Annotated in this window: 54 protein-coding genes (2 of these 54 cut by a window edge); 31 read left to right on the forward strand and 23 right to left on the reverse strand. The window is 72.1% G+C overall.

The window, feature by feature from the left end:
• Positions 1-320, reverse strand: the 5' portion of a protein-coding gene (locus ACH4TL_RS30740; protein WP_398323108.1) for an anthrone oxygenase family protein. 127 nt of this gene lie to the left of the window's left edge; 320 of the gene's 447 nt are visible here — the first part of the coding sequence; its start codon is at positions 318-320; the stop codon falls past the left edge of the window.
• 90 nt (positions 321-410) lie between these two features.
• Between ACH4TL_RS30740 and ACH4TL_RS30745 the strand changes: the two genes are divergently transcribed.
• Complete coding sequence (locus ACH4TL_RS30745) at positions 411-989, forward strand: TetR/AcrR family transcriptional regulator (RefSeq protein ID WP_398323110.1); 579 nt, start codon at positions 411-413, stop codon at positions 987-989.
• A 139-nt stretch (positions 990-1128) separates the two neighbouring features.
• Here the strand turns inward: ACH4TL_RS30745 and ACH4TL_RS30750 are convergent, their stop codons facing one another.
• From ACH4TL_RS30750 to ACH4TL_RS30760, 3 genes are all read right to left on the reverse strand, one after another.
• Positions 1129-1524 carry a VOC family protein gene (locus ACH4TL_RS30750; protein ID WP_398323112.1) on the reverse strand — a complete coding sequence of 132 codons (396 nt, stop codon included), beginning with the start codon at positions 1522-1524 and terminating at the stop codon, positions 1129-1131.
• Positions 1525-1556: 32 nt separating this feature from the next.
• Positions 1557-1670 carry a helix-turn-helix transcriptional regulator gene (locus ACH4TL_RS30755; RefSeq protein WP_398323367.1) on the reverse strand — a complete coding sequence of 38 codons (114 nt, stop codon included), beginning with the start codon at positions 1668-1670 and terminating at the stop codon, positions 1557-1559.
• Between the two features lie 156 nt (positions 1671-1826).
• Positions 1827-2726 (reverse strand): LysR substrate-binding domain-containing protein, encoded by a 900-nt coding sequence (locus ACH4TL_RS30760; protein ID WP_398323114.1) that lies wholly within the window; start codon positions 2724-2726, stop codon positions 1827-1829.
• Positions 2727-2856: 130 nt separating this feature from the next.
• On the opposite strand from ACH4TL_RS30760, the gene ACH4TL_RS30765 reads away from it, so the two are divergent.
• The 7 genes from ACH4TL_RS30765 (at position 2857) to ACH4TL_RS30795 (ending at position 10374) form a co-directional block, all read left to right on the forward strand.
• Positions 2857-3822 (forward strand): hydroxyacid dehydrogenase, encoded by a 966-nt coding sequence (locus ACH4TL_RS30765; protein WP_398425380.1) that lies wholly within the window; start codon positions 2857-2859, stop codon positions 3820-3822.
• A 20-nt stretch (positions 3823-3842) separates the two neighbouring features.
• Entirely contained in the window at positions 3843-4973 is a 1131-nt protein-coding gene (locus tag ACH4TL_RS30770) for a mandelate racemase/muconate lactonizing enzyme family protein (protein ID WP_398323118.1), read from the forward strand.
• Between the two features lie 28 nt (positions 4974-5001).
• The gene (locus ACH4TL_RS30775; protein WP_398323121.1) at positions 5002-6354 is read left to right on the forward strand and encodes an ABC transporter substrate-binding protein; all 1353 of its coding nucleotides are present in this window, start codon (positions 5002-5004) and stop codon (positions 6352-6354) included.
• Between the two features lie 53 nt (positions 6355-6407).
• On the forward strand, positions 6408-7346 hold the full coding sequence (locus ACH4TL_RS30780) for a carbohydrate ABC transporter permease (protein ID WP_398323123.1): 939 nt from the start codon (positions 6408-6410) through the stop codon (positions 7344-7346).
• Complete coding sequence (locus ACH4TL_RS30785) at positions 7336-8181, forward strand: carbohydrate ABC transporter permease (protein ID WP_398323125.1); 846 nt, start codon at positions 7336-7338, stop codon at positions 8179-8181. Before ACH4TL_RS30780 ends, ACH4TL_RS30785 begins: the two co-directional genes overlap by 11 nt.
• Before the next feature lie 4 nt (positions 8182-8185).
• Positions 8186-8950 (forward strand): sugar phosphate isomerase/epimerase family protein, encoded by a 765-nt coding sequence (locus ACH4TL_RS30790; RefSeq protein WP_398323128.1) that lies wholly within the window; start codon positions 8186-8188, stop codon positions 8948-8950.
• A 113-nt stretch (positions 8951-9063) separates the two neighbouring features.
• Positions 9064-10374 carry a cytochrome P450 gene (locus ACH4TL_RS30795; protein ID WP_398323130.1) on the forward strand — a complete coding sequence of 437 codons (1311 nt, stop codon included), beginning with the start codon at positions 9064-9066 and terminating at the stop codon, positions 10372-10374.
• Here ACH4TL_RS30795 and ACH4TL_RS30800 read toward each other — a convergent pair.
• The gene (locus tag ACH4TL_RS30800) at positions 10371-10832 is read right to left on the reverse strand and encodes a pyridoxamine 5'-phosphate oxidase family protein (protein ID WP_398323132.1); all 462 of its coding nucleotides are present in this window, start codon (positions 10830-10832) and stop codon (positions 10371-10373) included. The two genes, ACH4TL_RS30795 and ACH4TL_RS30800, sit on opposite strands and share 4 nt — an antisense overlap.
• Positions 10833-10974: 142 nt before the next feature.
• Between ACH4TL_RS30800 and ACH4TL_RS30805 the strand changes: the two genes are divergently transcribed.
• A complete protein-coding gene (locus ACH4TL_RS30805; protein WP_398323134.1) occupies positions 10975-11811 on the forward strand; it encodes an EamA family transporter in 837 nt (278 codons plus the stop codon).
• Between the two features lie 37 nt (positions 11812-11848).
• Here the strand turns inward: ACH4TL_RS30805 and ACH4TL_RS30810 are convergent, their stop codons facing one another.
• Positions 11849-12667 carry an NAD-dependent epimerase/dehydratase family protein gene (locus ACH4TL_RS30810; RefSeq protein ID WP_398323136.1) on the reverse strand — a complete coding sequence of 273 codons (819 nt, stop codon included), beginning with the start codon at positions 12665-12667 and terminating at the stop codon, positions 11849-11851.
• Positions 12668-12874: 207 nt separating this feature from the next.
• Between ACH4TL_RS30810 and ACH4TL_RS30815 the strand changes: the two genes are divergently transcribed.
• The 4 genes from ACH4TL_RS30815 to ACH4TL_RS30830 all read left to right on the forward strand — a co-directional run bounded on the left by ACH4TL_RS30815 (position 12875) and on the right by ACH4TL_RS30830 (position 18219).
• Entirely contained in the window at positions 12875-13852 is a 978-nt protein-coding gene (locus tag ACH4TL_RS30815; protein WP_398323138.1) for a 5-dehydro-4-deoxyglucarate dehydratase, read from the forward strand.
• Positions 13849-15015 carry a hypothetical protein gene (locus tag ACH4TL_RS30820; protein WP_398323140.1) on the forward strand — a complete coding sequence of 389 codons (1167 nt, stop codon included), beginning with the start codon at positions 13849-13851 and terminating at the stop codon, positions 15013-15015. Before ACH4TL_RS30815 ends, ACH4TL_RS30820 begins: the two co-directional genes overlap by 4 nt.
• Before the next feature lie 409 nt (positions 15016-15424).
• The gene (locus tag ACH4TL_RS30825) at positions 15425-16624 is read left to right on the forward strand and encodes an AAA family ATPase (protein WP_398323369.1); all 1200 of its coding nucleotides are present in this window, start codon (positions 15425-15427) and stop codon (positions 16622-16624) included.
• Entirely contained in the window at positions 16621-18219 is a 1599-nt protein-coding gene (locus tag ACH4TL_RS30830) for a VWA domain-containing protein (RefSeq protein WP_398323142.1), read from the forward strand. The genes ACH4TL_RS30825 and ACH4TL_RS30830 overlap by 4 nt, the downstream gene beginning before the upstream one ends.
• 196 nt (positions 18220-18415) lie before the next feature.
• Here ACH4TL_RS30830 and ACH4TL_RS30835 read toward each other — a convergent pair whose 3' ends face one another.
• Together ACH4TL_RS30835 and ACH4TL_RS30840 are read right to left on the reverse strand one after the other, a co-directional pair.
• The gene (locus ACH4TL_RS30835) at positions 18416-19318 is read right to left on the reverse strand and encodes a serine hydrolase (RefSeq protein ID WP_398323144.1); all 903 of its coding nucleotides are present in this window, start codon (positions 19316-19318) and stop codon (positions 18416-18418) included.
• Positions 19315-20214, reverse strand: coding sequence for a LysR family transcriptional regulator (locus ACH4TL_RS30840; RefSeq protein WP_398323146.1), 900 nt, complete (start codon positions 20212-20214; stop codon positions 19315-19317). Before ACH4TL_RS30840 ends, ACH4TL_RS30835 begins: the two co-directional genes overlap by 4 nt.
• A gap of 126 nt (positions 20215-20340) precedes the next feature.
• On the opposite strand from ACH4TL_RS30840, the gene bla reads away from it, so the two are divergent.
• Positions 20341-21270, forward strand: coding sequence for a class A beta-lactamase (bla, locus tag ACH4TL_RS30845; protein WP_398323148.1), 930 nt, complete (start codon positions 20341-20343; stop codon positions 21268-21270).
• Between the two features lie 9 nt (positions 21271-21279).
• Here bla and ACH4TL_RS30850 read toward each other — a convergent pair whose 3' ends face one another.
• Complete coding sequence (locus ACH4TL_RS30850) at positions 21280-21801, reverse strand: kinase (RefSeq protein WP_398323151.1); 522 nt, start codon at positions 21799-21801, stop codon at positions 21280-21282.
• A gap of 135 nt (positions 21802-21936) precedes the next feature.
• Between ACH4TL_RS30850 and ACH4TL_RS30855 the strand changes: the two genes are divergently transcribed.
• From ACH4TL_RS30855 to ACH4TL_RS30910, 12 genes are all read left to right on the forward strand, one after another.
• Entirely contained in the window at positions 21937-22581 is a 645-nt protein-coding gene (locus tag ACH4TL_RS30855) for a GntR family transcriptional regulator (RefSeq protein ID WP_398323153.1), read from the forward strand.
• An 11-nt stretch (positions 22582-22592) separates the two neighbouring features.
• On the forward strand, positions 22593-23495 hold the full coding sequence (locus ACH4TL_RS30860; RefSeq protein ID WP_398323155.1) for a dihydrodipicolinate synthase family protein: 903 nt from the start codon (positions 22593-22595) through the stop codon (positions 23493-23495).
• Positions 23492-25279 carry an L-arabinonate dehydratase gene (araD, locus tag ACH4TL_RS30865; protein ID WP_398323157.1) on the forward strand — a complete coding sequence of 596 codons (1788 nt, stop codon included), beginning with the start codon at positions 23492-23494 and terminating at the stop codon, positions 25277-25279. The genes ACH4TL_RS30860 and araD overlap by 4 nt, the downstream gene beginning before the upstream one ends.
• A 103-nt stretch (positions 25280-25382) precedes the next feature.
• A complete protein-coding gene (locus ACH4TL_RS30870; RefSeq protein WP_398323159.1) occupies positions 25383-26321 on the forward strand; it encodes a carbohydrate ABC transporter permease in 939 nt (312 codons plus the stop codon).
• A complete protein-coding gene (locus ACH4TL_RS30875; protein WP_398323162.1) occupies positions 26318-27226 on the forward strand; it encodes a carbohydrate ABC transporter permease in 909 nt (302 codons plus the stop codon). Before ACH4TL_RS30870 ends, ACH4TL_RS30875 begins: the two co-directional genes overlap by 4 nt.
• Before the next feature lie 37 nt (positions 27227-27263).
• Entirely contained in the window at positions 27264-28466 is a 1203-nt protein-coding gene (locus ACH4TL_RS30880; protein WP_398323164.1) for a Gfo/Idh/MocA family protein, read from the forward strand.
• Positions 28467-28474: 8 nt separating this feature from the next.
• The gene (locus ACH4TL_RS30885; protein WP_398323166.1) at positions 28475-29263 is read left to right on the forward strand and encodes a DUF6807 family protein; all 789 of its coding nucleotides are present in this window, start codon (positions 28475-28477) and stop codon (positions 29261-29263) included.
• Positions 29260-30801, forward strand: a complete 1542-nt coding sequence (locus tag ACH4TL_RS30890; protein WP_398323168.1) for a glycoside hydrolase 43 family protein — start codon at positions 29260-29262, stop codon at positions 30799-30801. Before ACH4TL_RS30885 ends, ACH4TL_RS30890 begins: the two co-directional genes overlap by 4 nt.
• Before the next feature lie 465 nt (positions 30802-31266).
• The gene (locus ACH4TL_RS30895; protein WP_398323170.1) at positions 31267-32601 is read left to right on the forward strand and encodes an ABC transporter substrate-binding protein; all 1335 of its coding nucleotides are present in this window, start codon (positions 31267-31269) and stop codon (positions 32599-32601) included.
• A 91-nt stretch (positions 32602-32692) separates the two neighbouring features.
• The gene (locus tag ACH4TL_RS30900; protein WP_398323172.1) at positions 32693-33508 is read left to right on the forward strand and encodes a rhamnogalacturonan acetylesterase; all 816 of its coding nucleotides are present in this window, start codon (positions 32693-32695) and stop codon (positions 33506-33508) included.
• Between the two features lie 53 nt (positions 33509-33561).
• The gene (locus tag ACH4TL_RS30905) at positions 33562-34854 is read left to right on the forward strand and encodes a polysaccharide lyase family 1 protein (protein WP_398323174.1); all 1293 of its coding nucleotides are present in this window, start codon (positions 33562-33564) and stop codon (positions 34852-34854) included.
• Positions 34855-35147: 293 nt separating this feature from the next.
• The gene (locus ACH4TL_RS30910) at positions 35148-36368 is read left to right on the forward strand and encodes a right-handed parallel beta-helix repeat-containing protein (RefSeq protein WP_398323177.1); all 1221 of its coding nucleotides are present in this window, start codon (positions 35148-35150) and stop codon (positions 36366-36368) included.
• Positions 36369-36403: 35 nt separating this feature from the next.
• Here ACH4TL_RS30910 and ACH4TL_RS30915 read toward each other — a convergent pair whose 3' ends face one another.
• Together ACH4TL_RS30915 and ACH4TL_RS30920 are read right to left on the reverse strand one after the other, a co-directional pair.
• Entirely contained in the window at positions 36404-37384 is a 981-nt protein-coding gene (locus ACH4TL_RS30915) for an aldo/keto reductase (protein ID WP_398323179.1), read from the reverse strand.
• Between the two features lie 104 nt (positions 37385-37488).
• Complete coding sequence (locus ACH4TL_RS30920) at positions 37489-38259, reverse strand: IclR family transcriptional regulator (protein WP_398323181.1); 771 nt, start codon at positions 38257-38259, stop codon at positions 37489-37491.
• An 86-nt stretch (positions 38260-38345) separates the two neighbouring features.
• On the opposite strand from ACH4TL_RS30920, the gene ACH4TL_RS30925 reads away from it, so the two are divergent.
• From ACH4TL_RS30925 to ACH4TL_RS30935, 3 genes are all read left to right on the forward strand, one after another.
• Positions 38346-39926 (forward strand): aldehyde dehydrogenase (NADP(+)), encoded by a 1581-nt coding sequence (locus ACH4TL_RS30925; RefSeq protein WP_398323371.1) that lies wholly within the window; start codon positions 38346-38348, stop codon positions 39924-39926.
• Positions 39927-40042: 116 nt separating this feature from the next.
• Entirely contained in the window at positions 40043-40696 is a 654-nt protein-coding gene (locus tag ACH4TL_RS30930) for a DsbA family oxidoreductase (RefSeq protein WP_398323183.1), read from the forward strand.
• A 70-nt stretch (positions 40697-40766) separates the two neighbouring features.
• Positions 40767-41810 carry an aminotransferase class V-fold PLP-dependent enzyme gene (locus ACH4TL_RS30935; protein WP_398323185.1) on the forward strand — a complete coding sequence of 348 codons (1044 nt, stop codon included), beginning with the start codon at positions 40767-40769 and terminating at the stop codon, positions 41808-41810.
• 78 nt (positions 41811-41888) lie between these two features.
• On the opposite strand, the gene thpD is transcribed toward ACH4TL_RS30935, so the two are convergent.
• The 6 genes from thpD to ACH4TL_RS30965 all read right to left on the reverse strand — a co-directional run bounded on the left by thpD (position 41889) and on the right by ACH4TL_RS30965 (position 46978).
• Positions 41889-42776, reverse strand: coding sequence for an ectoine hydroxylase (gene thpD / locus ACH4TL_RS30940; protein WP_398323187.1), 888 nt, complete (start codon positions 42774-42776; stop codon positions 41889-41891).
• Between the two features lie 4 nt (positions 42777-42780).
• Positions 42781-43185: an ectoine synthase gene (locus ACH4TL_RS30945; protein ID WP_398323189.1), complete on the reverse strand. Its 405-nt coding sequence runs from the start codon at positions 43183-43185 to the stop codon at positions 42781-42783.
• A gap of 41 nt (positions 43186-43226) precedes the next feature.
• A complete protein-coding gene (gene ectB / locus ACH4TL_RS30950; RefSeq protein ID WP_398323192.1) occupies positions 43227-44489 on the reverse strand; it encodes a diaminobutyrate--2-oxoglutarate transaminase in 1263 nt (420 codons plus the stop codon).
• 134 nt (positions 44490-44623) lie between these two features.
• Positions 44624-45172 (reverse strand): diaminobutyrate acetyltransferase, encoded by a 549-nt coding sequence (ectA, locus tag ACH4TL_RS30955; protein WP_398323194.1) that lies wholly within the window; start codon positions 45170-45172, stop codon positions 44624-44626.
• Positions 45173-45539: 367 nt separating this feature from the next.
• Positions 45540-46325 (reverse strand): hypothetical protein, encoded by a 786-nt coding sequence (locus tag ACH4TL_RS30960; RefSeq protein ID WP_398323196.1) that lies wholly within the window; start codon positions 46323-46325, stop codon positions 45540-45542.
• Entirely contained in the window at positions 46325-46978 is a 654-nt protein-coding gene (locus ACH4TL_RS30965; protein ID WP_398323198.1) for a SigE family RNA polymerase sigma factor, read from the reverse strand. The genes ACH4TL_RS30960 and ACH4TL_RS30965 overlap by 1 nt, the downstream gene beginning before the upstream one ends.
• Before the next feature lie 145 nt (positions 46979-47123).
• Between ACH4TL_RS30965 and ACH4TL_RS30970 the strand changes: the two genes are divergently transcribed.
• Positions 47124-48239 carry an amidohydrolase family protein gene (locus ACH4TL_RS30970; RefSeq protein WP_398323201.1) on the forward strand — a complete coding sequence of 372 codons (1116 nt, stop codon included), beginning with the start codon at positions 47124-47126 and terminating at the stop codon, positions 48237-48239.
• Between the two features lie 216 nt (positions 48240-48455).
• Positions 48456-49352, forward strand: coding sequence for an SCO1860 family LAETG-anchored protein (locus tag ACH4TL_RS30975; protein WP_398323203.1), 897 nt, complete (start codon positions 48456-48458; stop codon positions 49350-49352).
• Between the two features lie 118 nt (positions 49353-49470).
• Here the strand turns inward: ACH4TL_RS30975 and cobC are convergent, their stop codons facing one another.
• The 6 genes from cobC to ACH4TL_RS31005 form a co-directional block, all read right to left on the reverse strand.
• The gene (gene cobC / locus ACH4TL_RS30980; RefSeq protein ID WP_398323205.1) at positions 49471-50559 is read right to left on the reverse strand and encodes an Rv2231c family pyridoxal phosphate-dependent protein CobC; all 1089 of its coding nucleotides are present in this window, start codon (positions 50557-50559) and stop codon (positions 49471-49473) included.
• On the reverse strand, positions 50549-51388 hold the full coding sequence (locus ACH4TL_RS30985) for a sirohydrochlorin chelatase (RefSeq protein WP_398323207.1): 840 nt from the start codon (positions 51386-51388) through the stop codon (positions 50549-50551). The genes cobC and ACH4TL_RS30985 overlap by 11 nt, the downstream gene beginning before the upstream one ends.
• Positions 51389-51452: 64 nt before the next feature.
• The gene (locus ACH4TL_RS30990) at positions 51453-51962 is read right to left on the reverse strand and encodes a cobalamin biosynthesis protein (RefSeq protein WP_398425383.1); all 510 of its coding nucleotides are present in this window, start codon (positions 51960-51962) and stop codon (positions 51453-51455) included.
• Entirely contained in the window at positions 51959-53392 is a 1434-nt protein-coding gene (locus tag ACH4TL_RS30995) for a cobyrinate a,c-diamide synthase (protein ID WP_398323211.1), read from the reverse strand. Before ACH4TL_RS30995 ends, ACH4TL_RS30990 begins: the two co-directional genes overlap by 4 nt.
• Positions 53386-53982, reverse strand: coding sequence for a cob(I)yrinic acid a,c-diamide adenosyltransferase (cobO, locus tag ACH4TL_RS31000; RefSeq protein ID WP_398323213.1), 597 nt, complete (start codon positions 53980-53982; stop codon positions 53386-53388). The genes ACH4TL_RS30995 and cobO overlap by 7 nt, the downstream gene beginning before the upstream one ends.
• Positions 53982-55539, reverse strand: partial view of a putative cobaltochelatase gene (locus ACH4TL_RS31005; RefSeq protein WP_398323215.1) — the 3' portion only. The gene runs 623 nt beyond the window's last position; 1558 of the gene's 2181 nt are visible here — the last part of the coding sequence; its start codon lies beyond the right edge, outside the window — the gene reads right to left on this strand; its stop codon occupies positions 53982-53984. The genes cobO and ACH4TL_RS31005 overlap by 1 nt, the downstream gene beginning before the upstream one ends.

Raw genomic sequence — 55539 nt, forward strand, 5'->3', positions numbered from 1 at the left:
TTGCTCCGGTTGTTGATCGGGACGAGCAGCAGGAGCGACATGATCACGCTGAGGAGCAGCAGCGCGCCGGCGGTGACGATGAGGCCGACGCCGTCGTGGTGCCGTCCGGTGATGGCCCAGACCGCGACGAGGACGAGCGAGCCGATGTACCAGACCGGCATCACGGCGCCGAGCATCCGGCCCCCGTGGGCGCGGCCGAGTTGGCCGCTGTCCTCGGGGAGGGCGCTGAGGATCGGGTTGATGACGAAGGCGACGGAGAACTCCACCCCCACCATCAGGCCGACGACCACGGTGGTGAAGACCTCAAGTGCGGTGAGCATGATGACCCTCCCAGGGTCTAGCGACGCTAGATGATGAGGCAACACTAGACCTACTGTCGCTCGCCTGTCTAGCGGTGATAGAATCGAATCATGTCGGTACAGGAACGCAAGGAGCGCGAACGGGCGGGCCGTGAGCGCCTCATCGTGGCGACGGCCCGCGAAATCGCCGAGCAACAGGGCTGGGACGCGGTCACCACCCGCCGCCTCGCCGAGCGCATCGAGTACAGCCAGCCCGTCCTCTACAGCCACTTCCGTGGCAAGCGCGAGATCATCGGTGCGGTCGCCCTCGAGGGCGCCACCGAGATGGCCGCGGCAGTGCGGGCCGCGGCCTCCGCCGCGGACGGGCCGCGCGCCCGGGTCACCGCCCTCGCCCGCGCGTACCTCGACTTCGCCGAGTCCAACCCGGCGGTCTACGACGCCATGTTCCTGCTCGACGGCGGCCTGGTGTTCGCGAGGGAGGACACTCCGGAGCCGTTGAAGGACGCCTTCGCCGCCCTGCTGGAGAGCCTCGGCGAGGTCGCCGGGGACGGCGTCCACCCGGGGGTGTTCACCGAGGTGTTCTGGTCGGCCCTGCACGGCCTTGCGACCCTGGCCCGGTCGGGACGACTGCCGCCGGAGTACGCCGAGCGGAGGACGGAGCTGCTGGTGGACCGGCTCGCCGTGGTCTGACGTACCGTTCCGGTGGGCACGCAGCCGGGGCCCTCGGGCCCGGCTGCGTGCCCGCGGTGTCCAGCGCGCCGTTTCAGCTGCTAGTGACCAAGACTGAGGCGAAGCGGCTTTCACCCCGGCGACATGAGGAACAACTCGTCTAGATGGGCGGCGCCAGGGTGCGCACGACATCGAACTCGTTGCCCTCGGGGTCGGCCATGACCACCCAGCTTTGGCCGGGGTGCCGGCCGACGTCCACCTTGGCGGCGCCAAGGCCGAGCAGCCTGGCCACCTCGTCGTCGGTACTGCTGTCGATCGGACTGACGTCGAGGTGGAGCCGGTTCTTCACGGTCTTGCCCTCGGGCACCCGGATGAACAGCAGGGTGGGCGGCATCTGGCGCGCCCGGACCTCCTCGACGGTCGGCTCCCATGAGCCGATCTCGACCTTGCCCTCGCTCCGGTCGATCACCTTGAAGTCCAGGACCGCGCACCAGAAGGCCGCGAGGCGCTCAGGATCGTGGCAGTCGATGGCCAACTCAGTGAACCTACTGGTCATGCCCCCCCCAGACAGTGCGAACGAGGATCAGCCTATGCCGCTGTGCCCTGGTGGTGTGCTCGGTGCCGGTATTCGCTGGGCGTCATGCCGAATTGCGCGCGGAATGCGCGGGTGAAGTCGGCAGGCCGGGGCTCCGGTCGAGGGATGGCGCACGGCGCGAGAGCAGCGCGCCAGTCGCTATGGCGACAAGCTGGGTCGCGCCCACCCGCCCCGTATCAGGTACACGCGTACTCGGGGTGGGCATGCCGCCGGGCGCATGAGGGCGACAGGGAGCAGTGAGCCAACAGTGCCGGTGGGTTCGGTCATCGTGGATCACCGACGGGCAGCCGCTCGCGGGTGAGGGCGTCGGTCAGGCGGTGCAGCGCCGGGTTCGGGTTGTCCGGGCTCCAGCAGGCGTGCAGGGTGACGGAGTGGGCGTCGGCGGCGGCGAGTTCGCGGTAGCGGACGCCGTGCACGCCCATCGTCATGATCGAACGCGGCACCAGCGCGCAGCCAAGACCCGCCCGCACCAGCGCCAGCATGGTCGGCACCTGGGAGGTCAGCTGACTGACGGCGTAGCGGTCCACGCCGACCATCGCGGCGCAGATGTCGTGCAGATAGCGCGAGCCCTCGGGGCTGTAGCCGATGTAGTTGTTGGTCACCTCCGCGAGGGCCACCGGGGTCGTGCCCCCGGCGAGCGCATGGTCGGCGGGGACCGCGAGCACCAGATCCTCGGAGTGCACCAGGACCGACGCGTACCCGTCCGGGATCGGCGGTCGTACGAGCCCCAGGTCGATCCGTAGATCGCCGAGCGCGGTGAACTGCTCCGGGCTGACCAGCTCGGACAGCTCGACCGCGACATGCGGGATGCAGCGCTTCACCAGGCCGAGGACATCCGCGAGGATCGCGTACGCCCCGATCGCGGTGAAGCCCAGACGCAGCGTCCCGGTGTGGCCCTCGGCGGCGTGCCGGGTGGCGACGGGCGCGGCGTCGAGCAGCGCCAGGACCCTCCGGCAGTGTTCGAGCAGCACCTGACCGGCGGCGGTGATGCGGGCGCCGCGGCCGGTGCGCTCGAAGAGGACGACGTCCAGGGACCGTTCCAGCGCCTGGATCTGCCGGGTCAGCGGCGGCTGGGTCATGTTGAGCCGCTGGGCGGCCCGACCGAAGTGCTGTTCCTCCGCTACGGCGACGAAGCCGCGCAGCTGTTGCAGCGAAAGGTCCATGCCGTCAAGGTATCGCGCCATGCGAAATCGGGCTTGGACGCGCATAACAGCACGTCCTACCGTCATGGGCAATCAGCGCAAGACACCGCCCAGCCGCCCAGGAGCCAGGTTGTCCACACTCGCTGTTGCCATGACCCCCGAGCGCGCCGCCGACGTCTGCGGGCCCGACGCCCGGCGCCTGATCGAGACCCGTTACGAGGCGACCTGGGCCGGGGACGGGCTCACCCCCGAGTCCGTGGCCGCGCTGGCCGCCGACTGCGACGTACTGCTGACCAGTTGGGGCACCCCGCATCTGGACGCGTCGATCTGGGCCGGCGGGCGCGGGCCCAAGGTGGTCGCGCACGCGGCCGGGTCGGTGAAGAAGCTCATCGACCGGAAGGTGCTGGACCAGGGCGTCGCGGTCTTCTCCGCCGGGGGCCGGATCGCCTGGTCGGTCGGCGAATACTGCCTGGCCGCGATGCTCACCCTGGCCCGCCGACTGCCCCGCTTCGACGCGGCCGTGCGGGGCGGCGGCTGGAAGCAGACGGGGTTCCGGGGCGGCGAACTCGCGGGCCGCCCGGTCGGCATCCTCGGCGCAAGCTCCACCGCGCGCGCCCTGATCACGCTCCTCGCGCCCTTCGGGTGTGACGTGGTGGTGTACGACCCGTATCTGAGCGAGGAGCGGGCGGCCGCGCTGGGCGTCCGTACGGCCGGGCTCGACGAGACGCTGAGCTGCCCGTTCGTCTCGCTCCATGTGCCGGATCTGCCGGAGACGCGCGGGCTGGTGAGCCGCGCGCACATCGAGCGGATGGCCGACCGCACCATCGTCGTCAACTCCTCGCGCGGCCCGACCGTCGACCAGGCCGCGCTGCTGGAACACGTCCTCGCGGGCAGGCTGCTCGCCGCGCTGGACGTCTTCGACCCCGAACCGCCCGTGCTCGACGCCGCCGCGCTGAGCTGCCCGGATCTGCTGCTGTCGCCGCATATCGCGGGGGACACGGCGGAGGGGCATCTGGCGCTCGCCGGATATGTGCTGGCCGATGTCGCCGACTGGCTCGACAAGGGCGTGCGCGGGCCCGGTTACGTGGACCCGGCCGCCTGGCCGACGGCCGCCTGAGCGGGCCGGGAGGAGTGCACATGTCGCGCATCACGGCCGTCGAGGTCTTCCCCGTGGCCGTCCCCTTCGCCCGGCGGTTCGTGCTGGGGAGCGGGGCGGTCGGTGGTCCTGACCAGGCGGGTGCGGTGATCTTCGTACGGCTCACCACTGAGGACGGCGTCGTCGGCTGGGGGGAGCAGCGGGCCCTGCCGAGCTGGAGTTATGAGACCGCCGAGACCATCGCCGTCATCATCAAGCGGCACCTGACCCCGATCCTGCTCGAACTCACCCCCTTCGACATCGAGTTGTTCCACGCCCGGGCGAACCGGCGGCTCAGCCCCGCCGTCTCCAACGGCTTTCCGTTCGCCCGCGCGGCCGTGGACATCGCCCTGCACGACGCGGCGGGCAAGCTGGCCGGACTGCCGGTCCACGCCCTGCTGGGCGGCGCGTTGCGGGATCAGATCCCGCTCTGCTCGGCCATCGGCGTGGGGGAGCCGTCCGTGGTGCGGGAGCACGCGCGCCTGTCGTCGGACTACGCCGCGTACAAGGTGAAGATCGGCGGGGACCTCGACGCCGACGCGGCGGCTGTGAGCGCCGTAGCGGAGGTCGCCGCGGGCAAGCCGCTGTGGCTCGACGCCAACCAGTCGTACCGGCCCGCCGCGCTGAAGCGGCTGCTGGACGCCGTACGCGACGTACCGGGCATCGTGTGCGTCGAGCAGCCCGTGCCCAGTACGGACACCCTCGCCCTGCACCGGCTGCGCGGCCTGATCGACCTGCCGGTCGCCATCGACGAGGGCAGCTTCACGGCGGCGGACGTGGCGCGGGCGATGCGCCTCGACGCCGCCGATCTCGTCGTGGTCAAGATCTGCAAGGCGGGCGGGATGCGCAATGCGCTGAAGAGCGCCCATGTCGCTCAGGCGGGCGGCCTGGAGGTGCTGGCCAGCGGGCTCACCGACTGCGGTATCGGCTTCGCGGCGGCCCTGCACCTGTTCAGCCAGCTGGACCTGGCCCTGCCCGCCGAGCTGAACGGGCCCGAACTGCTGTCGGATCTCTATGTCGACAAACTGGAGATCACCTCCGCCGTCGCCACCGTTCCCGATGGTCCCGGGCTCGGGGTCGAGGTGGACGAGGAGCGGATTCGTGCCGAGTCCCTGGACCTGGCCTTCGACTGACCGTCCGTGACCCAGCGAGGAGACGACGATGTCTTCCAGGTCCCCCAACTCCCGTCCCTCTTTTCCCTCCCGTCGCTCTCATCCCTCCCGTCGTTCCTTTCTCGGGCTGGCCGCCGCCGGAGGGCTCGCCGCCACCGGCGTCCTGAGCGGCTGCGCGTCCGGCCCGCCGCCGGGCACCGCCACGTGGTCCATGTGGTCCAGCAGCCCCGAGGAGCTGAAGGTCTGGAACGACTTCAGCCGCCACGTCGAGAAGACCATGCACGTCCGGTCGGTCTCCACGCTCACCCCGTCCGCCGGGTACGCGACCAAGCTGGACCTCCAACTCGTCAGCGGGACGGCCAGCCTGGTCACCGCGCTGAACGGCTGGATGATCCCCACGTACGCAGCCCGCGGCTCCCATCGGGCGCTGGACGACCTGATCGCCCGGGACCCGGACTTCGACCCGGACGATTTCTATCCCGCCAGCCGGTCGATCTCGTCCTTCGCGGGCAAGACGTACGCCATCGGCTTCGATGTGGCCCCGGCGGTGCTCTATTACAACAAGACGCTGCTGGACAAGGCCGGTATCGCGCCCCCGTCCCGCACCGAGCCGATGACGTGGGACGCCTTCCGTGAACTGGCGATCGAGCTGAGCGGGCCGAAGGGGCAGTACGGGTTCACCTGCGCGCCGCTGATCGACGACCTGATCTCGTGGATCTACAGCGCGGGCGGCAACGTCATGAACAAGCGCCAGAACGCCTCCGCGCTGGACAGCCCCGAGTCGATGGACGGCATCAACTACCTCGTCGGGCTCTTCGTCCGGGACCGCGTCACCCCGCCGATCAGCAACCTGGTCACCGAGGACGCCGTCGCCAACTTCCTCCAGGGCAACGTCGCCTTCATGCAGAACGGGCCCTGGCAGGTGCTCAACGTCCGCGACGCGAAGTTCGAATGGGACATCGTGCCCTTCCCAGCCGGACCAGCGGGCAGCACCCCGCGCGTCTCCGGCTCCAGCTTCGCCATCCCGGCCGGGGTCGAGGGCAAGGACCTGGACCTCGCGTGGCGGCTGCTCAAGACCCTGACCAGCACCGCGGCGCTGGACATCTACGCACGCGCCGGGCGCAACAACCCGGCGCGGCTCTCCGCGGGCAGCGCCTTCGAGCCACCGCCCGCCAACCTCGGCATCGTCCAGCAGATCCTTGCGGGCACGGTCGGCGGCGGGCACCCGTACGACGTCACGACCAACTGGAACCGGGTCAAGCAGCTGCTGAGCCAGGACCTGCCGCGGGCGTTCCTGGGCGAGGTCACGGTCCCGGGCGTGGTGCGCGGGCTGACGCCCCAGCTGGACGTGCTGATGCGGCAGCACGCGGACGCCGTGCGGCAGGCGACCGAGGACGCCTGAGGCTTTTTCGCTGCCCTTTCGCCGCCTTTTCGTCGCTCTCAGGGAGGACCAACATGGCCGTAGAGGTGCACACCGCCGCCCCCGGAGCGCCACCGTCCGCCGTCGTACCCCGCCGCCGGTGGCGCGGCTCGGAGACGCTGACCGCCTGGCTGTTCCTGCTGCCCAGCTTCCTCGGCTTCGCGGTCTTCACCGCCGGGCCCGTCCTCGCTGCGGCCGTGATCTCGCTGCTGGACTGGAACCTGTTCAGCCCGCCCAGCTTCGTCGGCCTGCACAACTTCGCGCGGCTCGGCCCCGATCCGACGTTCTGGTCGGCGCTCGGCAACACCGTCTACTTCACCTTCGTCACCGTGCCGCTGACCCTGCTGGTCAGCCTCGCGCTCGCGCTCCTGCTCAACCAGGGGCTGAAACGCATCGCCGTCGTCCGCTCCCTGTTGCTGCTGCCCCACGCGACCATCTCCGTCTCCGTGGCCTTCGTCTGGATCTGGCTCTACATCCCCCACGGCGGCCTGATCAACTCCGTCCTCGGCGCCTTCGGCATCGACGGGCCCGCCTGGCTCGTCTCGGACACCTGGGCGATGCCCGCCCTCATCGTGATGAGCGTCTGGAAGAGCTTCGGCTTCGGCATGGTGATCTTCCTCGCCGGGCTCCAGGCCATCCCGCAGCAGCTCTACGAGTCCGCGAAGGTCGACGGGGCCTCGGCGTGGCGCAGCTTCCGGGACGTCACGCTGCCGCTGCTCTCCCCGGCGATGTTCTTCGTCGTCGTCACGTCGGTCATCAGCTCGTTCCAGGTCTTCGACCAGGCGCTCGTCATGACCAACGGCGGGCCGGGCGTCCACACCACCACGCTCGTCATGTACATCTACCAAACGGGGTTCCTGAACTACGAGCAGGGCTATGCGGCGGCCCAGTCGATCGTGCTGTTCGCGTTCATCGCGGTGATCACCGGGACGCAGTTCCTGCTCCAGCGGAGGCTGGTCCACTATGACAACTGACGTCCCCGCCGTCGCGCGAACCGACCGCCGGAAGCTGCTGGTCTTCACCTGCTTCCTGGTCACCGCGGTCACGCTCACCCCGATCGTGATGATGGTGCTCGTCGCGTTCCAGTCCGACGCCGAGTCGATGGCCGCGCAGCCGTCGTTCTGGCCCAGCACCTGGCACTTCGACAACATCAGCCGCGCCTTCGACCTGGTCCCGCTCGGCGGCTACCTGGTCAACACCGTCATCTTCGCGGGCGGGACGACGATCCTGGAGACGGCCACCGCGGCGCTCGCCGCGTACGCCTTCGCCCGGCTCAGGTTCCCCGGCCGCGGTGTCCTGTTCGGGGTCTACCTCGCCACGTTGATGATCCCGTCGCAGGTCACGCTGATCCCGCAGTTCATCCTGGTGGCCAAGGCGCACGGCGTCGACACCTGGCCGGGCATGATCCTGCCGCACGCCTTCACCGCGCTCGGGGTCTTCCTGCTCCGGCAGTTCTTCCTCGGCATCCCCCGGGACTACGAGGACGCGGCGCGCCTGGACGGGGCGAACCGCTGGCAGGCGTTCACCCGCGTGATCATCCCGCTGGCCGTACCGGCGATCGCCACCCTGGCCGTCTTCAAGTTCATCACCCAGTGGAACAACCTGCTCTGGCCGCTGGTCATATCCAACAGTGACGCGACGAGGACGGCGTCGGTCGGCCTCCAGGTGTTCCAGTCCACCAACGGCACCCAGTGGAACCTGTTGCTGATGGCGGCCACGATCACCACCGTGCCGCTGATCGTGATCTTCTTCCTCACCCAGCGGTGGTTCGTGCGCGGCATCACCATGAGCGGACTCGGAGGCCGCTGAACCCATGACAATCCTGTGGTCCGTCTTCACCAAGCCCTGGTCCCGGCTGCCGGGAGAGGAACTGGGCCCGCTCGTCGCGGGTCTTGGCTTCTCCGGCGCGGAAGTCCCCGTCCGGGACACCGCGTACATCACCCCGGTGGACGCCGAACGGCTGCTGCCCGCCTTCGCCGAGCGGCTGCGGGCCGAGGGTGTGGAGGTCATCAGCGTCGCGGGCGACCTCGGGGAGCGGGTCTTCGCGGCGTGCGGCGCGGCGGGCGTGCCGATGATCCGCGTCATGGCCGAACTCGGCCCCGACGGTTACGCCGCCTCCGTACGCCGCGTACGGCAGCGCCTGGAAGCCGCCGCGCCGCTGGCGGAACGGTACGGCGTACGGGTCGGGGTGCAGCCGCACCACGGGCGGTTCGTCGCGTCGGCGCTGGGCGTGCTGAACCTGCTCGACGGGCTGCCGGACGAGCACTTCCAGGTGGTGTGGGACGCCGCGCACGACGCGCTGGCGGGGGACGATCCGAGGGTGACGCTGCCGCTGGTGGCGGGGCGGCTGGGGATCGTAAACCTCAAGAACGCGTTCTATGCGGGCGGGGATTGGAAGCCGTGGTTCGTACCGGCGGGGGAGGGCATGTCCGACTGGTCGGCGGTCCTGTCCCAGCTGGTGGAGCTGGGTTACGCGGGTCCCGTATGCCTGTCAGGACAGTACTCGGACGGTAGCGTTCCGGTGGAGGAGCGGTTGGTGGCGGATCTGGCGGTGGCGCGGGCGGCGCTCGGCGGGTAGTGATCGGCGGGGAACACCGTCGTTGTTCCGGGCGTCCGTCAATGCGTGCGTCGTTGCATGCGTCAACGCGCGTGCGTCGATATGCGCCGTCGCCGAGCCAGCCGGAGGACACCGTGGCCACCACAGCCCCGCAAGGCATCCCCGTCCCCTTACTCGACTCCTCCGCCGTCGAGCGATGGCGCGCCTCGTCGGGAGCGGTGGTCGACCTGCTGACCCTGGCGCGCGAACTCGGCGGCGTCAGCGGCGTACGGCTCGGGCCGCGCCCCACGGTGCTGGTCACCGATCCGGACGCGGTGCGGCACGTCCTCGCGCTGCACCCCGACCGCTACGTCAAGCGCTCCCACCGGGCGCGCGTGCTCGTCGGTGACGGGGTGCTCTCGGCCAGCGGGGAGCCGTGGAAGCAGCAACGGCGGCTGCTCCAGGCCCAGTTCACCGGCGCGGGCATCCGCCGTTACGAGCAGTGCATCGCGGCCGCCGCGCGCCGGGCCGCCGACCGCTGGGCGGCCGCCGCCCGTACCGGCGCCCCGACCGACGTCGCCGAGGACATGCGCTTCTTCGCCCTCGACACCATCTGGCGCTCCCTCACCGGGCACCCCCTCGACGAGGACACCAACCGCGAACTCGGCGCCGTCGCGGCGGTGGGCGCCGCCCTCCCCTCGACCCCCTCCGCCTCGGCCGACCTCGCCGCGCTGCGCGCCACCGTGGCCACGGACCTCGCGCGGATCGACGCCGTCGCCGAGCACGCGATCGCCGCCGCCCGCCGGGGCGAGGCGGGGCCGGAGGGCCCCGGCCTGCTGCGCGTCCTGGTGGAGGCGGGGGAGACCCGCCCCGAATACACCGACCAGCTGATCCGCGACGAGCTGGTCACGCTGCTGACCGCCGGACACGAGACCACGGCCACGACCCTGTCGTGGCTGTACCTGCTGCTCGACCGCCACCCCGAAGCCCGCCGCCGGGCCCTCGACGCGGGCCCCGCCGGGTCGGCGGAGCGCGAGACCGCCCTCCGCGCCCTCGCCTCCGAGACCCTGCGGCTCTACCCGTCGGCGTGGCTGCTCCCCCGCCACGCCACTGAGGACGACACCCTCACCGGCTACCGGATCGAGGCGGGCACCGACATCTTCGTCTGCCCCTACCTCACCCACCGCGACCCGGCCCTGTGGCCCGACCCCGAGCGCTTCGACCCGTCGCGGTTCGCGGTGCCGGACCGCTCCTCCGCGTCCCGGTACGGCGCGTACTACCCCTTCGGGCTGGGCGCCCGGGCCTGTCTGGGCGCCCAGTTCGCGATGCGGGAGCTGACGGAGCTGCTGCGGCATCTGCTGCCCGCCTTCACCCCGGTGTTCCAGGCCACGCCGACGGCGACCGCCTTCGGCATCACGGTCCGCCCGGACGGCCCGATGCCCGCCACGATCACCGCCGCGCCTTAGGCGTTGCCGAAGTCCAGCGCCGTCCCGTACAGCCGGTCCACCTTCAGCCGGATCACCACCCGGCGCTCGGCGACCAGCTGCTCCAGGAACGCGCCCTCGTCCTCCGGCTTCGCGCCCTCCGGCAGCATCGCCAGCAGCTCGCGCCCGACCGCGTCACCCGGTGCCGTCGTCACGTCGGAGATCTCGGCCTCGCCCTCGGCCACGGCGAACGACCACGGGTCCCCGCCCTGCACGTGCACCGCCGCCCGTGGTTCGCGTCTCAGGTGCGTGACCTTGACGCGATCCGCCGTGGTGGAGAACCGCACGATGCGGGCCTCGGGGTCCCAGCCGTAGACCATCGTGGTCAGGTGGGGATGGCCGCTGCGCTTGACGGTGGCGAGCGTGCCGAACTGCTGGGCGGCGAGCAGCGCGGAGGCGGCGGCGTCGGACAGCGGGCGAGGTGCCGGATTCTGAGTCATGGTCAGCCCAACCTCGGCAGCTGTTCTGGTCATTCCCAGGTCATTGGAGTGTACCGCACGGTCGATTATTTGACACCGACGGGGTGGTCCCGCGTACGGTCTGGGCGTTCCGACGACGTTCCGGTGACGAGGGGGATGTGCCGTGATCGCACTGCTGCTGGCCCTGAGCAGCTCGCTCGCGTACGGGTGCGCCGACTTCCTCGGCGGCCTCGGCGCCCGCAAGGCCCATGTGCTGCGCACCGTGATGGTCGCGGCCCCGGCGAGCCTCGCGATCGAGCTGCTGCTGTGGCCGCTGCTCGGCGCCTCGTTCGGCCCGGCCGTCCTCGGCTGGGGCGCCGCGTCCGGCGTCGCCTCGGCCGCCGCGTTCGCCCTGCTCTACCGCACGCTGGCGATCGGCCCCATGAACGTGCTCTCGCCCCTGACCGCGCTCGTCTCCGCCGCGCTGCCCGTCACCGTGGGCCTGCTCCAGGGCGAACACCTCGGCGCCGCCGGGCTGGTGGGGCTGCCGCTCGCGCTCGTCGCGGTCGTCCTGGTCAGCGCGGGCCACGGCGCGGGCGCGGCCCGCCCCTCCCGTACCGCCCTGCTGCTGGCGTTCGGCGCGGGCGCCGCCATCGCGTTCCAGCTGGTCTGCCTCCACCAGGCCCCGTCCGACAGCGGCGTGGCCCCGCTGCTCGTCGGCCGTGCGGTCGCCTCCGCCGTCACCCTGACCGCGGCCGGGCTGCTGCGCCGCACGCTGGGCCCCGAGCGGCCCGCGTACGCGATGTCGGCGACCGCGGGCGTGCTGGACTCCCTCGCGAACCTCCTCTTCCTGCTCGCCTCCCGCAGCGGCGACCTCGCCGTCGTCGCCGTGATCACCGCCCTCTACCCGGCCGGTACGGTCCTCCTCGCCCGCGGCGTCCTCGCCGAGCGAATCCACCGCGGCCAGCTGGTCGGCCTCGGCACCGCCGCCGTGGCCGTCAGCCTCTTGGCCCTGACCTGACCTGACCCGTCCGGCCGTTTCGTGCGCGCGTGCGCTGTCAGTGGGGCCAGATCGGCGGGTTGGTGCAGAACGCGCCGCCCAGGTTGGCGTGGTCGGGGTTGGCCGGGTCCAGTTCGCCCTGTTCGGCGATGAGCTGGGCGGCGTACGGCTCCGAGTCGTCCTGCGGGTCGTAGCCCAGCGCCCGGGCGGACGACAGGTCCCACCACAGGCGGGTGTTGGCCGAGCTGCCGTACACGACGGTGTAGCCGACGTCCTCGGCGGTGAGGGCGGCGTGCAGCAGGCGGGCGCCGTCGGCCGGGCTCATCCAGATGGACAGCATCCGGACGTTCGTCGGCTCGGGGAAGCAGGAGCCGATGCGGATGGCGACGGTCTCGATCCCGTACTTGTCCCAGTAGTACGAGCCCAGGTCCTCGCCGAAGGACTTGGAGATGCCGTAGTAGGTGTCCGGGCGGCGCGGGGTGTCGATCGGGATCAGCGGGGCGTCGTCGCCGTCGGGGCGGGGCGTGAAGCCCACGGCGTGGTTGCTGGAGGCGAAGACGATCCGGCGGACGCCCGCCTCGCGGGCCGCCTCGTAGAGGTTGTACGTGCCCTGGATGTTGGCCTGGAGGATCTTCTCGAACGGGGCTTCCAGCGAGATGCCCGCCAGGTGGATGATCGCGTCGACGCCCTGGACGGCTCGGCGCAGCGCGTCCTTGTCGGCGAGGTCGGCGATGATCGCGTCGGGCGCGTCGGGGACGGGCGCCATGTCCAGCAGGCGCAGCTCGTAGCCGTACGGGGGCAGCAGCTCGCGCATCAGGGTGCCCATGCCGCCGGCGGCGCCGGTGAGGAGGATGGTGCGGGGGGCGGGCGCGGACATGGGCGGATCTCCTCCGTACGGATGCGACGTAGGACGTATATGTGCATCTTGTTCAGATGCATGGACAACGTAGGGATTGCAGGGGGTGGCGTCAAGGGTGATCGATGCGCGCCCCGACCCTTGACCCGTATGCGACGACTACCTTACGGTGTGTGCGTTCATGAATATAGATGTCGGTCAGAAACGTGCACGCGACAGGGAGAGCCCGTGACCACAGCCCCCTCAGGCTCGGCATCGCTCGCCGAGCGCCTTGACGGACTGCTGTTCTTCCCCGTGACCGCCTATGGGCCCGATGGCGCCCTCGATCTCGACGTGTACCGCACCCATGTGCGCCGCGGCATCGAGGCGGGCGCGGGGGCCGTCTTCGCGTGCTGCGGTACGGGGGAGTTCCACGCGCTGACCCCCGAGGAATTCCACGACTGCGTCACGGTGGCGGTCGAGGAGGCCGCGGCCGTCGAGGCCGCGGGCGGGGTGCGGGTGCCGGTCGTCGCGGGCGCCGGATACGGGACGGCGCTGGCCGTCCAGTACGCCAAGCTGGCGGAGCGGGCGGGGGCCGACGGGCTGCTCGCCATGCCGCCGTATCTGGTGGTGGCCGACCAGGATGGGCTGATCCGCCACTACACGGCGCTGGCCGGGGCCACTGATCTGGATGTCGTTGTTTATCAGCGGGACAACGCAGTCTTCGCGCCGGAGACCGTCGTGCGGCTCGCGCGGGTACCGGGGATCATCGGGCTGAAGGACGGGCTCGGCGATCTGGACCTGATGCAGCGGATCGTGAGCGCGGTGCGGGAGGCGGGTGCGGAGGAGGGGTTCCGTTACTTCAACGGGCTGCCCACCGCCGAGCTGACCGGGCTGGCGTACCGGTCGATCGGGGTGACGCTGTATTCGTCGGCCGTCTTCTGCTTTGTGCCGGAGGTCGCGCTGGCCTTTCACCGGGCGTTGACGGCCGGGGACGACGCTGTCGTCAACCAGCTGCTGGACGGCTTCTTCCGGCCGCTCGTCGAACTGCGGAACCAGGGGCGGGGATACGCCGTATCGCTGGTCAAGGCCGGGGTACGGCTGCGCGGGCTGGATGTGGGCGAGGTGCGGTCGCCGCTGAGCGAGCCGAGCGCGGCGCATGTGAAGGAGCTGGCCGGGCTCATCGAGCGGGGCATGGAGCTGGTGGGGGAGGGTGGCGCGCGGTGAGGGCCTCTGCGTTCGTATATCCGTGGGATGTGGTCGGGGATCCGGACGCGGCTTCGCGGATCGCCGACTTGGGGGTGCGGCAGGTGACCCTCGCGTCGGCTTATCACTCGACGCGGGCCCTGACGCCTCGGCACCCCGAGCACCGGATCGTGACGGCTCGGCACGCGGCGGTGCTGTATCCGCCGGATACGGCGGGGCGGTGGGCCGGGCGTGCGCTGCGGCCCCATGAGCAGGCGTGGGTGGCCGGTTCCGACCCCTTCGGGGAGGCCGCGGAGGCGTTGGCGGGCGCCGGTCTTGAGGTGCACGCGTGGGTCGTGCTGGCCCATAACTCCCGGATGGGGGACGAGCATCCGGGCACGTCGGTGCGGAACGTGTACGGGGACCGCTATCCGTGGGCGCCGTGCATCGGGCGGCCCGAGGTGCGGGAGTACCTGGTCGACCTGGCGGTCGAGGCTTCGGTGCGGCCGGGGGCGGCGGGCGTCGAGCTGGAGTCGTGCGGTTGGTACGGCCTTGCCCATCTGCACGCCCACGACAAGATCGGGGGAGTGGGGCTGGGGGCGGAGGCGCAGTACTTGATGTCGCTGTGCTTCTGCGAGTGCTGTTGTGCTGGGTACGAGGGGTTGGGGGCGGACCCGGGGGAGTTGCGGGGCGCCGTGCGGCGGGCGCTGGAACCGGTGTGGGCGGGTGTGGGCGCGCCTGGGGTGCTGGACGCGGATGTGGCGGGGGTTTTCGCGGCGTGGCGGGACGGGGTCGCGAGCGGGTTGCAGCGGGATGCGGTGGCGGCGGTGCGGGGTGCGGCGTCCGGTCCCGGTTTTCAGGTGCTGCTGCATGCCGTGCCGGATCGGCGGGCGGTCGGGGCCAACGTCGGCGTTGATCCGGCGGATGTGCTGGGGCACGCGGATGGGGTGGTGCTGCCGTGCACGGGTGATGCGGCGGTGCGTGCCGCGGTGCTCCCGCCGTTCGTTCCGCACCGGCGGGAGGGGACGGTGCTCGCCGCGAACTTCACGGTGGTGGCGGGGATGGGTGGTCGGCCGTCGTCGCTCGTGGACGACGCCGTGCATGCGGCCGAGCTGGGCGCGGATGAGATTCGGCTTTACCACGCGGGGTTGGCGTCGGATGGGGACTTGGTGGAGGTGCGGAAGGCGCTGGCTCGTCTGGGGTGAGGTTTTTCCCCGCCCCGCCCCTTCCCGAACCGGGGCTCCGCCCCGGGCCCCGCTCCTCAAGCGCCGGAGGGGCTGGGGGTGGGGTATCTCCGTTTTCGGGCCCCGCTGGTCAAGCGCCAGACGGGCTGAGGGTGGTTTCCGCTCCGGACCCGGCTGCTCGATCGCGCGAGGTGCTGGGGGCGGGGCTTCTCCGGCCCGGTGGTGGCACATCCGCCCCGAGCCCGCGCGCCTGAGGGCCGGGTTGTGGGCAATCGTTCCGCGGAGGGGCACTCCCAGCGGTAGCTGGAGGAGGAACGGGTGGGCACAACTCACCCACTCGGCCGCGCCCGCTCGCGAAATCCTCGGTGGCACTCTGGTGCGGCGTACCACCACCGCAGCCCAATAGGCTGCTGCGGTGGACGAGTTGAGCGTGGACGCGCAGGATCCGCAGGACACGGCCAAGCGGCTGCGGGCGATCGGCGACGAGTTGTCTGACCGCTTCTACGAGCGGGACGACGTGGTGCGGACGCTGATCGTGACGCTGCTGGCCGGGCAGCACTCACTCGTGCTCGGGCCGCCCGGGACCGCGAAGTCCGAGCTGGCGCGGGAGCTGACCGGCCGGGTCGACGGCGCGGCCTACTGGGAGATCCTGCTGTCGAAATTCACCGCGCCGACCAGGATGTTCGGGCCCATCGACGTGGCCGCGCTGGCCCGGGGCGAGTATCGCCAGGTGTACGACGGCCGCGCCACCACCGCGCACATCGCGTTCATCGACGAGATCTTCAAGTGCTCCACCGCCGCGCTCAACGAGACGCTGGGCTATCTCAACGAGCGGATCTACCACCCCGAGAGCGGCGGCGAGCCGATCCGGTGCCCCCTGATCGGAGCCATCACCGCGAGCAACGAACTGCCCAGCGGGGAGGATTCAGCCGCGATCTACGACCGGCTGCTGGTGCGGATCGAGGTCGGGTATCTGGCGGACCCGTCCAACTTCGCCGCGCTCGTGCGGTCGGCCGTCAGCCGTCCGGTGGCGCCGGAGCGGACAACGGTCGAGCTAGCGGCGTTGCGGCACGCCGTGGCCGAGGCCGTCCCGGACGTGGACGTTCCCGATGCGATCGTCGACGCGGTGTGTACCTTGCGGGCCGCCCTGCGGCGTAAGGAGCTCGTCGCATCCGACCGGCGCTGGCGGCAGGCGGTCGGGCTGCTCCAGGCGTCCGCGTACCTCGACGGCCGCCCGGAGGTGGCCGAGACCGACCTGTCGGTGCTCACCCACGTGCTGTGGGACTCGCCCGCCCAACGCCCCACCGTCGAACGCGAGGTGCTGCACCTGGTCAACCCCGACGCCAAGGAGGCGCTCGACCTGTCCGACGCCCTCGATGAGCTGGAGGCGCAGCTCGACGCCATGGCCGGGCAGTCGCGCGAGGCGCTGAGCGAGTGGGTCATCAAGAACGCCCACAACAAGCTCGCCATGGCCGGAAAGCGGCTGGAGAAGCTGCGCGAGGACGCTGCGCGAGCCGGGCGTTCGACGGCCGCCATCGAGCGGGTCACCGGCCGCCAGCGTGCCGTCCGCGCCCGCGTGCTCACCGAGGCGCTGGGCGTGGACGCGAGCATGGTGCAGGCCCAGCCGTGAGCGCGAGCGGGCTCGACGAGCTGGCGCGCCGGGGCGGGAGGTGGCTGGCCCGGTCCGACGCCGCCCCCGAACGGCGGCACACCGCGGCCGTTGTCGCGGACCGGTTCGACCGCTTCACCTGGCGCGATACGTACGAACAGTCCGCCGGACTGCGCGAGGTGGCCGAGGCGCTGGACGCACGCTACGACCACACCGCCGACCTCCTCACCGATGCCTTCCTGGCCGCCTACAAGGTCCGGCCGCGGCTGCGCGAACGCGCCGAGATGGACCCCTCCCGGCTGGTCAACCACCAGATCGTCACCGCGCTGGTGGAGTCACGCGAGTTCGCCGAACTGCGCCGTGAGACGGCCGGTGACCCCTACGCCGCCGCCATGGCCGTCCTCGCCCAGGCCGCCGCGCTGCGCGCGATGCTGGAACGGGCCCGGGAGGCCCAGGCACGGGCCGGGCGGGCGGCGGAGGCCCAGCGGGACGTGGCGGGTGCGGCGGCCGCAGTGAGCGAGGCGCTTCAGCAGGCCGTTGACGCTCAGGGCCCGGCCGCCGACGCCGTACGACGGGCCATCGCGGGCGCCGAAGCCGCCGAGGCCGCCGCGCGGCAGGCCGAACGGGCTGCCGCGCAGGCCCTCGCGGCGGCCGCCCCGGGCCTCCGCGCCGCCGCCCGGAACGCGGCGGCGACGGCCGCCGAGGCCGTACGGGAGGAGGGTGCGCTGGTGCGGGCGTGGGGCGTCGGACCCGGCGAGACCGAGCGGATGCCGTTCGACCAGCGCGCCCGGCTCGCGGAGCGGCTGCGCACCGGCCGCCTCGCGCGGTGGGCCGAACTCATCGGCCGCTTCCGGCAGATGGCCGACGGCGAGCGCGCCCGCAGGGTGGAGAACGCCGCCGGGGAACTGGTCGGCGTCACCCTCGGCGACGACCTCTCCCGCGTGATCCCCTCCGAACTGGCCAACCTCGGCCTGCCGGAGCTGCGCGCGGTGTTCGCCGCGCGCTACGCCGCCGGGGAGCTGATGCTGTACGACAGCCAGGGCGAGCAGCCCACCGGGCAGGGCGCCATCATCGCGTGCGTGGACACCTCGCACTCCATGTACGAGGCGGGGCCCGGCGGGGGCACCCGGGAGGCGTGGGCCAAGGCGTGCGCGCTGGCGCTGCTGGATCAGGCCCGGCATGCGGGGCGTGACTTCGTCGGCGTTCTCTTCTCGTCCGCCGACAAGATCCGGATCTTCCGCTTCCCGGCTGACGACCAGCCCGTTGGTGTCGAACGGGTCCTGGACTTCGCGGAGACCTTCCTCGGCGGCGGGACCAGCTATCAGGCGCCGCTGACGGTGGCGAGCGGGCTGCTGGAGGAGGAGTTCAACGACGCGGCCCGGCGGCGTGGCGACATCGTGATGATCACCGATGACGAGTGCGGGGTCACGGAGGAGTGGATGCGGGGGTGGAACGAGGCGAAGCGGGCGTTGGGGTTCCGGGTGTTCGGTGTGGCGGTCGGTGCGGTGGGGGTCGCCGGGGAGGGGTCGGTGCTGGAGGCGTTGTGCGACAACCTTCGTGTGGTGGAGGACTTCACGGACGTGCACGTCGCGGCTGATCTGTTCCGCGTGATCTAGGGCGGGGGGTCTTTCCCCACCCCGCCCCTTCCCGAACCGGGGCTCTGCCCCGGCCCCCGCTCCTCAAACGCCGGAGGGGTTGGGAGCTGGACCCGGAGGGGGCACCTCCCAGCGGTAGCTGGGGGAGGAACGGGTGGGCACAACCCGGCCACTCAGCCGCACCCGCCCGCGAAACCGTCAGGGGCACGGCACCCCGTCATAGCTGGCGCAGATGGTCGCGCAGGGATCGGGCCACCTGGGACATCAGGGCTTCCGCGCCCGGTTGGACGGCTGCCGGGACCTCCGATTCCGTCAGGGCCGCGACCGCGAAGGTCTGGCCGTCGGCGTGTTCGACCACGCCCACCTCGTGGCGCAGGTTCAGCAGGGTGCCGGTCTTGGAGGACCACGTGGTGGCGTCCGAGCTGAAGTCCGGGGCCAGGCGGTGCCGGAGCACGTTGTGGGTCATGAGGGCCCGTACCCGCTCCGCCACCTCGGGGTGGATCGCCGACGGGGTCCACAGGGCCTGGAGCAGGTCGACGTACGAACGGGCGCTGCCCGTGTTGGCGCGGGTCGTGTCGAGCTGCGGGACCCGGTGGCCGCGGCCGCCCGTTCCGGCGCCGATGGCGAGGGCGTGGGCCAGGTGGACCTGGGCGGTGTCGAAGCGTTCGACGGGGGTGTCGGACAGCTCGTTCATGGTGTGGCGGACGGTGATGTCCCGTAACCCCAGCTCGTGGAGGATGTCGGCCACCCGGGCGGGCGGGGTGAGGGCGAACAGCGCGTCCGCGGCGGTGCCGTCGCTCAGGCAGGTGCTCAGGTACAGCAGGTCGTCGACCGCCACCCGCGCCGGGTGGCGGAAACGGCTCAGCCCGGTCGGCCCGGGCGTGGTGATCCCGCCGGGCTGCACGTCCAGCATCGTCGCCCCGTCCAGCTCGCCGCGCCGGATGCGTTCCACCGTGGCGAGCGCCAGCGGGACCTTGACCAGGGAGGCGGACGGCAGCTGGGTGTCCGGGTCGATGCCCAGCTCCTCGCCCGTGTCCAGGTCGCGTACGAGGAAGCAGCCGCGCAGACCGCCGTCCCGCAACTGCTGCCGCATGTCGTGAAGCAGCGCTTCGGTGTTCACTTCGCTCCCTGTCCGGTCGTCTCGGCGCCCAGGCAACGGGCCATGGCCCCGCCCAGCCGCGCTTCGATGTGCTGTGGACTGCCCTCCGCGGCGACGAGGGCGTATCCGCGGCTGAGCGGCAGTCCGCCCACCGGCCGCCAGCGCAGGTCCCACTCCTCGGCCTGCGCGCGCGAGCACAGCAGTACGTCGTGGGTGCGCAGGGCCTCCGCCACGGCCGTGGTCAGGTCGGTCGCGGCGACGAGCTGGGCGGGCCGCAGGCCGACCGCGTCGCGCAGCCTGGTCAGCGGATCACGGATGTGCGGTACGTCGTCCTCCGGCTGGATCCAGACACGGCGGGCCGGGCCGGAGGGGGCGGCCCGGCCGACCCGCAGGGTCTCCAGATAGACGCGCCGCACCCCGGGGTCCACGGCACCGGCGAGCCCGAGCGGTACGGACCACGCCGCGTCGTCCGGCGGCACCGCGAGGAGGGCCGCGCGGACCTGCTCGGCGTGGAGGAGTTCCCGGCGCCGCGCGGGGGCCGCGACCCGAAGCTCCAGCGTGACGCCGAGCCCCCGCGCCTCCGCCATGAGCCGCGCGAGACCGGCCGTCGAGCAGATGCCCGGCACGGCGAGCCGCCACGGCTTGCGCTTGACGGCCTCGGCCTCGTGCAGCAGCACGTCCGCCGCCTGGACGAGATGCCGGGCCGTGGGCAGCATGTCCCGGCCGAACGGGGTCAGGACGGCCCGCCGCGACGTGCGCTCGAACAGCGGCTCACCGAAGCGTTCCTCCAGCGCGGCGACGCGGCGGCTGGCCACCGACTGGGACATCCGGGCCGCGGCCGCCCCGACCGTGAAACTGCCGTGCTCGCTCACACTGACGAACGCACGGCATGCCCCCACGAGATCCACAACGCGCAACCCTATGCCAGATCAGCTATGCCAGATCCGCATGAAGCGGCGCTCGGGCGTATTGGACCGCATGAGTGCCCGCCGATGAGGGTGTTCGCAACTCATCGACCAGCAACGGCCCTTGGAGGTTGTTCCATGCTGTTCACCCGTGCCCGCCGCACCGCCCTCGGTGCGCTCACCGCGCTCGCCCTCGTCCCGCTCGTGGCCTGCGGGGAGGGCAGCGCCACGGCGTCCACGCCCGCGGCCGCGTCGTCCGCACCCGCCGCGAAGCCCGCCGCGAAGCCGTACAGCGGCGAGCTCAAGGCCCTGGAGCGCCGTTACGACGCACGGCTCGGCATCTACGCCATCGACACCGGCACCGGGCGCGAGGTGGCCTACCGGGACGGTGAGCGCTTCGGCTTCCACTCCACGTTCAAGGCGATCTCCGCCGCGGCCGTGCTGCGGAAGTACGGCCTGAGCGGGATGGACAAGGTCATCACGTACTCCCGCGACGACCTGGTCGACAACTCGCCCATCACCGAGAAGCACGTCGACACCGGCATGACCCTGCGCGAGCTGTGCGACGCCGCCGTCCGCTACAGCGACAACACCGCGGCCAACCTGATGTTCGACGCGCTCGGCGGGCCCAAGGCGCTCGAACGCGAGGTCAGGAGCGTGGGCGACGACGTGACCCGGATGGATCGCGTCGAGCCCGACCTGAGCCGCTGGACCCCGGACGAGAAGCGCGACACGACCACCCCGCGCGCGCTCGCCAAGGACCTGCGGACCTTCGCCCTCGGCGACGTCCTCCGTACACCCGAACGCGCCCAGCTCACCACCTGGCTGAAGACCAACACGACCGGCGACGCCCTGATCAGGGCCGGGGTGCCCAAGGGCTGGGAGGTGGGCGACAAGACCGGCAGCGGCTTCGGCTACGGCGCCCGCAACGACATCGCCGTGGTGTGGCGCCCCGGCGCCGCGCCCCTCGTCATGGCGGTCCTGACGAACCGCCCCGGGGCGGACGACGAGCATGACGACAAGCTGATCGCGGACGCGGCCTCCGTGGTCGCCGACTCCCTGTCGTAACCGCTCCTCCTACGCCCCCGCCAGCCCCGCCTCCCGCAGCACCCGGTCCACCGTCTCGGCAAGGCCGCTCGCGGCCGGGATCACGGATTCGGTACCGCCCGCCAGCAGGTCCAGCGGGCGGTACCAGTCGTGCAGCTCCGCCTCGCCGTACTCGGCGGCCTGCGGCTTCGTGGCGTGGCGGCGGACCGTCTCGGCGAACGGCACGTCGAGGTAGTAGGCGTGGGTGCGGCCCCGGTGGTCGTGGCGCAGGGCGTCGAGCATCGGGCCGTAGTGGGCCGCGTACAGGATGCCCTCGACCACCACGTGGTAGCCGTGGTCGAGGGCGTAGCGCGCGACGGTGTCGATGAGCCCGATGTTCGCGCCGTCCGGGACGTCCCGCTCGCGCAGGACGTCCCGCCGCAGCACGTCCTGGCCGACCAGCGCGAGGCCCCGCCCGTAGCGGGCGCGCAGCTCGGCGGCGACGGAGGACTTGCCGGACGCGGAGTTGCCGCGCAGCAGGATCAGGCGTGTCGTCGGGGAGCCCACTCGCATTCCGATGACGTTACCTGCGCGGAAAGTTGAAGTTTCGTCAGGGCCGTTGACGAATCCCCCGGGCCGCCCTAACTTCATCGCGTCGTACTTCGTACGTCATATATGAGACGCGATACGCGAGATCTGAGAGCCCCCATGGACATCGCCCCCAGCCCGATTCCGTCCCGTACTCAGTACGTGCTGGAAGCGGTCAAGCACGCCATCCTGACGGGACGGCTGCGGCCTGGGCAGCCGCTCGTGGAGACCGAGCTGGCCTCCCAGTTCGGGGTGTCGAAGACGCCGGTGCGGGAGGCGCTGAAGACCCTGGCGGGCCGGGGCCTGGTGGTGATGAGCGAGTACAAGGGCGCGACCGTCCGGACCGTCGACACCGCGATGGCACGGGCCGTGTACGACGTACGGCTGCTGCTGGAGCCCGAGGCACTGCGGCGGACCGTCACCGCGCGGGCGAGCCTCGCGGCGGCGGGGACCGCGCTGGAGCGGTCGGACGCGGCGGCCGACCCGGCCGACCGGTCGCTGGCCAACCGGGACTTCCACCGCTCGCTCTACCTCCCCTGCGGCAACCCGCTGCTGACCCGCATGCTCGACGAACTGCGCGACCAGGCGGCGCTGGTGTCGGCCGTCGCCTGGCAGGCGGTGCCGTCGTGGGAGCGGGAGGCGCGGGAGCACCGGGAGATCCTGGCCCGCGCGCACGACGGGGACGCCGACGGGGCCGCCCGCGCACTGCACCACCACATCTCCTCCTTCGTCCAGCGGGCCTTTCCCGATCCGGACACGAACTAGAGAGGGTCCGTATGGACTTCACACCGCTGAGAACCGCGCTCGCGGACGTCGTGGCGATCCCGGTCACCCCGTACGACGCCACGGGCGCCGTCGACCGGGACACCTACCGCGCCCTGCTGCGGCGGCTTCTCGACGGCGGCGTACGGGCCGTCACCCCGAACGGCAACACGGGGGAGTTCTACGCCCTCACCCTGGAGGAGCGCCGGCTGTGCACCGAGCTGAGCGTGGAGGAGGCGGGCGGCCGGGCCGCCGTGCTGGTGGGGGTCGGACAGGACGTCGCGACGGCGGTGGACGCCGCGCGGCACGCCCGGGAGGCCGGGGCCCAGATGGTGATGGTGCACCAGCCGGTGCACCCGTACGTCTCGCAGGACGGCTGGGTCGACTACCACCGCGAGATCGCGGAGGCGGTTCCGGAGCTGGGCGTGGTGCCGTATCTGCGCAACCCGCTGATCGAGGGCGCGGCGCTGGCGGGCCTCGGCGAGGCGTGCCCGAACGTGATCGGCGTGAAGTACGCGGTCCCGGACGCGGCCCGCTTCGCGGCCTTCGCGCGGGACGCGGGCCTCGACCGCTTCGTGTGGGTCGCAGGGCTCGCCGAGCTGTACGCGCCCTCGTACTGGGCCACCGGCGCGACCGGCTTCACCTCCGGGCTGGTCAACGTCGCCCCGAAGCTGTCGCTCGACATGCTGGGCGCGCTGCGCGCCGGGGATTACGCGGCCGCGATGAAGGTGTGGGAGCAGATCCGGCCGTTCGAGGATCTGCGGGCCGCCCGGCAGTCGGCCAACAACGTGACCGTGGTGAAGGAGGCGCTGGCCGCGCTCGGCCTGTGCCGCCGCGACGTCCGCCCGCCCAGCCGTCTGCTGCCGGAGCCGCAGCGCGCCGAGGTGGCCGCGCTGATAGAGGGGTGGGCGCTGTGAGCGGCCCCAGCGGAGAGGCCGAGGCCCAGGGAGAGGCCGAGGCCCGAGGAGGGGCCGAGGGTTCACGCAGAAGACCCGAGGAGCTGCGCAGCCACCAGTGGTACGGCACGGAGGGGTTACGCACCTTCAGCCACCGGGCCCGCACCCGCCAGCTCGGCTATCTGCCCGAGGAACACCTCGGCAAGCCGGTCATCGCGATCCTCAACACGTGGAGCGACATCAACCCCTGCCACGTCCATCTGCGCGACCGCGCGCAGGCGGTCAAGCGCGGGGTCTGGCAGGCGGGCGGCTTCCCGCTCGAATTCCCGGTCTCCACCCTCTCCGAGACCTTCCAGAAGCCGACTCCGATGCTCTACCGGAATCTGCTGTCCATGGAGACCGAGGAACTGCTCCGCTCCTATCCGGTGGACGGCGCCGTGCTGATGGGCGGCTGCGACAAGTCCACCCCGGCGCTGCTCATGGGCGCCGCCACCGCCGATCTGCCGACCGTCTTCGTGCCCGCGGGGCCGATGCTGCCGGGGCACTGGCGCAACGAGGTGCTGGGCTCCGGCACCGATATGTGGAAGTACTGGGACGACAAGCGCGCCGGGCTCATCGGCGACTGCGAGATCGCCGAGCTGGAGCGCGGCATCGCCCGCTCGCCCGGCCACTGCATGACCATGGGCACCGCCTCCACGCTGACCGCCGCCGCCGAGGCGCTGGGCGTGACCCTGCCGGGCGCCTCGTCCATCCCGGCCGTCGACTCCGCGCACGAGCGGATGGCCGCGGCCTCCGGGATGCGCATCGTCGAACTGGCCTGGCAGGACCTCAAGCTCTCCCAGATCCTCACCCGGGACGCGTACGAGGACGCGGTCACCACCGTGCTCGCGCTCGGCGGCTCCACCAACGCGGTCATCCACCTGATCGCCATGGCCGGGCGCTCCGGGGTGCGGCTCACGCTGGACGACTTCGACCGGATCGCCCGTACCGTGCCCGTCCTCGCCGATCTGCGGCCCGGCGGCCGCTTTCTGATGGAGGACTTCCACTTCGCCGGGGGACTGCCCGGCTTCCTCTCCCGGCTCGCCGACCGGCTGCACCTGGACCGCCCCACCGCCGCCCACGCCACCCTGCGCGAACAGCTCGACGGCGCCCTCGTGCACAACCCGGAGGTCATCCGGCCGCGCGACAACCCGCTGGCCGAGGAGGGCGGGGTGGCGGTGCTGCGCGGCAACCTGTGCCCGGACGGCGCGGTCATCAAGCACATCGCCGCCGATCAGCATCTGCTCAAGCACACCGGGCCCGCCGTCGTCTTCGACGACTACAAGACGATGCAGGCCACCATCAACGACCCCGGCCTCGGCATCACCGAGGACACCGTGCTGGTGCTGCGCAACGCCGGACCGCTCGGCGGGCCCGGCATGCCCGAGTACGGCATGCTGCCCATCCCCGACCACCTGCTGAAGAAGGGGGTGCGGGACATGGTGCGGATCTCCGACGCCCGGATGAGCGGCACCAGTTACGGCGCCTGCGCGCTGCACATCGCCCCCGAGTCGTACATCGGCGGACCGCTCGCCCTCGTCCGCGACGGCGACCTGATCACGCTCGACGTGGCGGCGCGGGTGCTGCGGCTGGAGGTGGACGACGCCGAGCTGGAGCGGCGCCGCGCGGCATGGACCGCCCCGCCGCCCCGCTACGGACGCGGCTACGGGGCGCTCTACCAGGACCAGATGACCCAGGCCGACACCGGCTGCGACTTCCGCTTCCTGGCCCGGGACGGTGCGGTGCCGGAACCGTACGCGGGCTGACCGAAAAATTTTTGCACGGTATCTCGAACAACGTACGGAAAGCGCTTCCCCGCTGGAGGGAACCCGGCAGTAAGCGCTTCCCCCTGAGAACGGAGACGCAGTCATGGCCGACGCCGTGGCGAAACAACCCCGGGTCGCCCCCCGCGGCACCCGGCGCCGTACGGGAACGGCACCACGCCGCCTCCCGTACCTGCTGATCGCCCCCGCCGGGCTGCTGATGCTGGGCTTCATCGCCTACCCGATGCTCAGCGTCCTCTACTACAGCCTCCAGAACTACAACGTCACCAAGCCCTGGCGGAACGGCTACGCGGGCTTCGAGAACTTCACCCGCATCTTCACCGACGACCCGCAGTTCTGGGACACGCTCGCCTTCAGCGGCAAATGGGTCGTCACCGAGGTGCTGCTCCAGCTCGTCCTCGGCGTCGCGCTCGCCCTGATCGTCAACCAGACCTTCATCGGACGCGGCATCGCCCGCGCCCTGGTCTTCTCGCCCTGGGCCGTCTCCGGGGTGCTGACCACCACCATCTGGATGCTGCTGTACAACCCGTCGACCGGCATCAGCCGCTATCTCGCGGACGCCGGGATCGGCTCGTACGGCACCTCCGTGCTCTCCGACACCGGCACCGTCTTCTGGGCGGCCGTGCTCGCCGAACTCTGGCGCGGCGTCCCTTTCTTCGCCATCCTCATCCTGGCCGACCTCCAGTCCATCCCGAAGGACCTGTACGAGGCGGCCTCGGTCGACGGCGCCGGGCGGGCCCGGCAGTTCTTCCACATCACGCTGCCGCACCTGAAGGACGCCATCGTGCTGTCGACCCTGCTGCGCGGGGTGTGGGAGTTCAACAACGTCGACCTGCTCTACACCCTCACCGGCGGCGGCCCGGCCGGGCAGACCACCACGCTGCCGCTGTACGTCGCCAACACCGGGATCAACGGCCATGACTTCGGCTACGCCTCCGCGCTGACCACGGTCGCCTTCGTGATCCTCCTCTTCTGCTCGATCCTCTATCTGCGCCTGAGCAAGTTCGGAGGCGACACCAAGTGACCGCCGTAACTGCGGAGCAGGACCACCGGTCCGAGGCCGCCCCCGCAGCCCCCGTCCCGCCCGCCGCCACCGGCAAGCGGCGCGGCCGCTCGCTCGACGACGGCGTACCGCGCTGGCAGATCTACGCGCCGCTGGGCCTGTACCTGCTGTTCACCCTGATCCCGTTCTACTGGATGCTGCTCTTCGCGCTCCGCCCCGCGGGCTCCACCTCGCTGGTGCCGTGGCCGGTCACCGGGGAGCACTTCGCGAAGGTCTGGAACGAGCGCGCCTTCGGGACGTTCTTCCAGAACAGCATGATCGTCGGCGTCGCCTCGCTGCTGATGACGACCGTGGTCGCGCTCGCGGGCGGTTACGCGCTCGCCCGCTTCGACTTCCGGGTCAAGAAGGGCTTCATGCTGGCCCTGCTCGCCTCGCAGTTCATCCCGGGCGCGCTGATGCTCGTACCGCTCTTCGAGATCTTCAAGAACCTCCAGATGATCAACTCGCTGGGGAGTGTGATCATCGCGGAGACCGTCTTCCAACTGCCGCTGTCCATCATCCTCATCAGCGGCTTCATCAAGAACGTGCCGGTCTCCCTGGAGGAACAGGCCTGGGTCGACGGCTGCGGACGGCTGCGGGCCTTTTGCGCGGTGGTGCTGCCGCTGCTGCGGCCAGGCCTGATCGCGGTCGGCTCCTTCGCCTTCGTGCACAGCTGGAACCACTTCCTGTTCGCGCTGATGTTCCTCAGCTCGCAGGACATGCAGACCATCCCGGTCGGCCTCAACACCCTCATCGGCGCCGACAGCGTCGACCTGGGCGCCCTCGCGGCCGGGGGCGTGATCGCGGCGGTGCCGGTCGTCATCGTCTTCGCCTTCATCCAGAAGTGGCTGATCACCGGCTTCAGCGCGGGCGCGGTCAAGGGCTGACCCCCGGTCGATGTTTCGCGGACAAGGAGGTCCGAGCATGCGCACGACGCATCAGGGGCACGCACCCGTGCCCGTCGTCCTCGCCGGCGCGCGGGGACACGGCCGCTGGCACCTGGAGAACATCCGGCGGCTGGCGGGGGAGGGGCTGGTGCGGCTGGCCGGGGTGTGCGAACTCCGGCCGCTCGACGCGGAGGAGCTGGGCGACTTCGGCGGGTCCGGGCCCTCGCCGGAGCAGTCCGGGGACCTCGGCGCGCTGGTGGCCCGTACCGGCGCCCGGATCGCCGTGATCTGCACCCCCATCCACACCCACGCCGACCTCGCCCTCACCGCCGCCGCGAACGGTGCGCATCTGCTGCTGGAGAAGCCGCCCACGCCCTCGTACGCCGAGTTCACCCGGCTGAGCGACGGGCTCGCCGCCCTCGGCGCCGTCTGCCAGATCGGCTTCCAGTCCCTCGGCTCCCACGCCCTGCCCGCCATCCGCGCACTCATCGCCGACGGCGCCATCGGGACCGTACGGGGCATCGGCGCCGCCGGGGCCTGGGCACGCGACGAGGACTACTACACCCGCGCCCCCTGGGCCGGGCACCGCACCCTCGGCGGCCGCGACGTCGTCGACGGCGTCCTCACCAACCCCCTCGCCCACGCCGTCGCCACCGCCCTGCGCATCGACGGCGCCGACCGCGCCGAGGACATCGCCGCCCTGGAACTGGAGCTGTACCGGGCCAACGACATCGAGGCCGACGACACCTCCTGCCTGCGCATCCGGACCTGCTGGCACACCACCCTCACCGCCGCCGTCACCCTGTGCGCGGAGGAACCCGGCGAGCCGTACGTCGTCGTCCACGGCGACCAGGGCCGCATCACCTTCTGGTACAAGCAGGACCGGGTCCGGGTCGAGCGCGCGGGAGCGCCCCCCGAGACCACCGACTTCGCGCGCACCGACCTGCTGGAGAATCTGGCGGCTCATCTGCGCGACGGCACCGAACTGCTCGTCCCACCGGACCGCACCGGCGCGTTCATGCGCGTCGTCGAGGCGGTCCGTACCGCCCCCGCACCGGTCCCGCTGCCCGCCGGAGCCTGGCGCACCGAACCCGGTGCGGCGGGCGGCTCGGCGGGCGCGAAGCGGCGCGTCGTCACCGGCATCGACCAGCTGGTCGCCGCCGGGGCCGAGCGCCTCGCTCTGTACTCCGAACTGCGCGCCCCCTGGGCCGCACCCCCCGCGGAGGTCCCGCACCCATGAACGCACGCATGAACGCATCCACGAACGCATCCATGAAGGCGTCCTTCACCAGCCGTCCCCCCTGCACGGTGCTGCGCCATGACAACCGGCCCGTCGGTACGTACGTGCACCGGCCGCAGCTCGCCGGGACGCTCGCCCCGCGCCCGTATCTGCACCCCGTACGGACCCTCGGCGGCATCACCGTCACCGACCAGTCGGGTGTGTTCCTGGCCGTCCCCGACGCCTACGGCGGCCAGCGCCATCTGGGCTGGCTGCTGCGCGACCCCGACGGATTCGTGGAGGAGCTGTCCTGGGGGGCACGCGGACGCCAACTGCTGCTGGAGCGGCGCACGGTCGCGGTGCGGCCCCTGTCGTCGGGGTGCTGGGCGCTGGACTTCACCACGGCGCTCACCAATGTGACCGGGCAGGAGGTCGTGATCGGCGGCGGGCCCTCCGGCGGTGGCTTCTTCTGGAGCGCCCCGCGCCGCCCGCAGCCGCCGCGGGTCCTCAGCGCGGGCGGCGAGGGCGAGGCCGCCGTCGACGGGCGGCCCGCGGACTGGGTGGCGCTGGCCGCCGAGGACTGGACGCTCGTCTTCGCCGGTGCGACCGGCGAAACCCGGTCCGCGCCCTGGTACGTCCGCGCCGGCGAGCACCCCGGCATCGGCTCGGCCCTGGCCACCCGCGGTCGGCCGCTGGCCATCGCCCCCGCCGACACCGTCACCCGGCGCATCGTCACCGCCGTCGCGGACGGCTGCCTGGAGCGGGGCGAGGCGGCGCGGATCGCGGGGCAGCTGTCGGACAAGGGGGCGGCGGTATGAGCGGGCGGGGGAGCGGGCTGGTGTGGCGGGCCGACCTCGGCGACGGTACGTACCGCAATCCGGTTTTGAACGCCGACTGGTCCGACCCGGACATCGTCCGCGTCGGCGAGGACTACTACCTCACCGCCTCCAGCTTCGGCCGCGCCCCCGGACTGCCCATCCTGCACTCCCGGGACCTGGTCAACTGGCGCCTCCTCGGCCACGCCCTGGAGCGGCTCGAACCCGCCGACGCCTTCGCCCTCCCGCGCCACGACTGCGGCGTCTGGGCACCCAGCATCCGCCACCACGACGGCCGCTTCTGGATCTTCTGGGGCGACCCCGACACCGGCGTCCACCAGATCAACGCCCGCGATCCACGCGGACCGTGGAGCGCCCCGCACCTGATCAAGCCCGGCAAGGGCCTGATCGACCCCTGCCCGCTGTGGGACGAAGACGGCAACGCCTTCCTCGTCCACGCCTGGGCCAAGTCCCGCTCCGGCGTGAACAACCGGCTCACCGGGCACCGCATGAGCCCCGACGGGCGGGAGCTGCTGGACGACGGCCGCAGCGTCGTCGACGGGGACACCGTCCCGGGATGGTTCACCCTCGAAGGGCCCAAGCTCTACCGGCGTGACGGCTGGTTCTGGATCTTCGCCCCGGCCGGAAGCGTCGAAACCGGCTGGCAGGGCGCCTTCCGCTCGCGCGACTTCTTCGGCCCGTACGAGGAGCGCACGATCCTGGCCCAGGGCCGCACCGACGTCAACGGCCCGCACCAGGGCGCGTGGGTCTCCACCCCGGAGGGCGAGGACTGGTTCCTGCACTTCCAGCAGCGCGGCGCGTACGGGCGGGTGGTGCACCTCCAGCCGATGGAGTGGGACGGCGACGGGTGGCCGGTCGTGGGGGACGGGGGCGAGCCGGTGGCCTGGTACCGCAAGCCGAAGGGCACGGCCGCGGCTCTCTGCGCTCCCGGGGTGGACGACGCCTTCCCCGACGGCTCCTACGGCCCCCAGTGGACCTGGACGGCCAACCCGGCGCCGGAGTGGACGACCGCCCACGACGGCCCGGGGTTGTGGCTGACCTGCCACCCGAACGGTGCGGCCGAGGATGTGCGCGCCCTGCCGAACGTCCTGGTCCAACGCCTCCCCGCCGAATCCTTCACGGCCACGGTGGACCTGGCGCTGCACAGCCGGACCGTGGGCGCCAGGGCCGGGCTGGGGGTCCTTGGCGACGCATACGGATGGATCGGCCTGGAGCGTTCGCCGGACGGTGTCCGCCTGGTGCACCGCTTCGCCAGCGTGAGCATGGAGCGCGAACGGGACGCGGAGCATCCCCGCCCGGCGCCCGAGGCCCGGGCCCGCCTCCGCATCGAGGTCGGGCCCGGGGCCCGCTGCCGATTCTCCGCCGACACGGGTGACGGCTTCCGCCCCTCGGGCCCGGTCTTCGCCGCCACGCCCTGGCGCTGGGTCGGCGCCCTCCTGGCCCTCTTCGCCACGTCCCCCCAACCGTCCCCGGGCCACGCCGCCTTCACCGACTTCCACGTGACGGACGGAGCCGAGTGATGGACATGTCCCCCACCCCGCCCCTCCCTGAAACTGGGGGGCTCCGCCCCCAGCCCCCCACGGGGCTCCGCCCCCGCCCCCACGGGGCTCCGCCCCGGAACGGCGCCTGGGCGGCGCCAGCCCGCCGGGTTGTGGGCAGGCGTTCCGCGGGGCGGGACGGGTGGGCACAACCCGGCCCGCACTGGGCCACGCGCCGTGCCCACGGCGGTGCTCGCCCTGGCGGCCACCGACCCGCGGCTGCGCTCCACCCCCGCGGAGCCGGGACGAACCGTGCCGGGGCCGCGCCCCTGGCCCACTGCGGGCCCGCTTCACCGCGTACCGCAACACCGGACCGGGCGCGGCGAAAACAGTCCCCGCCGCGACACATCCGCAGATGAACGAGGCCGACGCAACCCATCACGAGGCCGCCGACTACCTCGCAGGGACGGACGGCTGGGCACCCCAACACACCAGGAGATGCGCACCATGAAGCAACGATCCCCGCACCGCAGAGCCGCCGCCGCGGCCGCCGCCGTCCTCGCCCTCGGGCTCACCGCCACCGCGTGCGGTGACGACGGGTCGTCGACCGGGGAGGAGGGGTCCGGCAAGGGGACGATCACGTTCTGGGACAACAACGGCGGTCCCCGGACGAAGGTCTGGAAGAAGATCATCGCCAAGTTCGAGGCCAAGAACCCCGACATCAAGGTCAAGTACGTTCCGATCCCGATCACCAACGTGCAGTCCAAGTACGACACCGCCATCCAGAGCGGCGGCGACAGCCTCCCCGACGTCGGCGGCGTCGGCACCGCGTACCTGGCGAACCTCGCCGCGCAGGGCGCCCTGGACCCGGTCACCGACCGGATCGAGGACAGCCCCCTCAAGGGCAAGCTGATCAAGAACATGGTGGACAGCGTCCGCGCCGCGGGCGGGGGCGACAAGGAGCTGTACTCCGTCCCGACCTCGGCCAACCAGGGCACCCTCTGGTACCGCACGGACCTCTTCAAGTCCGCGAATCTGCCCGCCCCGACGACCTGGGACGCCTTCTACAAGGCCGCCGACAAGCTGACCGACAAGGGCAAGAACAAGTTCGGCTTCACCCTCCGCGGCGGCGCGGGCTCCGTCGCCCAGGCGCTGGACATGATGTACGCCCAGTCCGGCATCGCCTCGTTCTGGGACGGCGACAAGACGACCCTGAACGACCCCAAGAACGTCGCCGCGCTGGAGAAGTACGTCGCCCTCTTCAAGAAGGTCACGCCCTCCGCCGACCTGAACAACGACTTCGCCAAGATGGTCGCCCAGTTCGACCAGGGCGACATCGGCATGCTCCAGCACAACCTCGGCTCCTACGTCGACCACGTCAAGCAGCTCGGCAAGGACAAGGTCGCGGGCATACCGCTGCCCCCGTCCCGGGCCGGATCGGCCCGTACGATCGTCTCCAACCCGGTCGACGGCCTCGGCCTCTTCAAGGCGAGCAAGAACAAGGCGGCGGCCTGGAAGTTCATCGAGTTCGCGGCCTCGCCGGAGATGAACAGCCTCTGGAACGAGGACGTCGGCGCGATCCCCGCCAACGTCGGCGCCGCGGACGACAGCTGGATCAGCGAGGCCCCGCCCACCAAGGCCGCCCTGGAGTCGCTGAACGACCCGAAGACGAAGATCGTCCAGCTGCCGTACTACCTCCCGGACTGGAACAACATCAGCAAGGCCGACAACGAGCCCAGCTTCCAGAAGGTGCTGCTCGGCCAGATGACCGCCAAGGCGTTCTGCGACAAGGTCGCGGGCGAGCTGAACAAGGCCCAGGCCGACTGGAAGAAGCACCAGTAGAGGCCGCGAACACCCCACGTGCTCGGGGCGGCCGCACCGCACCGGCGGCCGCCCCGTCCCCCTCCCCGTACGCCCGTACGAAAGGTTTGCCATGCCCTTGACCCGAAGACGCGCGGCCGCCGCCCTCGGCGCGTTGCCCCTCGCCCTGGCCGCAACGACCGGCACGGCAGCCGCCTCCGCCAAGAGGGCCCGCACCACCGTCTACCTCGCGGGCGACTCCACCGCCGCGACCAAGAGCCCCACCGCCGCGCCCGAGACCGGCTGGGGCATGGCCCTGCCGTTCTTCCTGGCGGACGACCGCTTCACGGTCGCCAACCACGCCGTCAACGGCCGCAGTTCCAAGAGCTTCTACGACGAGGGCAGGCTCGCGCCCATCCTGGCCGCCCTCCGCCCCGGCGACCTCCTCCTCGTCCAGTTCGGCCACAACGACGAGAAGACCGAGGACCCGGCGCGCGGCACCGATCCGCAGACCACGTATCCGCAGTATCTGCGGCTCTACCTCGACGGTGCGCGCGAGCGCGGCGCCCGCCCCGTGCTGCTGACCTCGGTCGAGCGCCGCAAGTTCGACGCCGCGGGCAACGCCCAGCCCACCCACGGCGCGTACCCCGACGCCGTACGCCGCCTCGCCCGCGCCGAGGGCGTACCGCTGCTCGACATCCAGGCGTCCAGCATCGCGCTGTGGCAGCGGCTCGGGCCCGAGGCCACCAAGGACTACTTCGACTGGCTGGAGCCGGGGGAGTCGCCCAACTACCCGAGCGGGCTCCAGGACAACACCCACTTCCAGCCGCACGGCGCGATCGAGGTGGCCCGGCTCGTCGCGCGCGAGCTGGTGGCCCGGCGGGTGCTGCGGCCGCGCGAGGTCCGGCGGCTGGACGCCGTGGTCCCGGACAGCTGGATCACCTGGTAGCGCGACCCCGCCACTCCGCCACCCCTCCCCCCCTTTCCTTTTCAGGAGCCGTCATGTTCAGACGTCATGCCCGCGTGGCCGCCGTGCTCGGCTGTGCCGCACTCGCCCTCGGCGTGGCCCAGGGCCCGTCGGCCGCCGCCCAGTCGCCCGGGGGCGCCCTCCCGGCCGGGGACGGCTGGGCCTCCGCCGACGGCGGCACCACCGGCGGCGCCAAGGCCGACACGGCGCACACCTTCACCGTCACCAACCGCGCCGAGCTGGTGAAGGCCCTCGGCGACGGGGACGCCACCCCCAGGCTGATCTACGTCAAGGGCACGATCGACGCCAACACCGACGCCGCCGGAAAGCCGCTGTCCTGCGCCGACTACGCGACCGACGGCTACTCCCTGGACGCGTACCTGAGCGCGTACGACCCCGCCACCTGGGGCAAGGCCGCGCCGTCCGGCCCGCAGGAGGACGCCCGCGCCGCGTCCGCCGCCCGCCAGTACGAGCGCGTCGAGCTGAAGGTGGGCTCGAACACCACGATCCTCGGCGTCGGCCGGAACGCCCGGCTGCTCGGCGCCAGCCTCCAGATCCGGGGCGTGGACAACGTGATCGTCCGGAACCTCACCTTCGAGGACGCCTACGACTGCTTCCCCGCCTGGGACCCGACCGACGGCGACGACGGCAACTGGAACTCCGAGTACGACAACCTGGTGGTGTACGGCTCCACCCACGTCTGGGTCGACCACAACACGTTCACCGACGGCCGCCGCCCCGACAGCGCCCAGCCCAGCTACTACGGCCGCCTGTTCCAGCAGCACGACGGGGAGATGGACGTGGTGCGCGGCGCCGACCTCGTGACCGCGTCCTGGAACGTGTTCGCCGACCACGACAAGACGCTGATGATCGGCAACAGCGACAGCGCGGGCGCCACCGACCGCGGCAAGCTCCGGGTCACGCTCCATCACAACCTCTTCAAGAACATCGTGGAGCGCGCCCCGCGGGTGCGGTTCGGCAAGGTCGACGCGTACAACAACCACTTCGTGGCGCCGAAGAGCGGCTACGCGTACAGCTGGGGCGTCGGCGTCGAGTCCCAGCTCTACGCCGAGGCCAACGCTTTCACGGTGCCCTCCTCCGTCGACCCCGCGAAGATCATCAAGAAGTGGAAGGGCACGGCGCTGACCGCGAAGAACAACCAGGTCGGCGGCAAGGCGGCCGACCTCCTCGCGCTCCACAACGCGGGCGTCCCCGATGAGCAGCTGGGCGGCGACGCGTGCTGGACCCCGAGCCTGCGCACCCGCGTCGACGCACCGGGCGCGGTACCGGGGATCGTCGCCAAGGACGCGGGCGCGGGCCGCCTCTGACGGTCCGCCCGCCCCCGAACGGGGGAGGCCGGGCGTCAACTGGCCCCGCCCGGCCTCCCCTTCACTCTGTCCTCACCCGATCCCGCACAACGGTCAACTTCAATTGGACTGCCGGGCAATGCGGTCGCAGAATGATCAAGAGCTGCCATGCCCTATCGCTGGACGATCGTGATTCCGTAATCTGAGAATCCTCGATACGGCGGCAACCTAATCTGGATCGGCGGCAACTACGCCATGGAGCGGGTCGTCCAGGATCCCACGGCCCGCTCTCTCGACGCAGAACAGGAGTTGCCATGAGAGTGAGGCGAAGCCGCGGACGCCATCGCCGTCGCAAGGACCGCACGCTGCCGCTCGGCAGCGCGGTGATCGTGGCATCGGCCGTGGCCGGGGTGTACCTGACCGCCTCCCCGGACGGTGCGAGCGCCGTCCCGACCACCGTCTATGTGGCACCCGGCGGCAGCGACAGCCAGACGGGCACGCTGGCGGCCCCGTACCGCACGCTGGAGCGGGCGTTCGCGGCGGCGAAGCCCGGCACCACCATCGAGGTGCGCGGCGGTACGTACTACCCGACCCGGACCCTGCGCAGCTCCGTGAGCGGCACCGCGGGGGACCGCGTCCAGCTGCGTCCTTACCAGGGCGAGAAGGTGCGCCTCGACGGCTCCCGGCTCCGCGACGGCGCCTCGCTGCTCTCCCTCAGCGCCGACTACTGGACCGTCTCCGGCCTCGAACTGCGCAACGCCCCCGGCGGCGGCCTGGTCTGCACCTCCTGTTCGCGCGGGGTCTTCAACAACCTCAGCACCCACGGCAACGGCGACACCGGGTTCACCCTCCGCGGCGACGACACCGACGGCAACCTCATCCGGAACCTGGACTCCTACGGCAACCACGACGACGCCACCGGCGGCAAGAGGGCCGACGGCATCGCGATCACCCATGGCTCCGGCTCCGGCAACGTGATCACCGGCTCGCGCTTCTTCGACAACAGCGACGACGGCCTCGACCTGTGGATGTGGGCCAGCCCGGTCGGCATCGACCACTCCTGGGCCTGGGGCAACGGCGTCAACCGCTGGGGCATCCGCGACTTCGTGGGCGACGGCAGCGGCTTCCAGCTCGGCGCCGACACCGACTCGGCCCCCACCCCCGCCCATGTCGTGCGGGCGTCCGCCGCCTGGAAGAACTCCAAGGACGGCTTCGCCGCCGGCGGCAACACCGGCGCCCTGCGGCTGCTGCGCACCACCGCCTACGCCAACGAGGGCCGGGGCTACTCCTTCCCCGACTCCAGCGTCCTGCTCCAGCAGAACCTCGCCGTCGCCAACGCCCGCGGCAAGGCCGACACCGGCGAGCTGGCGGTCTCCCGCGGCAACAACTGGCAGCCCGACGCCTCGATCACCCCGCCCTTCGTGAGCACCGACCCGGGCACGGCGTACCAGGCCCGGCGGCAGGACGGCGCGCTGCCCGTGACCAGCTTCCTGATGGTCGCCGGTGCCACGGAGGTCGGCTCGACCATGAACTGACGGGGGTGAACCGAGCGCCACCGGGCCGTGAGCGGTCAGGAGTGGCCCATGATGGCGCGCGGGCGGTACGGGGCCTCCAGCCGCGCGATCTCGTCCTCCGTGAGCGTCAGGTCCACCGCCGCCACCGCGTCCTCCAGATGGGACAGCTTCGTGGCGCCGACGATCGGCGCGGTCACGGCGGGGCGGCCGAGCAGCCAGGCCAGGGCGACCTGGGCGGGGGAGACGCCGCGCTCCCCGGCGACCTCGCGCACCGCGTCGACGATGTCGAACTCGGCGTCCGCGTACCACCGCTCGACCAGCGGGTCGTTGGCGGCGCGGGTCGTGGTGCCGGTGCGGTCGCGGTCGCGGGTCCCGGCCAGCAGACCGCGGGCCAGCGGGCTCCACGGGATGACGCCGACGCCCTGGTCGAGGCAGAGCGGGTTCATCTCCCGCTCCTCCTCCCGGTAGAGCAGGTTGTAGTGGTTCTGCATGGAGACGAACCGCGTCCAGCCGTGCGTGTCGGCCGTGTGCTGGGCCTTCGCGAACTGCCACGCGTACATCGAGGACGCGCCGATGTAACGGGCCTTCCCGGCGCGCACCACATCGTGCAGCGCCTCCATCGTCTCCTCGATGGGCGTCTCGTCGTCGTAGCGGTGGATCTGGTACAGGTCGACATGATCGGTGCGAAGACGCCGCAGCGAGGCGTCGATCCCGGCCATGATGTGCTTGCGGGACAGGCCCCGGTCGTTGGGGCCCGGGCCCATCGGGTTGTAGACCTTGGTGGCCAGCACATAGTCGTCGCGGTGCGGAAAGCACTCGGCCAGCAGCTCGCCGGTGATCTCCTCGCTCCGGCCGACCGCGTACATGTCGGCGGTGTCGAAGAACGTGACCCCGCTCTCCACCGCCCGCCGCACGATCGGCCGGGACGCGTCGATGTCCAGCTGCCAGGCCCGGAACGAGGGGTCGCCGAAGCTCATCATCCCCAGACAGATCCGCGACACCTTGATCCCCGACATGCCCAGTCGCGCGTACTCCACGGCGGTCTCCTCTCCCGGCCCTTAAGGCTTCGGCCTTGGCTTCGGCCGGTCACAGGAGACCACTCCGCACGCTCGATGTCAGCCCCTCAGAGGCCCGCGGCGCGTCAGAGGCGGCGGGTGGCGAGGGTGAGGCGGTCGCGGGCGTCGAACAGCGCGTCCTTGATCATCTGCTCATGGGCCGTGGTCAGCCGGGCCACCGGCACCGAGCAGCTGATGGCGTCCCGGGACGGGGTGCGGTAGGGGATGGCGATGCCGAAGCAGCGCAGGCCCAGCGTGTTCTCCTCGCGGTCCACCGCGTACCCCTGCTCGCGGATGAGGTGCAGCTCCTCGATCAGCTTCTCGCGGTCGGTGATCGTGTGCTCGGTGAGCGGGCTCAGCGTCTCCGGGAGCAGCTTGCGCACCTGCTCGTCGGTGTACGTGGCCAGCAGCGCCTTGCCCAGGGAGGTGGAGTGGGCCGGAAGGCGGCGGCCGACGCGGGTGAAGGGGCGCAGATAGTGCTGCGACTGGCGGGTGGCGAGGTAGACCACGTTGGTGCCGTCGAGCCGGGCGAGGTGGATGGTCTCGGTGGTGTCGTCCGAGAGCCGGTCCAGGGTGGGCCGGGCCGCGGCCACGACCTCGTCGCCGTCGATGTACGAGGTGCCGACGAGCAGCGCCCGCACCCCGATGCCGTACCGGGTGCCGGTCGCGTCCGTCTCCACCCAGCCCAGCTCGACGAGCGTGCGCAGCAACATGTACAAACTCGACTTGGGGTAGCCCACGGCCTCCTGCACGGAGGCCAGGCTGTGCATTCCGGGCCGTCCGGCGAAGAACTCCAGCAGTTCGACCGTGCGGACCGCCGACTTGACCTGGGCCCCGCCCGTCTCGGCAGCTGTCATCGCCTTGACCCCTCTGTTCGACCAGCCATAGAGTCCCGATGGAATTCATCAACCGGGACAGCGTTCAGCATATCGAACACCCGTCGATGTGCGAGACGCAAGCAGCGGGAACACAGCAGGAGGAATCCGCGGTGTCAGCACCAGTGTGGAGCGTCGACCCCCGAACCGGGAAGCAGCGCGAGCAGGTAGCGGTCGAAGCCACGGCGGAGGAGGTCGACAAGGTCGTGCGGGCGGCCGACGCCGCACGCGGCGCCCTCGCCGACCGTACGGTGCGCGCCGCCTTCCTGCGCACCGCCGCCGATCTGCTCGACGAGGCCCGTGACACGCTGGTCGAGGCCGCCGACGCCGAGACCGCGCTCGGCCCGGCCCGGCTCACCGGCGAGCTGGCCCGTACCAGCTACCAGCTCCGCTCCTTCGCGAAGGTCGTGGACGAGGGCGCCTTCCTCGACGTCCACGTCGACCACGCCGACGCCACCCAGACCCCGCCGTGGCCCGACCTGCGGCGCTACAAGCTGCCGCTCGGCGTCGTCGCCGTCTACGCCGCCAGCAACTTCCCGCTGGCCTTCTCCGTCCCCGGCGGCGACACCGCCAGCGCCCTCGCGGCGGGCTGCCCGGTCGTCGTCAAGGCGCACCCCGACCACCCCGCGACCTCCGAGGTGGCCGCCTCCGCGCTGCGCCGGGCCGCCGAGCAGGTCGGACTGCCCGCCGACGTGATCTCCGTGGTGCACGGCTTCGACGCGGGGATCGAACTCATCAAGCACCCGCTGACCGCCGCCGCGGGCTTCACCGGTTCGATCCGCGGCGGCCGCGCGCTGTACGACGCCGCGGCCGCCCGCCCGGTGCCGATCCCCTTCCACGGCGAACTGGGCAGCCTCAACCCGGTCGTGGTCACCGAGGCGGCCGCCGCCGAGCGCGGCGAGCAGATCGGCTCCGGCCTCGGCGGCTCGATGACGCTGGGCGTGGGCCAGTTCTGCACCAAGCCCGGCTTCGTGCTGGCGCCCGCGGGCGCGGCCGGTGACGCGCTGGTCAAGTCGCTCACCGAGGCCGTCAGCAATACCGATGCCGGGGTGCTGCTCGACCACCGCATGCGGGACAACTTCGTGGCCGGGGTCAAGGAGCGGGCCGAGCTGGCCGACGTCGAGGCCCCGGTGACCCCGGGCTCCGGCGGCGAGCACAGCGTCAGCCCCGGCTTCCTCACCGTCCCGGCCGCCCGCCTCGCCGAGGAGGGCGCGCACGACGTGCTGCTGGAGGAGTGCTTCGGCCCGGTGACCGTCGTCGCCCGCTACGAGAGCGACGCCGAGATCTCCGCCGTCCTCGGGCGCCTCCAGGGCAACCTGACCGCCACCGTCCAGATCTCCGCCGCCGAGGCCGAGGGCACCGAGGGCCGGGCCGGTGAGCTGATCGCCGAGCTGACCCCGCTCGCGGGCCGGGTCCTGGTCAACGGCTGGCCGACCGGCGTTGCCGTCGCCCCCGCCCAGCACCACGGCGGCCCGTACCCGGCGACCACCTCCACCTCCACCTCGGTCGGCGGCACCGCCATCGAGCGCTGGCTGCGGCCGGTCAGCTACCAGGACACCCCGGCCGCGCTGCTCCCGCCGGAGCTGCGCGACGACAACCCGCTCGGGCTGCCCCGCCGGGTGAACGGCATCCGGGAACAGCAGGGCTGACCCTCTGGTGACGGCACGGCCGTCGGGCGCGCGGACTGGCCCGCGTACCCGGCGGCCGTCGCGCTTTCCGGGGCCGGGTGCGGGAAGGAATCCGGCGCTCCGGCGGTTCACCCTCCATGCGCGTAGAAATCTGGTCCGACATAGCCTGCCCGTGGTGTTACATCGGCAAGGCCCGCTTCGAACAGGGCCTCGCCGCCTTCGCCCACCGGGACGAGGTCGAGGTGGTGCACCGCTCGTTCGAGCTGGCCCCGGACAGCCCCCGCGGCGAGACCGGCCCCGTCCTCGACATGCTCGCGTCCAAGTACGGCGTGTCGCGCGAGCAGGCCGAGGCCATGGAGGCCCGGGTGGCCGAGGCCGCCGCCGACGCCGGGCTCGGCTGGCACCCCGGCCGCGACAACGGCAACACCTTCGACCTCCACCGGCTGCTGCACCTCGCCAAGGACCGCGGCTGCCAGGGCCGCCTGCTCGACCTGCTCCTCACGGCGCACTTCGCCGAGGAGCGTTCCGTCTTCGACCCCGCCACGCTGGCCGCCCTGGCCGCCGACGCCGGGCTCGACCCCGAGGAGGCGCGTGCGGTGCTCGCCGACGAGAGCCGTTACGCCGACGCCGTACGGGCCGACGAACGCGAGGCCGCGGAGCTCGGCGCGAACGCCGTCCCCTTCTTCGTCCTCGATCGCCGCTTCGGGGTCTCCGGCGGTCAGCCGGCCGAGGTCTTCACCCAAGCGCTCACCCAGGCGTGGGAATCGTTGCAGGTCAGCGGGGCGAATTAGCAACGCTGACGGGCACCTTCCACAGATATGCGATGGACGCCGGGGTGGGCCCGTCCCATAGTGGATGGACATGGAGAGCCTGGCGGGCGCCGAGTTCGCGCCACAGACGACGTATCTCAACACCGCCTCCGGCGGTCTGATCCCCGCACGCTCCGTGGCCGCCGTGAAGGCCGCCCTCGACGACGCGGCCGCCGGCGGCCCCTACGCCGATGTGGCCTTCGAGGCGGTCGAGGAGACCCGGGCCGCCTACGCCCGGCTGGTCGGCGTCCCCGCACGGCGGGTCGCGGCGGGCGCCTCGGTCGCCGTCTACGCGGGCCTGATCGCCACCTCGCTGCCGTCCGGCGCGGAAGTCCTCACCACCGAGGGCGACTTCAGCTCGCTGGTCAACCCCTTCGCCGTACGCCGCGACCTCACGCTGCGCAGCGCGCCGCTGGAGGAGCTGGCGGACGCGGTACGGCCGGACACCGCGCTGGTCGCGGTGAGCGCCGTCCAGTCGGCGGACGGCCGGATCGCCGACCTCGACGCCATCCGGGACGCCGCCCGGGCGCACGGGGCGCGCACCCTGGTGGACCTCAGCCAGGCCGTCGGCTGGCTGCCGGTGAGCGCCGGGGCGGCCGACTTCACCGTGGCCATCGGCTTCAAGTGGCTGATGTGCCCGCGCGGCACCGCCTTCCTCACCGTGCCCGAGGACCTGGGCGGCCTGACCCCGGTCTTCGCGGGCTGGGTCGCGGGGGAGCAGCCGTGGGACAGCTGCTACGGGCCGATCGCCGAGCTGGCCCGTTCGGCGCGGCGCTACGACGAGAGCCCGAGCCTGTTCTCGTACGTCGGGGCCCGGCACTCGCTCGCCCTGCTCCACGAGCTGGGCACCGAGGCCGTCCGCTCCCACGACCTGGCGCTCGCCGACCGCTACCGCGCCGGGATCACCGCCCTGGGGCACTCCTGCCGTCCCGCCCCCGGCTCGGCGATCGTCTCCGTACCCGGGCTCGGCGAGGCCGCGCCCCGGCTGGCGAAGGCGGACGTCCACGTCTCGGCGCGGGCCGGGAATCTGCGCGCCGCGTTCCACCTCTACAACACGGCCGCCGACGTGGACCGGCTGCTGGAGGCCCTGGCGTAGGGCGGAAACGCAGGTGGCCAGGGGGAGGGCGTCGTACCGCCCTCCCCCTGGCCATCCACGGTCACGGGGACCAGTGGCTCACCGCACCGGGGTGAAGTCCCGGGCCCCGATGAACTCCGGCCGCCGCACGGGCGCCGCGAACGGCTCCACCGCCGTGTTCTCCACGCTGTTGAACACGATGAAGACGTTGCTGCGCGAGTAGGGCGTGATGTTGTCGCCCGAGCCGTGCATGCAGTTGCAGTCGAACCAGGTCGCCGAACCGGCCTTGCCGGTGAACAGCTTGATGCCGTGCTTGTCGGCGAAGCCGGACAGTGCCTCGTCGGACGGGGTGCCCGCGTCCTGCATCTGGAGCGACTTCTTGTAGTTGTCCTTCGGCGTCTCGCCCGAGCAGCCGAGGAACGTACGGTGCGACCCCGGCATGATCATGAGGCCGCCGTTGGTGTCGTAGTTCTCGGTGAGGGCGATCGAGACCGACACGGTCCGCATGTTCGGCAGCCCGTCCTCGGCGTGCCAGGTCTCGAAGTCCGAGTGCCAGTAGAAGCCCGAGGCCCCGAAACCCGGCTTGACGTTGATCCGGCTCTGGTGGACGTAGACGTCCGAACCGAGGATCTGCCGTGCGCGACCCACGACTCGCGGGTCGCGCACCAGGTTCGCGAAGACCTCGCTGATCCGGTGCACCTCGAACACCGACCGTACGGCCTGCGACTTCGGCTCGATGACCGAGCGCTCGTCGGCGCGCACGTCCGGATCGGCCATCAGCCGGTCCAGCTCGGCGCGGTAGGCCGTGACCTCGTCCGGAGTGATGAGCTGGTCGATCGCCAGGAAGCCATCGCGATCGAAATCGCTCAGCTCGGACGGCTGCATCGGGCCCTCGGCACCGGGCTCGGACCACACGACGGGGTCCACGCGGGGCGTGGCCACCTCGAGGGGACCGCGGGTCGGGTACAGGTCAGTGACCGTGGTCATCGGATCATGCCTCCTCGGTCTCGGTGATCAGGGGGTAAACCCCATTCTCATCATGGTCCTCCCGTCCAGTGATCGGCGGGTTGAAGACGCAAACGCACCGGAAGTCTTTTTTGATCCGCATGGTGTGCTTCTCGTGGCCGTCCAGCAGATACATCGTGCCGGGCGTGATGATGTGCTTCTCACCGTTCTCGTCGTTGGTGAGCTCGGCTTCGCCCTCGACGCAGAGGACCGCTTCGATGTGGTTGGCGTACCACATGGACGTCTCGGTGCCCGCGTAGAGCGTGGTCTCGTGGAGCGAGAAGCCGACCTTCTCCCGCGCGAGCACGATGCGCTTGCTCTCCCACGTACCCGACTTGGCCTTTACATGCCTATCGGTTCCCTCGATGTCCTTGAAGGATCGGACGATCACGGTGAGTCGCTACCTTTCTCGAGTTACGTTACTGCGGGTGTTCAGGCGGTTTCGCGGACCGCCCGGGCGAGGATCCGCAGACCCTCGTCCAGCTCGTCGGGCGTCATCGTCAGCGCCGGCAGCAGCTTGACGACCTCGCTCTCCGGGCCGGAGGTCTCGACCAGCAGGCCGAGCTCGAAGGCGCGCTTGCAGACGGCCGAGGCGCGCGGCTTGTCCTCGAACTCCATGCCCCACACCAGGCCGCGGCCGCGGAAGGAGATGCCGGTCCCCTCCTCGCAGATGGCGCGCAGCCCCTGCTCGACCTGCTCGCCGCGGGCCAGGGTCTGCTTCTCCATCTGGCCGTCGGCCCAGTAGGTGTCCAGGGTCGCGGCGGCGGTCACGAACGCGGGGTTGTTGCCACGGAACGTGCCGTTGTGCTCACCAGGCTCCCAGATGTCCAGCTCCGGCTTGAAGAGGGTGAGCGCGAGCGGCAGGCCGTAACCGCTGATCGACTTGGAGACCGTGACGATGTCCGGGGTGATGCCCGCCTCCTCGAAGGAGAAGAAGGCACCGGTGCGGCCGCAGCCCATCTGGATGTCGTCGACGATCAGCAGCATGTCCTGGCGCTCGCAGAGCTCGGACAGGGCGCGCAGCCACTCGGCGCGGGCGACGTTGATGCCGCCCTCGCCCTGGACGGTCTCGACGATCACGGCGGCGGGCTTGTTCAGGCCGGAACCCTGGTCCTCGAGCAGCCGCTCGAACCACAGGAAGTCCTCGACCGCGCCGTCGAAGTAGTTGTCGAACGGCATCGGGGTGCCGTGGACCAGCGGGATACCGGCACCGGCCCGCTTGAAGGCGTTGCCGGTCACGGCGAGCGAGCCCAGCGACATGCCGTGGAAGGCGTTGGTGAACGAGACGATCGACTCGCGCCCCTTGACCTTACGGGCCAGCTTCAGCGCGGCCTCGACCGCGTTGGTGCCCGTCGGGCCCGGGAACATGACCTTGTAGGGCAGGTCACGCGGGCGCAGGATGTTGTTCTGGAACGACTCCAGGAACGCGCGCTTGGCCGTGGTGGACATGTCGAGACCGTGCGTGACGCCGTCACGCTCGATGTAGTCGATCAGCGCGCGTTTCAGGACCGGGTTGTTGTGGCCGTAGTTGAGCGACCCGGCACCGGCGAAGAAGTCGAGATAGGTGTGGCCGTCCTCGTCGTACATGTGGCTGCCCTGCGCGCGGTCGAAGACGGCAGGCCAACCGCGGCAGTAGCTGCGCACCTCCGACTCCAGGGCCTCGAAGACGCTCAGGGCGGGCGGGGTGATGGTCACAGCATTCTCCTGGGAGATGAGTGCGAGGGGTGAGGGGTGAGGGCGTGCGCCCTCGGTCTGTACGGGGGGAAGGCGGTACGGGGAATCGGGGGCAGAAATCGGGAGTGACCTCGGGATCGGTCGGGGTCCGGGGCTCAGCCCAGGTCCGCGAGCGGACCGATGCGGTAGAGCACCTCGGGCTCATGTCCTCCGTCGGGGAACAGGCCGCCGTCGAAGAGCACCTCGCGCTCGACGGGCGCCCCGTGCCGCTCGGCGTAGGACGTGAACAGCCGGTTCGACGCGGTGTTGTCCGGAGTGATCGTGGTCTCGATGTCCCGGACGCCCAACGCCGCCACACGGGTGGTCAGCCCGTCGAGCAGCGTCGCGGCCAGTCCGCGACCGCGCCATGCCTGATCGACGGCGACCTGCCAGACCACCAGGGTCTCGGGCCGCTCGGGGCGGACGTAGCCGGTGATGAAGCCAACCGGTCCGCCTTCGGCGTCGCGCGCCACCACGGAGGTGGCCGCGAAGTCGCGGCACCACAGGAGGTAGCTGTAGGAGGAGTTGAGGTCCAGGGTCTTGGAGTCGCGGGCGATTCGCCAGATCGCGGCTCCGTCCTCGACGCGTGGTGTGTCGAGGGACAGCCCCTCCGGCAAATCAAATTCGCTACGGGCGCCTACTCGGTCTGCTTGTGCGGCGGTCATGCGAATTCAATTTACCCAGCAGGATCTAAAAATGCATCGAGGAGAGGGGTTACGTAGAGGGGGGTCGGTGTGGTAACACGCGAGGGCGCGCGTACGCGCGGCGGATCGCTGAAAAGCACTGGTTTGTGGGGGAGTTACCGGGGTGAAACGGTCAGAGTGTGGAGTGTGTCACATGTGCGTAACGGGGCGGTGGTGACCTCGAATTACCGTGTCCTGGGCCACTAAAAGAAGTGCGTTTAGAGGTCGGAAGAGCGGGAAGACGAGATGGGAAGATGTATCTGGAAAACGCCCCGAATTTATCTTCTGGTCTTCCGGAATTCATTCCACCGGGCCCGGTGTATCGCTTCTCGTACGGAACTTACGGAACTCACCGCCGAAAGTCACCGCGTACGGCGAAGGCCCCCGAGGGGCCGTTCCCCGAGGCGGAGTAGCGGTCCCGTCCGGCGTCCCGGCTGCCCTCGGCGTGGTTGTACTGCCCCGCGAAGACATGGCGTCCCGGCGGCACCGTGACCCCCTCGCGGAGCGTCCAGCGGTAGACCAGCACCCCGCCCTCGGAGCGCACCGAGACGGCCAGGTCGCCCGCGGGCAGGGTGCTCCACGAGCCGGTGGTGCGCACCCCGCCGTTCTCGGCGACCCGCAACTCCACCGTCAGCGACGTCAGGGGCTTGCTCGTGGTGAGCGTGATGTCACTCTGCGCCCAGTACGGGTTGGAATTGGAGTTGATCGCCCCGCGTGAGCGCACCGCCGGATCGGCGAGATGGTTTGGACCGACCGTGGTGGGAAAGGCGCTCGGCGTGTGCCGACCAGCCCCGTCCCCCGTGCCGCCGCCCGGCCGTCCCGTCCTGTCGCCGCCCTCGCCCGCGGGCGGCGCGGCCGGTTCGCTCGACGTCCGTACGGTCTGCGGCCCGTCGGCCGTGTCGGTCGTCACCACCGCGATCCCCGCGGCCGCGACCGCCGCGGCCAGCCCCGCGGCCGGGCCCACCACCCGGGTCCACTGCCGCGCGGGGACGCGGCGCACCTGCCGTCGCTCCTCCGCCGCCATGCCCGCGGTGACCCTGGCCAGCATCCGGGCCCGGTCCGGCTGGTGCGCCTCGGCGGCCTCGCGCAGTTCGGCGGCGACATCGCGCCGCCGGTCGTCGCGATGGTCGATCATCAACCGTTCCCTCCTGGGTGCCCGGCGTGACCCACGCGGCCGGGGCGGAGCCCCCGTACCGTCTCCTGCGCCGAGGACGAGGGCGCCGGCTGGGCCCGCTCCTGCGTCCCCGCCGAGGGCCGCTCGGTATCGTCGTCCGGCGGGCCGAGCAGCCGCTCCAGCTCGGCGATGCCGCGCGAGGTCTGGCTCTTGACCGTCCCGACCGAGATCCCGAGCGTACGGGCCGTGTCCCGCTCGGAGAGGTCGAACGCGTGCCGCAGCACCACGCACGCCCGCTTCCGGAACGGCAGCCTCACCAGGGCGGCCTGCACATCCACCATTGCGGACACATCGGGATCGTCCACCCGGTCCGAGCGCTCCGACGAGAACAGCGCCACCCGCCGCCGCTCGCGCACCAGGCTGCGGATGCGGGACCGGGCCAGGTTGGCCACCACGCCCCGGGCGTACGCGGCCGGATGCTCGGCGACCCGCACCCGGTCCCACCGGTGCCAGACCGCGACCAGCGCGTCGGCCGCCAGGTCGTCCGCCCCGTCGGCGCTCCCCAGCAGCAGATGGGCGAGGCGGGCCAGTTCGGCGTGGTGCCGCTCGAAGAACTCCCGGAACTCCGCCTGTAAGTCGGCCGGGGTGGCCGGGCCATCGGTAGGAGCGCTCACGCGGGCCTCCTCACTGTCCCTGCTGTCCTTCGTCCGGTGGGTTGCGTGAGCGTAGCAGCGCTCCCCGTGTTGTACGAGTGGAGTCCTTCCGCTTGCCGGGAATTGGCCGGTCAGCGCCGCGCCGCCGTCTCGTACAGTGCGTGACATGAGGGAGAGCGCGGTGCTGCACATCAAGGGGCGGATCCTGGTCGGCCCGGAGGACGGGGACGCCGGTGGCGTCAGGGACGAGCTGTGGGTGATCGACGGCAAGATCACCTTCGACCGGCCGACCGGGATCGGGGCCGGGACCCGGGACGTCCGGCGGCTGGACGGCTGGGTCCTGCCGGGGCTGGTCGACGCCCACTGCCACGTCGGCCTGGACGCCCACGGCGCGGTGGACGCCGCCACGAGCGAGAAGCAGGCGCTCACCGAACGCGATGCCGGGGCGCTGCTGCTGCGCGACGCCGGATCGCCGTCCGACACCCGCTGGGTCGACGACCGCGAGGACCTGCCCCGCATCATCCGGGCGGGCCGCCACATCGCCCGCACCAAGCGCTACATCCGCAACTACGCGCACGAGATCGAGCCGGAGGACCTGGTCGCCTACGTCGCGGCCGAGGCGCGCCGCGGCGACGGCTGGGTCAAGCTCGTCGGCGACTGGATCGACCGTGACACCGGCGACCTCTCCGCCTGCTGGCCGCGCGGCGCGGTCGAGGCGGCCATCGCCGAGGCGCACCGGCTCGGGGCGCGGGTCACCGCCCACTGCTTCGCCGAGGAGACCCTGGCCCCGCTGGTCGAGGCCGGGATCGACTGCATCGAGCACGCGACCGGGCTGACCGAGGACACCATCCCGCTGTTCGCCGAGCGGGGCGTCGCCATCGTGCCGACCCTCGTCAACATCGCCACCTTCCCGCGGCTCGCGGAGGGCGGCGAGGCCAAGTTCCCGCGCTGGGCCGACCACATGCGGCGGCTGCACGCGCGGCGCTACGACACGGTGCGCGCCGCCTGGGACGCGGGCATCCCCGTCTACACCGGCACCGACGCGGGTGGTTCGCTCGCCCACGGGCTGGTCGGCCAGGAGGTCGCCGAGCTGGTCAAGGCGGGCATCCCGGTGCGGGACGCGCTGTCGGCCGCCACCTGGGGAGCCAGGGCCTGGCTCGGGCGGCCGGGGATCACCGAGGGCGCCCCCGCCGACCTCGTGGTGTACGAGGCCGATCCGCGGGCCGACGTACGGGTGCTGACGGCGCCGCGGTGGGTGGTGCTGCGGGGCCGGGTGTTCTGAGCGGGGCTGGGGAGTCCCCCGAGGTCGAACGCTTCGGCGAACAACACCCTTTGGGATGAACGGACTTCATGTGTCTGCCTGTTTACCCTCGGTGCGCAACTATGGCGTGGTCGAGGCCGTCGGCGCCCGTGGAGTCCCCCGCGGCAGGCGCCGGCGGCTCCATGTCTCCTGTGGGGGTCAACTCACGTGTCCTTTTCACGCAATACCCGCTTCCGCATGCCCGCTCGCCGTCTGGCGGCCGTCTCCGCCGCCACCGCCGTCTCCGTCCTGGGCGTCCTGCCCGCGGCCACGGCGCAGGCCAGGACCGGCCACACCACCGGCACCGCGAGCGCTGGCGTGCTCCGTACCGACCTGAGCGTCTCGCTCCTCAACAAGACCGTCACCGCACCGCTGGTGACCTCGCTGAACGAGGTGAAGGCGCCGCAGACCGCCAGCAAGACCGCGCTCTCCGCGACCGTGGCGGGCGTCAACGGCGACCGCCCCTTCAGCGTGCTGCGCGCCGACGTGGCCACGGCCCGCGCCGCCGCGGACAAGTCCCGCTCCGAGGGCTACTCCAACCTCGTCAACGCCAAGGTGAACGTGCCGGGGCTGCTGGGGGTGCCGCTCATCACCGTGGAGCAGGTCACCTCCAAGGCCGTGTGCGCGGCCGGTAAGAAGCCGACCGCCCACTCCAACCTGCTCGGCAGCGTCAGAGTGCTCGGCCAGAAGGTCACCCTGACCGCGGGCGGCTCCGCCAAGGTCGACGTGCCCTCGCTGGGCCGGGTGACCCTGGACCTGTCGCGCACCTCCACCACCGCGCGCACCGCCGCGGCCACCGCGCTCTCGCTGAAGGTCTCGGTGAACCCGCTCAAGCTCAACGTCTCCGAGGTCGAGGGCCAGGTGACCCTGGCGCACGCGACCTGTGAGGCGCCCGGCGCCCCGGCCAAGGAGGAGGAGCCGGAGGTCGTCAACCAGACGAAGCCCGAGCCCAAGCCGGAGCACCTCGCCGAGACCGGCGGCAGCTCGGCCACCCCGTACCTGGTGGCGGGCGGCGCGGTGCTGCTCGCCGCGGGCGGCGGCGCGGTGTTCCTGGCCCGCCGCCGGCGGGCCGCCGGAACGCGCGGTGATGCGTAGCCAGAACCCACCCAGCAGCCGATGCCGGCGGTCGCCCCACCCCGACCCCGGCATCGGCCCGGTCCTGCCCGGCGCGGCTCTCCCCGCCCGGGCAGGCACCCAGGGCGAGGCACGCGGCTCAGCCGTTCTGGAGGGCCTTGGCCAGGGCGATCACGAAGCGGTCGGTCGTCTCGCGGTCGCGGACGGCCAGCCGTAGCCAGTCCGGGCCCAGGCCAGGGAAGGTGTCGCCGCGGCGCACCGCGAAGCCGAGGTCGCGCAGGCGGGCGCGGATCGCCGCCGCGTCCGGCAGCCGGATCAGCAGGAACGGACCGGCCGCCGGGCCGCACACCCGCAGCCCTGCCTCGGTGAACTCGCCCAGCCGGTCGGCCAGATAGCCGCGGTCGGCGGCGGATCGCTCGGCGGCCCGCGCCGCCTCGGCCAGCGCGGCTGGCGCACAGCACGCCTCCGCCGCCGCCAGGGCGGGGGCCGACACCGGCCACAGCGGCTGCACCCGCTCCAGCTCGGCGATGATCCCTGGGTCCGCCAGCACATAGCCGATGCGCAGCCCCGCGAGCCCCCAGGTCTTGGTCAGGCTGCGCAGCACGACCAGGCCCGGCACATCCGTACGGGAGGCGAGCGACGCGGGCTCGCCCGGTACGGCGTCCATGAACGCCTCGTCCACCACCAGCGTCCGCCCGGGCCGGGCCAGTTCGGCGAGCGCGGCGGCCGGGTGCAGCACGGAGGTGGGGTTGGTGGGGTTGCCGACGACCACCAGGTCGGCGTCGTCCGGCACCGCCGCCGGGTCCAGCCGGAAGCCGTCCCGCTCGTCGAGCAGCACCCGCTCCACCTGGTGCCCGGCGTCCCGCAACGCGGCCTCCGGCTCGGTGAACTGCGGATGCACCACCACCGGGCGCCGCGCCGGAAGGGCGCGGGCGATCAGCACGAACGCCTCCGCGGCCCCGGCCGTCAGCAGCACCCGCGCCTCCGGCACTCCATGGCACGCGGCCACCGCGGCGCGCGCCGCCCGCCCGTCGGGGTAGGCGGCCAGCCCGTCGAGGGACGCGGCGATACGGTCCTTGAGCCAGCGCGGCGGCGTACCGGCCCGGACGTTGACCGCGAGGTCCGTCAGCCCGGCGTCGGCGCCCCGCACCTCCGCGTCCCCGTGGTGCCGCAGGTCGAAGCCGGTCGCGGCGGCGTCGGCGGTCTCGGCGGGTGTCTCAGCGGACATCGGCGTGGACGTCCGGATGGGCGTGGGCGTGGGCCGTCTCCTCTTCGAGCTGGGCCCGCTCGGGCACCCCGGCCGCTTCCTCGTAGCGCTCCATGACCAGCTCCGCCAACTCCGCGGTCGGGCCGATGACATCGGCGGCCACCACCTCGGCCTCCGGATGGGCGAGCCCCCAGCCCTCCGCCTGCTGCCGCACCCGCTCCAGCGCGTCGCCGCCGAACAGGAAATACGGCAGCACCACGATCCGCTGCGCCCCGAGCCGCACACAGCGGTCCAGGCCCGAGGGCACGTCCGGCGCGGCGAGCGAGGCGAAGGCCGTCTCGACGCCCGCGAAACCGCGGCCCTCCCACAGCAGCCGGGCCGCCCGGTGCACCTCGGCGTTGCCCTCCGGCATCGGCGAACCGTTCCCCACCAGCAGCACCGTCGTCTCCGCCCGGTCCGAGGGGGAGCGCCGACCGCCGCCCAGCGCCTCGTCCAGCCGCTGCTCCAGCACCCGCAGCAGCCGGGGGTCCGGGCCCAGCGGGCGGGCGAAGACGAACGAGGCGTCAGCGTGCCGCTCCGCCTCCTGGGCCAGCGCGGCGGTGACCCCCTCTCTGGGATGCTCCACCGGGATCAGGGTGAGCGGCACGACGGCGAAACGGTTCACCCCCTCGTTGACGAGCCGGGCCACCGCATCGGACAGCGGGGGCGCGCCCGGCCCGGTGAGGCCGCCCGCCACGGGCAGATCCGGGTGCTGCGCGCCCAACTCCCGTACGAATTCCTGGAAGGCGCCGGCGCGCCTCTCGTCTCGGGTGCCGGTGCCTGCGATGAGCAGCGCGGGCGGGGTCGTCACGAGGTCTCCTTGGTGCAGGTGAAGCGGTCTCTCACGGTGGGGGTGGCAGTCTCGCCCCGAGACGTTACTGAGCGCCGTCGGGACACGCCACGGCAGGTCTTCGGCCGTTTCGGGACCGGCTGTCCCGCTGGCCGTCCTGTGGTCCGCGGCGGGCGATCGCACAGGTGGCGCTCGACGGCCTGCCACCGCCGGGCTCCGACCTCCGTTTGGCGACGAGCAGTTCGCCTCCCGGCCCGGCTGCCAGCAGCGCGGCCGCCTCGGCCACACCGGGCGTCCCTATGGCGGAGAGCGCCGCCATGGACGGATTCGTTACCTCGACGGCGGCCAGCATCTCCGCTCCGTACCCATGCAGCGGGACCCCGAACCGCTCGGCCGCGGCCAGCAGCCCGGGTTCCCCGGCCTTGGCCTCGACGGTCGCCAACTCGGCGATGCAGCCGGGCGCGAGGCCCGCCCCGGCGAGGGCCGCCGCCACCAGACCGGTCACCTCGGCCACGGACACCCCCCGCCGCGCGCCGACGCCGACGACGAGATCCGGCCGCTGCGGACGGTCCACCTCGGGCACCGCCTCGGTCACCCGGCGGCGGGCATACATCCGGCCACGAACCGGGCCGCCACACCGGGCACCGCGGCCCAGTGCACATGCAGATACGAGGCATGCACGTTTCCCGGTGCGAACCCTTCGGCGCGGCGCCGCGGATGGACGAGCCCCCAGGCGGGCGTCTGACCGGCGCCCGGCTCGACGGTGGTGCGGTGGAACTCATGGCCCCGCACCCGGGTCCCCGCGGCGGCGAGGCATGTGTCGGAAATGGCCACGGCCTCACGGTAGCCCAGCGTCAGCCGATCCGACATATGCGCCTCGGCGTCCACCACTCCGCACATCGGGCGGCCGTCCAGCGAACGCGCCAGATACAGCAGCCCGGCGCACTCGGCGGCGATGGGCGCACCGGTCGCCGCCAGCTTGGCCACCTCGGCGCGCAGCGGCTCGTTCGCGGACAGCTCCGGCGCGTACACCTCCGGGAAGCCGCCACCGATCACCAGCCCGCCGACCCCCTCGGGGAGGCGCTCGTCCCGCAGCGGGTCGAACGGCACGACCCGCGCGCCCGCCGCGGTGAGCAGCTCGGTGTGCTCCGCGTAGGAGAAGGTGAACGCGGCCCCGCCCGCCACGGCGACCACCGGCCGCTGACTCTCCGGCCGTTGCGTGTCCGGCCGTCGACCCTCCGCCGCCGGGCCCAGCTCCGCCACCGCATCCCACACCGGTCCTGACAGGGGAGGCGCGCTGCCCGCCAGCGCCATCAGCCCGTCGAGATCGCACCCCTCCCGCACCCATGCGGCCAGCGCCGACACCGCGTCCGTCGCCTCGGCTCGCCGCTCGGCCACCGGCACCAGACCGAGATGACGGCTCGGCGTCCCGACCTCGCGCATCCGGCGCAGCGCGCCGAACACCGGCACCCCGGCCCCTTCCAGCGCCTCCCTCAGCATCGTCTCGTGCCGGTCCGATGCGACCTTGTTGAGGATCACCCCCGCGACCCGCACCTCCGGGTCCCAGGAGGCGAAGCCGTGCACCAGCGCCGCCACCGAACGCGACTGCGACGACGCGTCCACCACCAGCACCACCGGGGCCCGCAGCACCTTGGCCACCTGCGCCGTCGAGGCCAGCTCGCCCTGCCCGGCCGCCCCGTCGAACAGCCCCATCACGCCCTCGACCAGGGCCAGATCGCAGCCCGCCGCCCCGTGCAGGAACAGCGGCGCGATCCGGTCCGGACCGCACAGATAGGCGTCCAGATTCCGCCCCGGCCGGCCGGCCCCGCCACCAGCCGCCCGGCCGCCACCGGCGGAGGCGACGGCCAGCGCGTGATAGCCAGGATCGATGTAGTCCGGGCCCACCTTGTGCGGTGACACATCCAGACCGCGCCCCGCGAACGCGGCCATCAGCCCCGCGGTGACGGTCGTCTTGCCGCTGCCGGAGGCGGGCGCGGCGACGACCAGTCGGGGAACTCTCACCACTCGATGCCTCGCTGGCCCTTCTGACCGGCGTCCATCGGGTGCTTGACCTTGGACATGTCGGTGACCAGGTCGGCGAAGTCCACCAGCGCCGCCGGTGCGTTGCGCCCCGTGATGACGACATGCTGGGTGCCCGGCCGGTCGCGCAGGACCGACACCACTTCCTCAGGATCCACCCAGCCCCAGTGCATGGGGTACGCGAACTCGTCCAGCACATAGAGCCGGTATGTCTCCGCCGCGAGATCGCGCTTGACCTGCGCCCAGCCCTCGCGTGCGGCCTCCTCGCTGGAAGCCATGTCGCGCTGGACCCACGACCAGCCCTCGCCCATCTTGTGCCATGCGACGGTCCCCCCTTCGCCCGAGTCGCCGAGGACGCGCAGCGCACGCTCCTCACCGACCCGCCATTTCGCGGACTTTACAAACTGGAATACACCGACCGGCCAGCTTTGGTTCCACGCCCGCAGCGCCAGGCCGAACGCGGCCGTCGACTTGCCCTTCCCCACGCCCGTGTGCACGAGCACGAGCGGCCGGTTGCGGCGCTGGCGGGTGGTCAGCCCGTCGTCCGGGACGACGGTCGGTTGTCCTTGCGGCATCAGGCTGCCCTCCGTGTGTTCTGTACCGTCCGTACATCGCGGACCAGCGCCGTCACGCTGTCCGCGCGCAGTTCGTCCAGGGTGACCGGGGTGCCCCGCAGGTCGCGGGCGAGCGCGCCCGCCAGGCCCAGCCGTACCGGACCCGACTCGCAGTCGACCACGACCGAGGCGACCCCGTCGCCCGCGAGCAGCCGCGCCGCGCTGGCGGCCCGGTCCACCGGCGTGGCCCCGCCGGACCCGGCAGCCCCCGCGGCCTTCTTGGCCTCGGTGGCCCGCCCGTCGGTCACCACGACCAGCAGCGGACGGCGCGAGGGGTCCCGCAGCCGCTCCACCCGCAGTACCTCGCGCGCCTTCAGCAGCCCCGCCGCGAGCGGGGTGCGGCCGCCGGTCGGCAGCTGCTCCAGCCGGGCGGCGGCCGCGTCCACCGACGAGGTGGGCGGAAGCGCCAGCTCCGCACCCGATCCCCGGAAGGTGATCAGGCCGACCTTGTCCCGCCGCTGATAGGCGTCCAGCAGCAGCGACAGCACCGCGCCCTTGATCGCGCCCATGCGCTTGCGGGCGGCCATCGACCCCGAGGCGTCCACGACGAACAGCACGAGATTGCCCTCCCGGCCTTCGCGCACCGCCTCCCGCAGATCGTCCCGGCGCACCAGCAGCCCGGGGCCACGCCGCCCGCGGCTGTGCTGATGCGGGGCGGCGGCCCGTACCGTCGCGGCCAGGTGCAGCGAGGTCAGCGTCCCCTGGGGGCGGCGCGCACCGGCGGTGCGGCCGTGCGCGGTGCGGGCGCGCGACCGCCGCCCCGCCGCGCCCTCGCCGAGCCCGGGTACGTCCAGCCGCCGGGTCCGGAACGGCTCCGCGGCGCCCACCGCGGCCCGCTCGCCGCCGCTGCCTCTGGCCCCGCCGCCTTCCTCGGACGCCGACTCCGCGGGCGCGGCATCGGCGGACGACTCGGGTTCGGGTGACCGCTGCTCGGGGATGGACGGCTCGGGCCCGCCGGGCGGCGGCGCCTGCTCCTGCCCGCCGTCCTGCGGGCGGCCGCCGCCGGGCCCGTCGGGGCCGTCCCCGCCGTCGGATCCGCCGCCCCCGCCCGGTCCTTCCGGGTCGTCATCGGGATCGTCACCGGAAGCGGAGGGGTCCTGGTCCGGCTCCGGCGGCTCCGGCTCCTCGTCCTCGAACTGCCGCAGCACCTCGTCCAGCTTGTCCTCGTCCAGACCGGGCGCGTCGAACGGCGCCCGCCGCCGCCGGTGGGGGAGCGACAGCAGCGCCGCCTGGCGCACGTCCTCGGTGCGCACATCCGTGCGGCCCGCCCAGGCGGCCAGCGCCGTCGCCGTACGCGCCGTCACGATGTCCGCGCGCATCCCGTCCACCTCGAACGCCGCGCACACCGCCGCGATCTGCCGCAGCGCGCGGTCGCCCAGCCGTACGGCGGGCAGCAGGGCGCGCGCCGCCGCTATGCGCTCCCGCAGTTCGCCCTCCTCGCGCGCCCAGCGCGCGGCGAACCCGGCCGGGTCCTCGTCGTACGCCAGCCTCCGGCGCACCACCTCGACCCGCTCCTCG

This window comes from Streptomyces sp. NPDC021115 (assembly GCF_044333065.1).
Lineage (GTDB): Bacteria > Actinomycetota > Actinomycetes > Streptomycetales > Streptomycetaceae > Streptomyces.

What these genes read in the sequence shown, in the direction of transcription:
- ACH4TL_RS30745 (WP_398323110.1), top strand. Translation starts at nt 411, where the DNA reads ATGTCGGTACAGGAACGCAAGGAGCGCGAACGGGCGGGCCGTGAGCGC.
- ACH4TL_RS30750 (WP_398323112.1), bottom strand. Translation starts at nt 1,524, where the DNA reads ATGACCAGTAGGTTCACTGAGTTGGCCATCGACTGCCACGATCCTGAG.
- ACH4TL_RS30760 (WP_398323114.1), bottom strand. Translation starts at nt 2,726, where the DNA reads ATGGACCTTTCGCTGCAACAGCTGCGCGGCTTCGTCGCCGTAGCGGAG.
- ACH4TL_RS30765 (WP_398425380.1), top strand. Translation starts at nt 2,857, where the DNA reads ATGACCCCCGAGCGCGCCGCCGACGTCTGCGGGCCCGACGCCCGGCGC.
- ACH4TL_RS30770 (WP_398323118.1), top strand. Translation starts at nt 3,843, where the DNA reads ATGTCGCGCATCACGGCCGTCGAGGTCTTCCCCGTGGCCGTCCCCTTC.
- ACH4TL_RS30775 (WP_398323121.1), top strand. Translation starts at nt 5,002, where the DNA reads ATGTCTTCCAGGTCCCCCAACTCCCGTCCCTCTTTTCCCTCCCGTCGC.
- ACH4TL_RS30780 (WP_398323123.1), top strand. Translation starts at nt 6,408, where the DNA reads ATGGCCGTAGAGGTGCACACCGCCGCCCCCGGAGCGCCACCGTCCGCC.
- ACH4TL_RS30785 (WP_398323125.1), top strand. Translation starts at nt 7,336, where the DNA reads ATGACAACTGACGTCCCCGCCGTCGCGCGAACCGACCGCCGGAAGCTG.
- ACH4TL_RS30790 (WP_398323128.1), top strand. Translation starts at nt 8,186, where the DNA reads ATGACAATCCTGTGGTCCGTCTTCACCAAGCCCTGGTCCCGGCTGCCG.
- ACH4TL_RS30800 (WP_398323132.1), bottom strand. Translation starts at nt 10,832, where the DNA reads ATGACTCAGAATCCGGCACCTCGCCCGCTGTCCGACGCCGCCGCCTCC.
- ACH4TL_RS30810 (WP_398323136.1), bottom strand. Translation starts at nt 12,667, where the DNA reads ATGTCCGCGCCCGCCCCCCGCACCATCCTCCTCACCGGCGCCGCCGGC.
- bla (WP_398323148.1), top strand. Translation starts at nt 20,341, where the DNA reads ATGCTGTTCACCCGTGCCCGCCGCACCGCCCTCGGTGCGCTCACCGCG.
- ACH4TL_RS30850 (WP_398323151.1), bottom strand. Translation starts at nt 21,801, where the DNA reads ATGCGAGTGGGCTCCCCGACGACACGCCTGATCCTGCTGCGCGGCAAC.
- ACH4TL_RS30855 (WP_398323153.1), top strand. Translation starts at nt 21,937, where the DNA reads ATGGACATCGCCCCCAGCCCGATTCCGTCCCGTACTCAGTACGTGCTG.
- ACH4TL_RS30860 (WP_398323155.1), top strand. Translation starts at nt 22,593, where the DNA reads ATGGACTTCACACCGCTGAGAACCGCGCTCGCGGACGTCGTGGCGATC.
- ACH4TL_RS30870 (WP_398323159.1), top strand. Translation starts at nt 25,383, where the DNA reads ATGGCCGACGCCGTGGCGAAACAACCCCGGGTCGCCCCCCGCGGCACC.
- ACH4TL_RS30880 (WP_398323164.1), top strand. Translation starts at nt 27,264, where the DNA reads ATGCGCACGACGCATCAGGGGCACGCACCCGTGCCCGTCGTCCTCGCC.
- ACH4TL_RS30885 (WP_398323166.1), top strand. Translation starts at nt 28,475, where the DNA reads ATGAACGCATCCACGAACGCATCCATGAAGGCGTCCTTCACCAGCCGT.
- ACH4TL_RS30890 (WP_398323168.1), top strand. Translation starts at nt 29,260, where the DNA reads ATGAGCGGGCGGGGGAGCGGGCTGGTGTGGCGGGCCGACCTCGGCGAC.
- ACH4TL_RS30895 (WP_398323170.1), top strand. Translation starts at nt 31,267, where the DNA reads ATGAAGCAACGATCCCCGCACCGCAGAGCCGCCGCCGCGGCCGCCGCC.
- ACH4TL_RS30900 (WP_398323172.1), top strand. Translation starts at nt 32,693, where the DNA reads ATGCCCTTGACCCGAAGACGCGCGGCCGCCGCCCTCGGCGCGTTGCCC.
- ACH4TL_RS30905 (WP_398323174.1), top strand. Translation starts at nt 33,562, where the DNA reads ATGTTCAGACGTCATGCCCGCGTGGCCGCCGTGCTCGGCTGTGCCGCA.
- ACH4TL_RS30910 (WP_398323177.1), top strand. Translation starts at nt 35,148, where the DNA reads ATGAGAGTGAGGCGAAGCCGCGGACGCCATCGCCGTCGCAAGGACCGC.
- ACH4TL_RS30920 (WP_398323181.1), bottom strand. Translation starts at nt 38,259, where the DNA reads ATGACAGCTGCCGAGACGGGCGGGGCCCAGGTCAAGTCGGCGGTCCGC.
- ACH4TL_RS30925 (WP_398323371.1), top strand. Translation starts at nt 38,346, where the DNA reads ATGTGCGAGACGCAAGCAGCGGGAACACAGCAGGAGGAATCCGCGGTG.
- ACH4TL_RS30930 (WP_398323183.1), top strand. Translation starts at nt 40,043, where the DNA reads ATGCGCGTAGAAATCTGGTCCGACATAGCCTGCCCGTGGTGTTACATC.
- ACH4TL_RS30935 (WP_398323185.1), top strand. Translation starts at nt 40,767, where the DNA reads ATGGAGAGCCTGGCGGGCGCCGAGTTCGCGCCACAGACGACGTATCTC.
- thpD (WP_398323187.1), bottom strand. Translation starts at nt 42,776, where the DNA reads ATGACCACGGTCACTGACCTGTACCCGACCCGCGGTCCCCTCGAGGTG.
- ectA (WP_398323194.1), bottom strand. Translation starts at nt 45,172, where the DNA reads ATGACCGCCGCACAAGCAGACCGAGTAGGCGCCCGTAGCGAATTTGAT.
- ACH4TL_RS30960 (WP_398323196.1), bottom strand. Translation starts at nt 46,325, where the DNA reads ATGATCGACCATCGCGACGACCGGCGGCGCGATGTCGCCGCCGAACTG.
- ACH4TL_RS30970 (WP_398323201.1), top strand. Translation starts at nt 47,124, where the DNA reads ATGAGGGAGAGCGCGGTGCTGCACATCAAGGGGCGGATCCTGGTCGGC.
- ACH4TL_RS30975 (WP_398323203.1), top strand. Translation starts at nt 48,456, where the DNA reads ATGCCCGCTCGCCGTCTGGCGGCCGTCTCCGCCGCCACCGCCGTCTCC.
- cobC (WP_398323205.1), bottom strand. Translation starts at nt 50,559, where the DNA reads ATGTCCGCTGAGACACCCGCCGAGACCGCCGACGCCGCCGCGACCGGC.
- cobO (WP_398323213.1), bottom strand. Translation starts at nt 53,982, where the DNA reads ATGCCGCAAGGACAACCGACCGTCGTCCCGGACGACGGGCTGACCACC.